We start from the raw sequence: 57671 nt of genomic DNA on the forward strand, positions 1-57671 counted from the left end.
AGATGTACAGACCGTGATGGTCAACACGCTCGCCTCCAGCGACTACGGCCTGCTGAACGAGGAGACCCTCAATCCGCGTCCTGATTACTGGCTCGCGGTGTTGTGGAAGCGGTTGATGGGAACCACGGTGCTTGATGCCGGCCCGGCGCCGGATGCGACGCTGCGCATCTATGCGCACTGCATGAAAGGCGTCCAGGGTGGTGTGAGCGTGGTTGCGCTGAATATCGATAAGGATGCTGAACATGCCCTCACGCTTCCCGCGGCAGAACGCTACACGCTGACGGCTCCGGAGCTATTGAGCGAGACCATGATGTTGAACGGCAAACCATTGCAGGCGGGTGAGGACGGAACGCTGCCTGCGATCACCGGCGAGCGAGCGAAGGCCGGCGAGCAGAAGCTTCCACCGGCGTCGATTACGTTCTTTACGGTGCGTAATGCTGGGAATGCTGCCTGTCGTGGAAAGTAAGACACCGAATACATGTCCCCTAGGGACATGGGTGTTCGAGCGAAGCTCGAAGCAGGTGGGAGCCGTGGGCTTCAGCCTAATGTCACTTACTTTCGCAACCAAGAGTGGAACAACGGGCTTCTTGAAGCAAATGGAGAGAAATTAGGTTGCCAAACCCTACAGCAGGAACCAAGGCCGGTACCGTTTTCTCAGTGAAAACTAAACTCACATTCATTTCCAGCTCACCCCCTAAGAGTTCCGTAGTGCAATCGGAACGCATTGGGGGCCTCAACTCCTATGGAAACTGAAAAGTAAGTGACATTAGGCTTCAGCCCACGGTCTATCGATCCCAAAAATAAATGGGCTTTAGCCCTGGGTATTTTGCTTGATCTACAGAAAGGCCCAGGGCTAAAGCCCGTTATATTTTTGCTTTGAATCAGCGGGCTGAAGCCCGCTGCTCCCACCAGTTCAAGTTCTATGGAGCGGGCCTTCAGCCCTTCGTTTCCTTTCCCCGGGGTGCCCCACCCTAGCGTTGCGAGGGTGGGACCCGGGCAGACATATTGTTCGCATATTCGAGCGTCGCGCAAACTCCCACCCATTGCTTCGCAATGGATGGGGCACCCAGAGTTGTGGCTCTCGACGCGTTTACTTCCATCCACCGCCCAGCGCCGCATACAACTGCACCAGCGAGTTCGCCTCCTGCGATTGCGCCTGTGCCAACTGGAGCTGAGCATCGTAGAGGTTGGTATCTGTTGCCAGCACCTCGATGTAGCTGGTGTTGCCACCCGCATAGCGAAGCCGTGCCAGACGGACAGCATCTGCGGCCGAAGCCACGGCGTGTGTCTGCTCTTCCCTGCGGCTCTGCGTCTCCTTGTAGGCCGTCAGTGTGTTCGACACATCCTTCAGCGCGTTCAGGATGGCCTTCTGGTACTGCACCACCATCTCCTGCTGCTGTGCCTGCGAATACTTGTAATTGCTGCGGATGCGGCCGCCGGCAAAGATTGGCTGCGAGAGCGAGCCGGCAGCGTACCAGTAAGCATTGCCTCCGTCGAAGATCTTCTGCAGCTGGTTGCTTGCAGAACCGCCCATGCTGGTCAACGAGATCTGCGGGAAGAACTGCGCCTTGGCTACACCGACACGCGCATTCGCCGCCATCAAGGTCGCCTCTGCCTGGCGGATGTCAGGACGGCGTTCCAACAGTTCCGACGGCAAGCCCGTCGGCACCGCTGCCGGATGCGGCTGGTCGTCGATCTTCTGTCCTCGTGCGACATCCTGCGGTGCATGGCCCAGAAGGACGCTAATGGCGTTCTCCTGGGCGACGATCTGACGCCGGAGCTCCGGCAGGTTGGCCTTTGCCGTATACAGCAGCTCTTCTGCCTGCCGCGTATCAGCACGGGAGCCGGCGCCGTAGTTCTCCAGCGACTGGGTCAGACGCAGCGAATCCTCGCGGGCCTGGATCGTGTTCTTCGTGATCTCAAGCTGCGAGTCCAGACTGCGGAGCTGGAAGTACGATGCCGCCAGCTGCTGGATCAACGCCGTCCGCGTTGCACGCTGCGCCCACTCGGTCTGCAACAGTTCCGCGCGAGCGGCCTCGGTCTGGCGGCGATAGTATCCCCAGAAGTCGAGGTTCCACGCAGCCGAAGCACTGAAGCCGCCGCCGCGGATGAAATCGTTCTTCGTGCCATCACTGTTCTGCGGAGCGAGGCCCTGCGGAAGCTGCAACGCCGAGAAGCTGCCACCGGCGTTCACCGAAGGCAACTGCTGCGAGCGCACAATACCTACAACCGACTGCGCCTCAAGCACACGCTGCGCTGCGATCTTAAGATCGAGGTTGTTCTTCAGCGCCTCGGCGATCAGCGCCTGCAGCGCAGGGTCGGTGAAGATGCCCTGCCAGTCCTGCTCAGCGATGGATGCTTGCGGTGCGGGCGTTGTAATCTCGGGCGCCAGGGCTCCGCGATAACTCTGCGGAGCCACGGCATCCGGGCGCCTGTAATTCGGGCCGACTTTGCAGCCGGTCACCAGCAGCGCGAGCACACCGCCAAGTACGGCGATGCCCGCGCCACGAAGCAGAGTCTTAGCGGAGTTCGACATGTTGGCCCTCACTGAGCAGATCGCCCGGGCTTGCGACCAGCGATTCGCTTCCCTTCAGTCCAGCAAGGACTTCTACCTCTTTACCCATGTCCTTGCCGATGGTTACCGGAACAAAATGTACCTTCTGCCCGGCATCGACCGTCACCACGTGCATGCCCGCATGGTCAATGACAAGTGAGCTGGTGGGAATAATGAGCGACGAATGCTGCTGTGACAACGTGAAGTGGACTTGCGCATACATGCCAGGCAGAAGCGAGGCGTCGTGATTATCGACCTGCACCTCGGTCCGCATGGTACGAGCGGCATCATTCAACGCCGAGGCGTTACGGGTTACGGTGCCGGTGTAATCACGACCCAATCGCTCGGTGACATCGATGCTCGCCTTCTGTCCGTCACGGATGTTAACCGCCTCGGACTGTGGCACATCGACATAGATGCGCAGCGTGTCGCTCTGCGCGATGCTGAAGAGCGGCCTGTTCTGAGCCGATGCGCTGACCAGGTCACCGCGCTCCACATTGCGCTGCGTGATCACGCCGTCAAAGGGAGCCACGATGCGCTCGAAGTTCTGCATCTGCTGCAGCCGTGCCACGTTGGCCAGGTTCGCAGCTACACTGGCTTCCGCCGCCGCAATGTTTGCGCCGGCTGCGGAGACATCCGCAACACGCGCATTGTGGTTTTGCACAGCACTATCCACAATCTGCTGCGAGATCGCGTGCTGCTCTCCCAGAGGGACATCACGCTCACGCGTCAGCCGCGCCAGCTCGGCATTTGCTTTTGCCTGCTCCAGTGCCGCGCGAGCCTGCAACAGTGCCGCCTGCGACTGTGCGAGGGTCGCCTTTGCCTGGCTCAACTGCTGGTCGATCTCAGGCGATGAGATCACCGCCAGCACCTGGCCGGCGCGGACCTTCGTACCGATATCCGCGTTGCGGCGGTCGAGATAACCATCCACGCGGGCATACAGGTTCGCCGTATACAGCGGCTCGATATTGCCCGGCAGAACAAGCTGCGATGTCGGCTGCCCCTTGGTCGCGTGGATCACGCTGACGACGGGGTGCGTCACCGGAGCTTCGTTCGTCGCCGCCAGAGCCTCGCGGTGGCTTGCGATGCGAGGTACGGCGCCGACTGCGGCGAGGGCAAGAAGAACAACCGCACCGCCGCCAATCACCTTGGCTCGACTTCCGGATTTCGTCTGGACGCGGTCGCGGGTGGAAGTTTCCTGAGTGCTGATCATGCGGCCTCCTGAGCTGGTTTCTTTCCGTGGATCAAAGTGAACATCAATGGGACAAAGAAGAGGGTTGCGAAGGTCGCCATGCTGAGACCTCCGATGACCGCGCGGGCCAGCGGAGCATTCTGCTCACCGCCTTCGCCCATGCCCAGAGCCATCGGCAGCATGCCGATGATCATCGCGCAGGCTGTCATCAGAATGGGTCTCAGTCGAGTAAAGCCCGCCTGCACCGCAGCGCCGACCGCCGTCTCTCCACCGACACGTAGCTCGTTCGCAAAGGTGACCAGCAGAATGGAGTTGGCCGTTGCCACACCGATGGACATAATGGCGCCCATCAGAGATGGAACGTTGAAGGTGGTCTGCGTGAGGAACAAGGCCCAGACAATTCCGCAGAAGGCTCCAGGCAGCGCGCAGATGATGATGAACGGATCCAGCCAGCTCTGATAGTTGACGACCATCAGCAGATAGACCAGAAGTGCGGCAAAGGTGAGACCGAGACCCAGACGGGTAAAGGCCTCATTCATGCTCTCCACCTGCCCGCGGACGACGATCTTCGTGCCCGGCGGCAGATGTGCACTCTCTTCCTTCACGATGCGGTTGACCTTCGACGCCACCGAACCCAGATCGCTGTTCTGCGTGTTGGCATAGATGTCAAACACCGGAGCGCCGTTATGGTGGTTGACGACTACCGGCAGAATGGCGGGCTTCAGCGTTGCCATGTTGCCGAGCACCTCGGTGCGGTTGGCAAGCGTATGAATCGGGATCGGCGTATTCTGCAACGCGTTGACCGAGTCGATGCTGTACTGCGGTGTCTGTGCAGCGACGGTGTAGGTGATTCCCATCTTCGGGTCGAGCCAGAAGTTCGGCTGCACCGCCGCACTGGAGCTCAGCGAGATATACAGGCTGTTCGCCACATCCTGCTGCGTGAGTCCGAACTGCGCTGCACGCACACGGTCGATATCGAGATGCAGGTCAGGCGCATTCACCACCTGGTGCATATGCACATCGACAGCTCCGGGAACCGTTGCCAGCCGCTCGCGCAGATGCCGCGCGATCTCGTAGTTCGCCGGATCGTATCCCTGCACCTGGATGTCGATCGGCGCAGGCAGACCGAAGTTCAGGATCTGCGTCACCATGTCGGCCGGCTGGAAGAAGAAGGTCGCATCGGGGAACTTCTTCGGCAGCTCCGCACGCAGCCGCTTGATATAACCCTCGGTGGAGTGATGCTTCTCATTCAGCGCGATCAGGACCTCGCCATCGGCACTGCTGATGGTCGAGCCGTCGCCGAAGGCATAGTTGAAGGTCTCCGGCGTGAGGCCGATGTTGTCCATCACCAGTTCGGTCTCATCCGCGGGAATGATCTTGTGGATCTCGTCCTCCACCTGGCTGAAGACCACCTTGGTGCTCTCGATGCGGGTACCAGGACGCGTGCGGATGTGCAGCTTGATCTGCCCGGCATCGACGCTGGGGAAGAAGTCGCGGCCGATGAAAGGCAGCAACACAAAGGCTGAAAGCATCACCCCGACCGAGGCAAACAAGGCGGCACGGCGATGAGCGAGAAAGCTCTCGAGTGTCGATGTATAGCCATGCTGCAGCCAGGTGTAGCCCTGGTTGAAGCGGTCGTTGATGCGGCGGAAGAACCCGCCTGCGCCGGCGGTCAACACATCACCGGTCGTCTGGCCTTCAAAGCTATGCTCCGCTCCCAGGAGATAGTTCACCAGGACCGGTACCAGCGTACGTGACAGTACGTAGGAGGCCAGCATGGCGAAGACCACGGCAAGCGCCATCGGGGTGAAGAGGAACTTCGCCGGTCCGGTAAGGAAGACCACCGAGACAAACACAATGCAGATGGTCAGCGTGGAGATCAGGGTCGGTCCCGCAATCTCGGAGGCGCCAATCAGCACTGCCTCACGCAGCGTCTTGCCGTGCATGTGGCGGTGAATGTTTTCGATGGTAACGGTCGCGTCGTCCACCAGGATGCCGATGGCCAGCGCCAGACCACCAAGGGTCATGGTGTTCATCGTCTCGCCCAGTGCAGAAAGGACGATGATGGAGCTCAGGATCGAGAGCGGGATCGAGACCGCAATAATCAGAGTGCTGCGCCAGCTACCGAGGAAGAGCAGAATCATCAGCGCCGTGAGTGCGGCGGCGATGACGCCTTCACGCAACACGCCAACAATGGCGGCCTTCACGAAGATCGACTGATCGAAAAGCTCCGTAATCTTCAGCCCTGGAGGCGCGGCGGCACGCGAAGCGGGAAGCACGTCCTCTTTGATCTGTTTGACGATATCAAGCGTCGAGACCGAGCCGGTCTTCATGATGGTGAGCAGCGCGGCGGGTTTGCCATTTGAACGTGCAACGTTCTGCTGCACTGACCATCCGTCACGCACATGCGCCACGTCACGCATGTAGACCATCGCCCCATTGACTTCCTTGATGGGGACGTCGTTCAACGAGAGCGCATCGACCGGGCTGGAGTTGGTACTGACGCTATATTCGGTGTTTTCGACCTTGGCGGTACCCGATGGCAGCGTGACGTTCTGCGCATTGATGGCGTTGGTGATGTCAATCGGCGTAAGGCCTTTTGCCAGCAGCGCATTCTGGTCGAGGTCGACCATGATCTGACGAGCCACGCCACCGTAAGGCGTAGGCAGCAGCGTGCCCGGAACTTTGGTTAACTGCTGACGGACACGGAAAAGACCGTAGTCATAGATCTCGGATTCGGAGAGAGTGTCGCTCGACAGCGATAACTGGATGATGGGTACGGTCGAAGCGCTAAAGCGCAGAATCCATGGCGGGTTTACACCCTGCGGCATGCGGAAGCGGATCGAGTTTACGGCGGCTCCGACCTGCGACATCGCCGCATCGATGCGTACCTGCGGCTGGAACGATATCTTGATCACGGCTGCGCCGCTGGTGGTCTGTGAGTCGATGGCTTTTACGTCATTGACCACGGCCATCACGAACTCGCTGAAGGTAGTGATGCGCTGCTCCATCTCCTTTGCGGGAAGGCCGGAGTAGGACCAGATCACCGTAATCTGCGGGATATCGATATTGGGGAAGATGTCGGTCGGAGTCGTCGCAATCGACGAGAAACCCATGATCAGAATGAGGATCGACGCTACTATGAAGGTGTAGGGGCGATCGAGAGCAAAGCGGACGATCCACATAATGTCGTCTTCCCTTTCGAAGGTCGTTTTCCCTGTTTCGAGTATTTTGATGCGCGTCGAATTAGTTGGATTCAGCTTTTGCGTTTGCGCGTCGTTTTGGGCAGGGAGCACGTCTAATTGCGTATGGGCAAGTTGACAGACAAAGAAGCGGCACAGATTGCGAAAGCGCTCGGGGATCCGAACCGGCTCGCGATCTATGCACAGATTGCCCGGGGCGAAGAGCTCTACTGCGGCGAGATCTGTGAACGGCACTCTATCTCGGCTGCCACGATCTCACACCATCTGAAGGTGTTGACCGACCTCGGTCTGGTTACGTCGCGCAAAGAAGGGCTGAACGTGTATTACCGTTCACAGCCGGAGAAGATTGCCGCGTATCGGAAGTATCTGACGGAGCTTGGTGGGAAGTAGACCCGCAATATAGTCGCTACGCTGCGATACGACAAAAAGAAATGTGCGGTTAAACGTCGCGCCTCGACAGTAATGAATTTTGCCCTCAGCGACTAAAGCCGCATGTTTCGTAGGCTTTATACGGCACGGCTGAAGCCGTGCCCTTAAGCACGACATCGCGCTTCGCGCGACCGGATACAGGAGGGATCGTGCTCGGCTCCATCCTTCCGTTGCGCGTAGCGCAACCATTTCGCACCGGAGGTGCGAATGCCTTGCTTAAGGGGGCGGCTTCGGCCGTCCCGTACAGGCCTGAGCAGAAGGCGGCTTCAGCCGCTGAGGGCAGTGCGTTGGCAGAGAAGCAGATTTCTCGCTTCGCTACGAAATGACAAACAAAAAACGAATCGAGTGTATGGGTTTATCGCTTCAAAGCCTTAGGCTTCTCGTCTTCTGCACGGAAGAGATGCACGATGGCGGTGAAGACCTCGTCGACGATCTCGGGCATGGCACGTCTCTGGTCCTTTACCCAGATCTCCACACACATTCCCGTTGCGGTCATCGTGAGGCTTGCGAGGATTCTGTGCTCCAGGGCGGACTCTTTTGCTGCCTTCTTTGAGCGGCTGGCAAAGGCCCAGGTCACCTCTCGCTCCAGCAATGGGACCTGCAGAAACTGTGCCATCCGGGCCGCGGGACTGCGCTCTGCAACCTGGACCACGCGTTCCGTCAGATGCAGTGTGGGCGCCAACACCTGCTTGATGGCCGCTTTTGCGGCTTCCAGAGAACTCAATTCAGCCTTCTGATCGCGGATCGCCTGCGCCAGCGCCTCTCCGTAGCGCTTTACGGTTGCGCCCATCACATCTTCCTTCGACCCGTAGTAGCGGAAGAAGGTGCGGCGAGATACCCCGGCTTTGGAGGCGATCTGGTCTACATGCACATTGTCGAAGCCGTGTTCAAAAAAGAGATCGATCGCCGCGTTCCAGATCTCGCCGCGTACGACCTCCTGTTTCTTTGCCTGCAGCGAATTACGGGGGAAGGCGTCCTGAACTGCCATACGGCGATTGTAACCCTGTCCGCCAAATTTGGCACATTAAGTTGACAATGGCACAGTGTGCCATTACGCTCAAGTCAGATCTTCACCTCGCGACCCGGAAGCTGCCCGATGCCGACACACCCTTTGCACGACCTTTCCTCCCGATCCAGAGCTCTCGCTTCCCTGCTGCTCATTACGCTTCTGCCTGCCGGCTGCTTCCGCAAAAAAGCAGACAACACCGTCAACGCCGCGACGGTTGTGCAGGTGAACGCGGCGCGCGCCATCGGCAGGCAGGTTGCCGTCACACTTTCGGAGACAGGTAGCTTCGTCGCTGAAGAGTCCTCGGAGGTTGCCCCTGCAGTCTCCGGCCGTGTCATCCGCACGCCAGTCTCCGTCGGAGCCTTCGTCAAGGCCGGCGACGTGATCTGCGAGCTTGACCATCGCGATGCCGAGCTGAAGCTGACTCAGTACAAGGCGCAGCTCGCCGAGGCGCAGGCCTCATTGCGTCAGGCACAGTCGCGCATTGGCTTGGGTACCGGAAACTTCGATGCCTCCCGCGTTCCTGAGGTCGCCGCAGCAAAAGCAACCTATGAGTCCTCCGCCGCACAGGCCCGGCTCGCTGCGGCCGATGCCAAGCGCTATGCCAACCTGGTCGCTACTGGAGACGTCTCGCAGAGCGTCTACGAGAAGCAGCGCACCCAGGCTGAGACTGCCGAGGCCCAGGCCAATGCATCGCGGCAACAGTACGAAGGCGCTTTGAACACAGCACGCCAGAGCTTCCAGATCGTGAACTCGTCGCAGGCATCGCTCGAAGCCATGCAGGCGCAGGTCAGCCAGGCGGAGAAGGCGCTTGCCGATACCACGATCCGCGCTCCCTTCGATGGCTTTGTCAGCGCGCGGCCGATTGCAGTAGGTGAGTACGTCACTACCTCAAGCTCGGTAGCCACCGTCGTCCGCATGGATACACTCAAGCTGCAGCTGCAGACACCGGAGAAGAGCGCTGCCGGTCTGAAGGTCGGTATGCCAGTCACGGCCCGCGTTGCTGCCTACGGTGATCGCGACTTTACAGGCACGACCTCAGCCCTCAACCCAGCCGTCAATCCTGATTCGCGTTCCTTCGTTCTCGAAGCGCGCTTCGCTAACAGCGACAGCACATTGCGCCCCGGCATGTTCGCCAGTGCACGCGTTGTTCTGCCCGGCATGGAGAATGCCGTCTTCGTTCCGAAGGCCGCCGTCGTCCGCGACCGCACCACCGACTCCAACCAGATCTTCGTCCTTGATGGCGGCAAGGCGCACCTGCGCGTTGTCACGCTGGGCGAGACCGAGAACGGCTCCCTTCGTGTCCTCAGCGGGCTGACCGCCGGCGAGATGGTCGCCCTCAACAAGCAGTCTGACCTGTACGACGGCGCCTCCGTCGCTGTGCAGGCAGGCCGGTAAGGAGTTCCTCTCATGCACGGTTTAGCTAAACTTTGCGTTCGCCGGCCTGTCTTTGCCACCATGCTGATTCTCTCGCTCATGGTGGTGGGCGCCTTCTCCTACTTCAGCCTCGGAGTCGATCTGCTGCCCAAGGTCGATGTACCGACCGTCGCTGTGACGGTCGCAGACCCGGGAGCTTCGCCGGAAGAGATCGAGACCGAGATCAGCAAGAAGGTCGAGGACGCGGTTAACACCATCAGCGGCATCGATGAGCTGCGCTCCAACTCCTCCGAGGGCCAGGCACAGGTCATCATCACCTTCGACCTGGATAAGAACGGCGACGTCGCCGCTGAAGAAGTCCAGAACAAGATCAACCTGATCCGCAACGATCTTCCGCAGACGGCGAAGTCTCCGGTGGTGCAGAAGTTCGATCCTGACGCTGCTCCCGTGCTGCAGATTGCGGTTTCGGCGCCACGGTCATTACGCGACCTCACGCTCATCGCCGACAAGCTGCTGCGGCAGAAGCTTGAGAACATCAGCGGGGTCGGCCAGGTACAGCTCGTCGGCGGAGCCAGGCGCGAGATCCACGTCAACGTCGATCCGGAGCGTTTGCGCGCCTACAGCCTGACGATCACAGACGTCGTGAACGCCGTGCGTCAGCAGAACCTGGAACTCCCCGGAGGCTCGCTCAACGCGGGCACGCGTGAGTTCACCGTACGCACCATGGGCCGCATTACCACCGCGGCACAGTTCAATGACATCGCCATCGCTCCGCGCCAGGGTTATGTCGTCAAGGTCAGCGACATTGGCTCTGCTGAAGACAGCTACGCAGAACCCAGAACCTCGGGGCGGTTGAATGGTACGCCGGCGGTCATGCTGGTGGTCTCCAAGCAGTCCGGTGCAAACTCGGTTGAGGTTGCCACCGAGGTCAAACGACGGCTCGCCGAGATTGCGCCGACACTTCCCAAAGATGTGCGCACGCAGGTCGTACAGGACCAGTCCATCTTCATTGAAGCTGCGATTGAGTCCATCAAGCATCACCTGATCGAAGGCAGCATCTTCGCCTGTGCCATCATCTTCGTCTTCCTCGCAAACTGGCGCACCACGCTGATTGCCGCCATCGCCATTCCCACCTCCATCGTCTCCACCTTCGCGCTAATGAAGGCGATGGGGTTCACGCTGAACCAGATCACGATGCTCGCCCTGACGCTGATGGTCGGTATCGTGATCGACGACGCCATCATCGTGCTGGAGAACATCTACCGCTTCATTGAAGAAAAGGGCATGTCTCCCTTCGAAGCGGCGATCGAAGGCACACGTGAGATCGGTCTGGCCGTCATGGCGACCACGCTCTCTCTGCTCGCGGTCTTTCTACCGGTGGGCTTCATGGGCGGCATCGTTGGCCGCTTCATGAGCTCCTTTGGCTTTACCTCGGCCTTCGCCATCGCGGTCTCGCTGTTGGTCTCATTCACGCTGACGCCGATGCTTTGCTCGCGTTTCATCAAGGTTCCGGCGAAGAGGGACGGCCATCAGCATGCTGACGGTCAACACGGGGCTGGCCAACACGGTTCTAAGGACTCGCGCTTCTTCCGGTACATCAACGGCCACTACCTGCGGCTGCTGGAGTGGTCGATGGCCCATCGTAAAGCCGTAGTGATGATCTGCGGCGGCACCATCCTGAGCCTGATTCCGCTCTTCATCCTTGTCGGCAAAGACTTCACTCCCGCTGACGATCAGTCGCAGTTCAATGTTCTGATCCGCACACCAGAGGGAAGCTCTCTGGCGGCGACGACACAGGAGACAGAAGCCATCGCCCAGGCGATCCGCAAGCTGCCGGGTGTCCAGACCACATTGATGACCGCAGGCGGAGGCACGGACGGAGCAGTGAACAGCGCCAGTATCTACGTCAAGCTGGTGGATGTCGGCGATCGCCACGACACGCAGACCGAGCTGATGCAGCAGACCCGTAAGCTGCTGACCACCTTCCCCAGCAACCTGCACACCAGCGTCGAGCTGGTTGCTACCGTCGGCAACGGAGCCAGCAATGCCCAGGTGCAGTACTACATCCAGGGGCCGGATCTTGACAAGCTGACGCAGTACTCTGATGAGCTGCTGGCGCGGATGAAGAAGATTCCCGGCGTGACTGATGCGGACTCTTCCCTGCGCAGCGGCAAGCCTGAGGTTCGCCTGGAGATCGACCGTGCCCGTGCTGCCGACCTCGGCGTCTCCGTCAACAACATCGAGCAGGCTCTAAATACCCTGGTCGCCGGTGAGACCGCCTCGACCTTCAACGCGGGTGATGAGCAGTACGACGTTCGTGTCCGCGCCGGGGAGCAGTTCCGCAGCCGCATCGAAGAGCTGAATAAGATTACGGTTCCTTCGACACGCCAGCTGGGTTACGTCGGCCTGAATGAGGTGGTCTCCACGCAGAACTCTACCGGCCCTTCTTCTGTAAATCGCATCGCGAGGCAGCGGCAGGTGACGGTAAGCTGCAATGTTCTGCCCGGCTACTCGCAGTCGCAGGTCCTCTCTTCTCTGCAGAAGGCTGTTGCGGAGATGCACCTGGACCCCGACTATCGCACCGGTCTAGCCGGAGCCTCCAAAGAGCTTGGCCGCACCGGCTACTACTTCCTGCTGGCCTTCGCCCTGACCTTCATCTTCATGTACATCGTGCTGGCGGCACAGTTCGAGTCGTTCATCCATCCGGTGACCATCCTGCTTACACTGCCGCTCGCTGTTCCCTTCGGCATCCTGTCACTGCTGCTTACCGGGCAGACGGTCAACATCTTCTCCGCGCTTGGCCTGCTGCTGCTCTTCGGCATTGTGAAGAAGAACGCCATCCTGCAGATCGATCACACCAACGGTCTGCGCGCCGCCGGCATGCCGCGGTATGAGGCGATTCTGCAGGCCAACCAGGACCGTCTGCGGCCCATCCTGATGACCACCCTGGCGCTGGTCGCAGGCATGCTGCCGCTGGTGATCTCGCGCGGTACAGGCTCTGCTACTAACCGGTCGATCGGTGTGCTGGTGGTCGGCGGTCAATCGCTCTGCCTTCTGCTGACGCTGATCGCTGTGCCGGTCTTCTACTCACTCTTTGAGGACATTGCCGAACACCCCATCTGGAGCAAGCCGGTCCGTATGGCACAGGCTCTCTTCGCGCGCATTCCCAAGTGGAAGCGCAACACGGTGCCCGCACCCTCCAATGAGGTCGTCTAGCATGAAGCAGTTTGTTATCGCACTCTCTCTCGCTTCGGCGGCCGCATTCGCACAGGAGGCCTCGCCGGCCTCACCTCCGCTGCCACCTGCTGTTACGCTGCAGATCGCTCCTCGCATCGGCATCACCGGGGAAGCTCCGATCGCGCTGCCAGACGTGATTCAAGCAGTGCTCGCCAATAATCGCGACATCGAGGTCTCACATCTCGCACAGCGGAAGGCGGTCCTGAACCTGAAGGCCGCCCGCGGATACTTCGATCCTGTCATCGGAGGTAGTGCGCACACCATGCGCCAGGTCACGCCGGTCTCGTCGTCGCTCGGCGGAGCCACGAACGGAGCCCTCACACAGAAGGAACTCTATGCCGATCCGCAGATCAGCGGCAACTCCCCCTGGCTGGGAACAACCTACAAGCTCGACTTCGCTTCGACCCGGAGCAACAGCAGCAACACTTACAACACACTGAACCCGACGTACACCACATCGGCCACGGCGAACTTCACGCAACCGCTGTGGAGCGGCCTGTTCTTCGACCAGAATCGCGAACGGCTCAAGGTCGCACGCAAGAACATCGCACAGAGTGACGAACAGTTCCGGCAGCGCGTGATTGAGACCACAACTCAAGCCATCCACGCCTACTGGGAGCTCGACTATGCGCTACGCAATCTCGATGTGCAGATCGAGGCCGTGCGCCTGGCCGAACAGCAGGACGCCAGCAATCGCCGCCAGGTGGAGCAAGGCACACAGGCGCCGATTGACGTTATCCAGACACAGACGCAGATGTCGACCTATCAGCAGAACGTCTTCAACGCACAGCAGCAGGTCACCAAGGCAGAGAACTCGCTGAAGGCGCTGATGCTGCCCAATCGGGGCGACCCGCTGTGGAGCGTTGCTCTGAAGACAGCCAGCAGCCCTACGGAGTCGTCGCCCATCCCCACACTCGAAGAGGCGATGCAGCAGGCGCTCGCCGATCGTCCTGACCTCAAGGCCGGAGCCATCGGAGTTCAGGTCAGCGGTCTGGATGCACGGCTGGCGCATGAGCAAGCGAAACCGCAGGTCAACCTTACGGCACAGCTTGGCGTGCAGGGGCTTTCGGGCCGCAGCGTGCCGCAGTCCTCCGATCTCTTCGGAAGCCTGTTTGCTCCGCTGGTCACCCGCATCAACGATCTTTCGACCCTCGCCGGCCTGGCGCCGATCTCACTCTCCAGCGGTAGTAGCTCGAGTGGAGTTCCGTCGTTCTTTGTCGGCGGCTACGATCAGTCGCTCGGCAATCTGCGCGATGGACGGTTCCCCATCGTCAAGGTCGGCGTTCAGATGTCGTGGCCCATCGGCAACCGCACCGCGCGTGCGCAGGCCGCTGTTGCCGATGCCAATAAGAAGCAGACCATCGCACAGCAGCAGCAGCTTGAGATGACGGTTGAGAGCGACGTACGGAACGGCCTGCAGCAGCTTATCAATGCGGACCTTGTGCTGAGTGCCTCGCACCGTGCCGCAATACTCGCGCAGCAGCAGTACGACAGCGAGCAGCGCCAGTTCAAGGCGGGTACGTCGACTGTTTACCTGGTGCTGCAGCGGCAGAATGAGTTGATCAGCGCCAAGCTGCGTGAGATTCGCGCGGCTGCGGATCGCGGTGAAGCCGAAGCAGACTTTGATCGCGCAACGGCGAATACGTTGCGGCGGCAGAATATCGATATTGTGGCGGTTTCGAAGAAGCTGTAACGACGTAGCGCCTAATCTTCCTTTGGCTCTTTGTTCGCCGCATCCACGACGAGGATCTCCCGGCGGATCTTCTTCGGCTCCAGCTTTAAGCCAAGCTGCTCCTCCATCGCAGAAGGCAACGAGGGCAGCCCGGAGTCATTCGTGTCCATGGGTGCAAACTTCAAACTGATCACATAGTTTCCTGTGAGCCCCGTCTCATCCACGACTGGGCGGCCTACAGGAATCGTCAGCATACCCGCCAGCGTGGCCATGGACGCACTGCGGTTCTGCACTGCGTCCCTGAGCACATAGCCCTTTTCATCACCGGGCTCTCCGGTGATGGGGAGCTTCGACCCACCTTTGGCGACCACCAGCGCATAGCCCGGAACTTCACGGGTCTCGCGGTGAACCTTCAGACCGAACCGTTCCTGCAGCAGCCGCTGTAACGGACCCCGCAACTGCTCGTAGCTGAGCGGAGCGTCAGAGTTCGCCTTCGCCGCAATATCGTAAAGCTCTGAGTTCAGCCAGCCAGGGCCGCCGGCAACCTGATCGCCATCGACCCCAAAGGCGATCTGAATCAACAGGGATAGCGTTACGTTTCTGGCGGTGAAATGTGGAGCTCCGGATGGGCTGATCGAGGTATAACCCTCCTGCTTCACAACCCTTCGGACAGAAGCAACCTCAAAACTTGAAACCACCTGCGCCGCAGCCGGAAGCGACAACGTAGCAACCACGGCGATACAGAACGCTCTCATCCGCACACGATGCATCCCGATGAAGATAAACCATCGGGATACGTCATAGAAGATGGCTTTGCAAATCCAGCCGGCATCTCATAGTGCAAGATGACCATGACGCGGAATACCAATGTACTCCAAGCAAGGAGCTGGGCTTCACTACCTGGCATTCATTGCTCTTGTGACTCCCCTACCCACCCTAGCGTTGCGAGGGTGGGGCACCCGGCAGAGGTAACGAAGCAGGTCCTTCGCTAATCACCCCAGCGAACAAGCTCGCTGGGGACCCCGAACGCTCAGGATGACAAGGTGAAGACCGCGTCGTTTTACCGCAACTGGCGATCTGCTTCCTTGATCGGCATGTCATTGATGCTGGCTTCACGGCGCTGCATCAAGCCTGAGGGCACAAACTCCCACAGCTCGTTGCCGTAGCTGCGAAACCACTGACCGCTGTCGTCGTGCCATTCGTAGAAGAACTTCACCGCGATGCGGTTCTCGCGAAAGGCCCAGAGTTCTTTCTTGAGTTTGTAGTCGAGCTCCCGGTTCCACTTCCGCCGTAGAAACTCGATCACCGCCGGACGGCCATTGAGGAATTCGGCGCGGTTTCTCCAGTGCGTGTCCTCGGTGTAAGCCGCAGCAACGCGTTCTGGATCGCGTGTGTTCCACAGGTCTTCCGCAAGCTGCACCTTGCGTGCTGCCTGTTCCGGATCGGTAAAGGGCGGGGCGATGATGGTGCTCATAGGGGATCTCCTGCTGCGATCATGGTACGGAGTTGAGATTACGCTCTGATCAAGGGCAATGCGCCTAACTGGAGAGTCACGAATTTGGGTGCCCCACATACGCGCAGCTTATGTGGGAGTATCGAGCAGTAGCTCGATCCGTGTACAGCCCACTACAAGGGAGCCAATAATCTTACCGGGACCCTGATTCATACGGAATGACCAACAAAAAGCGGTTCGAGCTTCGCTCGAATGCCCACATAAGCTTCGCGTATGTGGGGCACCCGATAGGTGGTTGTCTAAAGTGTCGGGCGGCAGAACCATCCGAGCTCTGAGGCAAGCGCGAAGGTTTGTTGCACGGAGGCTGGCTGTTCCTCGCCGGCAACAACTTCTAAAGCTTCGGCGATTGTCTTCCCTTCTTGCAGCGCGGCCAGCAGCCGGAACTCGCTTTCTTCCAGCGTGCGGTAGTACACCACGTCGTCATAGCGATGCACGGCCAGATATCGCCGCTCTGGGGCCATCTCAGGCAATGTGCTCGTGACGATTGTCTGCCGTAGTTGCGCCGCTCCGCTGTTTACGGCCTTCTCTTCCGGCTTCTTCACTGCAAGCACAAACTCATCGACGGGATAATCCACGGCAAGCAGCCGTAGATGCGGCTGCAGCGCCAGAGATGACTCCGGTCCGAGCTGGGCTAGTTCATCCGAAGTAAGCGGCTCGAGCTCAGCGCCATCGAAGGCTTCGACATAGGCCCATTCCAGCCGTGCGATATCCACGGCCAGTCGATGTTGCTCGCTGGCGAACGCCGAATGCCGTTCCAGGAACTGCGGCAGATCCGCGCTTAGATCCCGCAAGGTCCACGAGGTCGAAGGACGTTGTTTCAGATACTCCAACACCAGCGCGTCGAAGCGCTCATCGCCCAACAGCGCCCGCAGCGCGGGATAGTCCTCGGAGACGGCGCTGATCACACGGAACCAGTACTGCCGGTTGTAGATTTCCAGCCGCTCGAACGAAGTTAGCTCGCTATTAGGACGGATATAGCCAGCCGCAATCTCTTCCATCGACTCGCCTTCGGTTGTCTGCGACTGCATCGTAAGTTCTGCAGTCAAAGGTCGGCGGACATCCTGCTCCATACGGCGTTGCAGCTCCAGCAGTGTCATGCCACCACCTCCTCCACAGTTGCCGGCTGCAGAAACTGGTTTGCCTTCAACGCCTCCGCATGCACCTCATCGAAGCTTGGGATTTTGTCATCCCACTCAAGCAACGTCGCCGTCGGCCCGCAGCGTTCAATGGCGCGCGCGTAGAGACTCCATACCGGATCGAGCACCGGATGATCGTGCGTGTCGAGCGTGTAGCGCTCGAACTGCGAGTGGCCGGCGATATGGATCTGCGCCACCCGGTCCGCCGGAATGCTGTTCACATACTCCATCGGATCGAACTCATGGTTCCGCGAGGAGACATAGATATTGTTCACATCGAGCAGGATGCCGCAGTCGGCGGCATGCACCACCTCGTTCAGGAACTCCCACTCCGTCATCTGCGATTCGTGAAACTCGGCATAGCTGCTGACGTTCTCCACCGCGACGGGAATCTCCAGAAAGTCCTGCACCTGGCGGATACGTTCCGCAGTGGTCCGCACCGCCTCCCATGTATAAGGCAGCGGCAACAGGTCGTGCGTATAGCGCCCATCGACACTTCCCCAGCACAGATGGTCCGAGAGCCACGGCGTTCCTGTACGCCGCACCAGGTCCTTTAGTCGCCGCAGATGATCGCGGTTCGGTGCCTGTGCGCTGCCGAAGTACATCGAGACGCCATGCTGCACTACGCGGTACTGATCGAGGATCTGGTCGAGAATGCGCAGCGGCCTGCCGCCGTCGACCATGTAGTTCTCTGAGATGATCTCGAACCAGTCGACCACCGGCTTGCGCGAGAGGATGTGGTCGTAGTGCGGCACGCGCAGCCCAATACCGACACCGTAGTCCGTATATCCATTGAAGCGATTTGCAGGCATAACAGCTCCATCAAGAGATTGCCGATGAAGACTCGCTATCTGGTCTGCGAGTCTTCACCGGCTTGCCGCTCTAGCTCTTCGGCTTGGAACCGTCGGTGGCGCAGTCGCCCTTGCCCTTGCAGGAGTTCTTGCCGGGGTTCTTACCGCCGCCCTGGCCTTTACAGTCGTTCTTGCCTTTGCAGGAGTGCTTGGGCAGCTTCTGATCGTCCTGTGCCGTCATCGCAACACCTGCTGCGATGGCAGCGCCGGACACGCTGGCCTCGTGGCCAGATACGGGCTGTGCGTTCAAACGAGCCGTGGTGCCGCTCAGCAGGCCGGCGAAGGCTGCTGCAAGTGCGAGATTGCTTGCCGTCTTGTGATTCATGGTGAAGTTCCTTTCAAGATAAGCACCAGGCTCTGCCTGTGCGGAGGGGATGGGCTCAGGATGCTGTCAGTTTTCCCTTGCCGCTTGGTTTGAGACTCCGCAATGCATTTGGTTACAAGCGGCGGAAGATTTTTTTATTTACTTAACATCGAGAGCCACACTCGTCGCTCCGAGGATCTCTTCCTGATGCGGAACCTGCGCCAGCAGTACCAGGTGCTGCGCACCATGCGCCAGATGCAGGCTCGAAGGAAGCGCCAGGCGCACGCTCTGTTCACCGTCATTACGAACCGTCGCCACGGTCGTCATCAGCCGCGCCACTGAAACATGTGTGAGCGAGCGCCCTGAGTTCTCCCCGCGAAGCACACTGGAGCGGTCTGTGTCATCAGTGATTACCGCAACGATCTCCACCGGCTTCGCCTTTTCCGAGCCCTGCACCAGCCCTTGCACGGCAAACTTCAGATCGATCGTCTGCGGTTGCACATTCGCAGACGAGATCGTGACCTCTACCGACTTCTTTGCCACCTCACGATGCAGCGCATCCTGCAGGGCACGGCTATCGCTGCCAAGTAACTGAACGCGACCGTTCAACACCGCCTGGGGCGTATATGGCTGCCCATCGGCCAGGCGCGCGGCGTATTTCTCCTGGCGCGCCGTAAAGGTCTCCGCGGAGTACGGGTCCTTCCATCCCAGGCTGTTCCAGTAGGTCACATGTTCGCTGATGCCGATCACCAGTTGGCCATCCTGTGTCGTCCGTCCATGGACCTGCTGCAGCAGTACATCCGCCTGAGGACAGCTGGAGCATCCCTCTGAGGTAAACAGCTCCAGCACCGCAACCTTCTGATTCTGGGGTGGGACGGTTGCCGCATAGCCGCGCAATGAAAGGAAAGCGGCAGCGGCGAGAAAGATTCGAGCGTACATAAACAACACCTCCATCAGGCGTCTATCTGATGCCCGTCGCGGCAGGAACGTTACAAATCACGCCGGCTGTAACCTTTTGCGCTGTGCTCTCTCTAACGGTGCGGAAAGGGCGGGCGGAATGACCTGCCTCCCACAGGATGGTTCATGGAACCGCTACTTCGTCTCTATCGCAACGCCGCCGGTGCGCTCTCCAGGCTGCAGTCCCCCATGTTGCTGGCCGTCCGCCTGTACTGGGGCTATCAGTTCGCGCAGACCGGCTGGGGCAAACTCCACCATCTTGCGCGCATTACCGACTTCTTTACCAGCCTGGGCATCCCCTTCCCCGGTCTGAATGCGCACTTTGTCGCCGGCCTGGAGTTCGCCGGCGGCATTCTGCTGATGCTTGGCTTGATGTCACGGCCGGTTGCTTTGCTTCTCGCCGGCAACATGTTCGTTGCATACTTGACTGCGGACCGTGAAGCGCTGCTGGCCATCTTCTCCGATCCCGGCAAGTTCTACGTCGCCGATCCGTACACGTTTCTCTTCGCCTCCGTCATGGTGCTGATCTTCGGCCCGGGATGGTTCGCGATCGACACTATCATTCGCAGGAGGCTTGCGAGGCAGTAGCGATGACGCTCCAGGAACAGCAGGGAGAAGCCGAGCTCATCGCCGCCATTCTGGCCGGCGAGACGCAGCTCTACCATGATCTGATCCGCCCCTATGAGCGGCCGGTCTATCTGCTGGCGCTCTCGTATGTGAAGAACGAGACCGATGCCGAAGATGTCGCACAGGAAGCCTTCCTCAAGGCCTTCCGGCATCTCTCGTCCTTTCGGTCTGACGCCAAATTCAGCACCTGGCTCATCAGCATTGCCCTGAATGAGGCTCGCGGACGCCTTCGCCGCCAGACCGCATCCCGTACCGAATCCCTGGACAAAGATCCTGACGAAGAGGGCGCCGTCTCCCCCGCCCTGTTGCGTGACTGGCGCGAGATCCCTTCCGAGGCAGTCGAGCGCGGCGAGATCCGCGATCTGCTGCGGAAAGCCGTCGAGACTCTTCCGGAGATCTATCGCGAAGTATTTCTTCTGCGGGACGTGGAGGAGCTTAATATCAATGAAACCGCGGAGGCCCTGAACATCAGCGTCTCTGCCGTGAAGGTCAGGCTGCACCGCGCTCGGCTGATGCTGCAGAAGTATCTGGCGCCGCAGTTGAAGTCGGTAACGAAGCCGAAAAGGAGGTGGTTCGCGTGGTCATAGAGTGCAAACACGTCTGGACCTACATCTCCGATTACCTTGATGGAACACTCTCAGAGGAGATCCGCGTGACCGTCCAGAAGCATCTCGAACACTGCGAGCTGTGCTCGGCGATTCTGGACTCGACGCGGAATATCCTTGTGCTTACGGCGGATGACCGTGTCTTTGAGCTGCCGGTCGGCTTCAGCGAGCGTTTGCATCAGCGGCTGGAAGAAGAGCTCAAGCCGAAGAAGGGTTCGTGAGGACGACGGTCTTTTTGTTTGTCATTTCGTAGCGATAGCGGAGAAATCTGCTTTTAGCAGCTGTACCTCAGCGGCTAAAGCCGCGGGTTTTTGCGAGCCTGTACGGGACGGCTGAAGCCGTCCCCTTAAGCAAACCATTCGCGCTCCCGCGCGAACTTCCCACATAAGCTTCGCGTATGTGGGGCACCCGGCCGGTGGCTCACGACGAGCGGATAACGACACCATTCAACAATTCAACCATTCAACTATCGGAGCCGAAGGCTCCGCCTAAACTAGCAACTATTTCTACGGTACGTGGTGAATGATGTGGTGCGTTGCTGCTTCTGCCGTCACCAGCAGTAGCGTCAGCACGGCCAGCGTGATCTGGAACCTTTCCGACCATAGCGTCTTCGAGGTGGGCGGCGTGATACGCCACTGCGAGGCCGGCCGGTTGCGCAGCGATCTGATCCTCCAGATCACGTAGAGATTTACGAGCGAACCAACAACCGCGACGATCATCATCGGGATGCGGATTGCGTCCTGGTGAAAGCCCGATGCCGGACGATGTACTCCAGCCGCGGCGGCCAGGGCACTGAGGCCGATCACCACACGCACTCCGCTGATGGCCATCACTGCCGTACATGCACTCTGCAGCACAATGAAGCCAAAGCTGGTCAACGTTACCAGCCAGTTCGGTTTCGCCTGCTTTTCCGTCTCAACCGCCACACGTCCCTCCGGCCTCTTTATCGTACCCGTAAGGCAGACATGAAGGCCTAACGTCTGCGGTGGCGAGGCGCCGGCTTGACCACGTGGTGTACTGCTTTCTTTACAAAAACAGGCCGCGGCGGAGGAGGCGGCAAGGGCGGCAGGCCTGCCATTGCGAGCAGCAGATCGTTCGCGCCATAGAAGAGATTGAAGCCCGTTCCTACCGGACCATCGGTTGCGGCAAGAAATACAGCGGTATGGTGCGCCTGGTTGATGGCGATGTAGTTCCGAAAGCCCGCGCCACCGCCGGTCTTCTGGACAATGTGCGAGGGATCGTCGGGAGGAAGAAGATGAATCCATCCCAGTCCCACTCCGCTGGGTATACCGGCATGGTCCAGACCGACCTGGTGGGCCAGTTTCTCCGGTGGGAAGTAGACATCCTGCGCGACCTTGTCCTGCACCGGCATGCCGTTCTCTCCGCGATGCAGCAGATACTTCAGCCAGATCGCCATATCGGTTGCCGTGGAGTAAAGACCGGAACTGCCCGCGGTATTCTCCGTCACGGTGCATGGACCTTCATCATGCCCACTGACCAGCAGCTTGCTGCACTGGGCATCGGTCGGGAAAAAGGTCGTGTTGCCCATGTGCAGCGGGTTGAGTGTACGTTCTGCCAGCAGCGCGGCGTACTGCTTATGTGTCGCGGATGACAGTGCGTCGCTCAACAGATCGAAGCCGACGTTCGAGTAAAGCGCTGACGAACCAGGAGCATTGTGCAGCCGCTGCTTCGGCAGCCAACGCCAGCGGGTCTTGTAATCCGGATAGGTAAAGTGCGGCGTATGCGGTGGAGCCCCGGCGATCTCCCGCGAAAGCCCGGCCGTGTGCGTCGCCAGATCCACCAGCGTGATGGGTGAGTCGCCGCGCGTCGGCACGACGATCCGCTTCGGAGAATACTGCTGCAGCGGATCGTCCAGACGGACGACTCGATCGGTGGCAAGCTTGCTGAGCACATCTGTCGTGAAGATCTTCGTCAGCGAGCAGAGCCGCAGCACTGAATCCTGCGAGGGGAGCTGATGCGACCCCGGAGCGGTCTCCCCATAGCCGTGAAAAAAGACCTGGTCGTCACGCACCACCACCAGCACCATGCCTACGGAACCGGAGAGAACGAACAGGTCCTGGCCCATCTCTTCAGCGGTCTGAAGGGCGGGTAACGCCGGCGACGCGGCCGCGGCTTTTGCCGAGGCAGCAGGAACACCGCAGAGAGACAACAAGGCAGGCAGCAGATACCACAGACGTGCGCGACGCATGATTTCCATCTAATCCGCAGATTACAAAAACGGCGCGCCCTGCGGTGCGGAAAACTGTGGTGTTTTCGGGGATGTCTCCAGCGAGATACCGTATAATGCCGCGCATCCGGGCGCAGACTATCTCCGCAACTCTTTATCCCCTAAAGGGTTATCTGACACTATACTGGGCGCGAGGAGCACGAAACCCTTGTTGAGTCAGACTGAAGGTTCCTCGAAGAGCGAAATTCCATGGCCATTTGCCGATGGCGTCATGGCAGAGGCGATTCGCGCCTTTGACTGGCCCTCCACCGAGCTTGGGTCCATCGACACCTGGCCGGCCGGCCTTCTCTTCGCCATCGACATGATGTTGGGCTGTGCCTTCCCGGCAACGCTGCAGTGGGGACGCAACCTCATCCTGTTCTATAACGACGCGTATATTCCCCTGATCGGCACGCATCATCCACATGCCCTGGGACAACGGCTGCTGTCGAGCTTTCCCGAGATCGCCGCAATCTATCCACCGTTTGCTCAGCGTGTGTGGAACGGAGAACGCATTGTGCTGGAAGACCAGCTCTTCCACTACACCCGCAACGACGTCCCCGAAGATCGGTGGTTCAATCTTTCTTACAGTCCTGTCCATGATCGCGATGGAAGTGTCAGCGGCATCCTTGCCGTCGGTCTGGATACGACTGCGAAGGTTCTGGCGGAGCTGGAGCGCTCCACAGCCGATACGCGCCTGAAGCGCGTTCTCGAGACCGATGCCGTCGGCGTGATCTTCTTCGACTACACCGGGACCGTCGTCGACGCTAACGATGTCTTCCTTCGCATGGTCGGTTACTCCAGGGCCGAGATCGAAACCCGGACCGTCACCTGGCGCACCCTGACCCCTCCGGAATGGGTGAAGGTCAGCGAAGAGCAGATGCAGAAGTTCGAACAAACCGGACGCATCGGCCCCTACGAGAAGGAGTACACGCTGAAGGACGGCAGCCGGCGATGGATGCTCTTCACCGGACGCGATCTTGGCGGCGACCGGATCGTTGAATATGCCATCGATATCACTCGCCGCAAAGAAGCCGAAGCCACCTCCAAAGCCATGGAAGAACGCTTCCGTGCGCTGGTCGAGGCAAGTTCCGACGTGGTCTATCGCATGAGCCCCGACTGGAAGGAGATGCGGCAGCTCCAGGGACGGGACTTTCTTGCCAACACCACGGAACCGGAGAGAACCTGGCTGGAGAAGTACATCCATCCGGAGGACCAGGCCTTCGTCTGGGCAACGATTCAGGACGCCATCGAAAACCAGAAGACCTTCCAACTGGAGCATCGTGTCCTGCAGGCTGATGGAACTATCGGTTGGACCTTCTCGCGCGCCGTCCCGCTGCGTAACAAAGATGGGGAGGTCATCGAATGGTTCGGCGCCGCCACCGACGTCAGTGCGCGTAAACGGGCTGAAGAGGCACTGCTCCGCAGCGAAAAGCTAGCAACACTCGGCCGTCTGGTGGCCTCGATCTCGCACGAGATCAACAACCCTCTCGAAGCGATGTCGAACCTCATCTACCTGGCGCATCGCAGCGAAGGTCTTCCCGAGGAAGCCAGGGAGCTGCTGCAACTGGCCGATGCCGAGTTGAAGCGCATTGCGCACATCACCCGGCAGTCACTCGGCTTCTATCGTGAATCGAACGTTCCCGCCGACACCTCGGTGACGCAACTGCTGGAGTCGTCCATCGACCTGCTTCGCGGAAAGATCAACACCCGGCACGCTGAGATTCATTGTCGGTGGCAGGACGACATCACCATCAAAGCCGTTGCCGGCGAGCTGCGACAGGTCTTCTCCAACCTGTTGGCGAACTCTCTGGATGCTCTTGAAACAGGCGGACAGATCACCATCCGAGCAAAACGCTACCTCGGGAAAGACGGCGCCTATGTCAGGATCCTTTTCCTCGACAGCGGGCGCGGCATTCCCCTGGAGACACAGCACAAGATCTTCGATCCCTTCTTTAGTACGAAGGGCAACCTCGGCACTGGTCTTGGTCTGTGGGTGACCAAACAGATTGTCGACAAGCACCACGGCTCCATCCGCGTGCGGAGTCGCAATCTGCCTCCAACGACCGGAACGGCTTTTCAGATCACGCTACCTGCGTGAGGTTTCTTCTCTTTCTCCCTCTCTGGCCTGGGTGTCCGAGAAAAACGAAAAGCCGGTCTGCATTGCAGACCGGCTTTCTTCTTGCACTCCTACAGAAGAGACTGAATCGTCTTCTCGAAGTCTTCCTTGTTGCCGAATCCCTGCTTTACCGCGCGGATCTTTCCGGTGCGATCGATCAGGTACGTGACTGGTAAGGCATCCGTAATACCATACGCCGCAGCAGACTTCCCCTTGTTCACACCCATGGGATACGTGACCTTCAGTTTGCGGGCGACCGGGCCGGCGACCTTCCATCCACCTTCATCCATGGAGACGCCCAGGACTACAAATCCCTTGTCCTTATATTTCTGCGAAAACTCTTCGAACCACGGCATCTCGACTCGACACGGAGCACACCACGTCGCCCAGAAGTTGAGCAGAATCACCTTGCCCTTGTACTGCGACAAGTTGATGGTCTGCCCGGACTCCGAAGCGACCGAAAGTGCGGGAGCCACTTTGCCCACCGGCAAAGGGTCCGCAAAAAACGGCTGCGCGGAAGCGAACGTAAGTGCTGCGAGAACTGCCGAACGAAGGAGTTTCATCGTGTGTCTATTGTAGATGTCGTGGTGCGCGGCGTGTCTTTTGTTTGTCATTTCGGGGAGTCAGCCGGGTGCCCCACATACGCGAAGCTTATCTGGGAGTATCGAGCGTAAGCTCGATCCGTTTTGTTGTCATCTCGTAGTGAACCCGAAAAGTCCTTTTCTTTTTGATTCCTCACCAAGAGGATAAAAGCGGTCTCGCTTCGCGAGATGCCCACATAAGCTTCGCGTATGTGGGGCACCCGATCCGTGGCTACTCTAGACCTGCTTCGCCTCGTCATGGCGATGTGCTGTCAGCAGGTAATAGACCACCGGCGTCACGATCAGGCTCAACAGCATCGAGACCACCAGACCGCCGATGACCGAAATCGCCAACGGCTGCAGCATCTGTGAGCCCGAGCCCAGCGCGAAGGCCAGCGGCAGCATGCCACAGATCGCTGCTGTTGCCGTCATCAGGATCGGACGCAGCCGGCGTTGCGCGGCATGCAGCATCGCGTCATAAGGCGATCCACCCTCGCGGCGGTAGCGTTCGTCGGCATCGAGCAGCAGGATGCCGTTCTTCGCCACGATACCGATGACCATGATCAGACCCATGAACGAGGCCACGTTGAAGGTCGTTCTCGTCACCAGCAACGCCAGCACCACACCCGAGATCGACAAGACCGACGACGTCAGAATGGCGGTCGGAGCATATAGGTTGCGGAACTCCATCAGCAACACTCCAAAGACCAGCGCCAGTGAGAGCAACAGCACCTGCAGCAACTGATGGAACGACTGCTGCTGTTCCTGGTAGGTTCCGCCGTACTCGATACGCACCGACGACGGCAGATGCATGGCATCGACCGTCTGCTGCACGCGCGCGATGGCGCTGCCGAGGTCTGTCCCTTGGAGCTGTGCCGTCACTGTCACCAGGCGCTGCAGGTTCTCGCGCCGGATCTGGTTCTGTGGTGGAAGCTGCGTCACCTGCGCCAGCGATCCGAGAGTGGCCAGTTTGCCGGTCGCGCTGTTAAAGACCGTATTCTGCATCGCATCCAGTGACTTGCGCGTCTCGTCGCCCAGTCGCACGCGAATGGTGTACGGCCTGCCGTTCGCGATCAGCGGATCAGTTGGGTTCACACCATCGAGAATCGAGGTTGCATCCTCAGCAACCTCCTGCGGTGTGAAGCCCATGCGGGCGGCCACCACGGGATCGACCTGGAAGTTGGTCCCTGAACCGCTGATGGTGTTCTCGATGCCGTTCTCCACACTGACGACACCGGGAATCTTACTGATAGCATCGCCGACGCGTGGAGCAACATCGTTCAGCACGGCAAAGTTGTCGCAGAAGAGTTTGATCTGGATCGGCTCCGGCGCGTTCGACAGATCGTTAATCATGTCCTGCAGCACCTGGATGAACTCCACATCCAGCTCCGGCTCGGCCTTCTTGATTTGCGCGCGCGCATCGGCGATCACCTCGTCGATACCGCGGTCGCGATCTTTCTTCAGCCTCACGGTCATGTCGCCCGTGTTCGCTTCCGTCACAGCCGCCAGGCCCATCTGCAAGCCGGTGCGCCGCGAGGTGCTCTCGACCTCCGGCATCGAATGCAGGATTCGGTTCACGTGCTCCAGTACTCGATTCGTCTCGGTCAACGAGCTGCCCGCGGGCATGATGTAGTCGAGAATGAAGCCGCCCTCATCCATCTCGGGCAGAAGGTCCGAGCCCAGGACACGATAGCCGGCATACGTCCCCGCTACGAGCAGGCCGCAGATCCCAAGCAGCATCACAGGACGTGCGAGCGACCATGCCAGCACACGATGGTGCGTGGCAATGACCCGCGTCATCAGCTTGCCATGATGCTCTTCGTGACGCTCCCCTTCCTCACCGTTCTTACGATCGCGCAGCAGCGCGAGACTCAACGCCGGGGTCCAGGTAACGGCCAGAAGCAGTGAGGTCAGCAGCGCCACCGTCATCGTAATGGCCAGCGCACGGAAGAAGCTTCCAGTCACACCCGTAACCGAGACCAGTGGAAGGAAGACGACGACCGGCGTAATGGTAGAACCCACCAGCGGCGCGGAGATCTCTTTCAGCGCAAGCCGCGCTGCGCTGGCGCGTGACTCGCCAGTGTCGCGATGCAACACGATGTTCTCCACCACCACGATGGCGTCATCTATCACCAGGCCAATCGCCGCAGCCAGACCGCCCAGTGTCATGAGATTGAAGCTTTGTCCGATCGTCCACAGCACCAGCACCGTGATCGCTACGGTCACCGGAATCACCAGACCGGCCACCAGCGACGAACTCCAGTCGCCAAGGAAGAGGAACAGGATCACGCAGGCAAGCAGCAAGCCGATCATGATGGCGTCGCGTACGCTGCGGATGCTCTCGCGCACCAGCTCCGCCTGATCGTAGTAAAGCTTCATCTGCACACCGGCGGGCAGGTTCCGCTTCAACTGCTCTACCTGTGCGGCCACGGCGTCTGCGACGGCAACCGTATTGCTGGAAGGCTGCCGCGTGATGTTCAGCAACACCGCCGCGTGATTGTCGGCCGTCACGGTCGTATAGACCGGCAACACGCCTGGCTGCACCGTCGCGACATCGCTCACGCGCACGGCGGTTCCACTGGCAGTCGCCTTCACCACCAGATGTCCGAGTTGGTCGGCATCGTGCGCCTGCGCGCCCACCAGGCCGAGGATGAGCTGATGGTTTTCTTCGTACAGTCCAGGCGAGTCAACGATGTTCGAAGCCTGTACTGCGTTCACAATATCCAGGATGGTGACGTTGGTCGCCTGCAGCCGCGCCATGTTGGGCACGATGTGAAACTCCGGCACTTTGCCGCCCTGCACCGTGACCATGCTGACGCCGGACACACGATTCAACGGCGGCTTCAACGTATAGGTCGCCAACTCCCATAGCTCGGTCTGCGACAAGGTGTCGGAGGTCAGACTGTAACCAATGATGGGGAAGGTAGCAAAGGTCAGGCGATTGGTGGTGATGACCGCGGTCGCCGGCAGTGTCTGCCGTACCTTGCTCAACGCCGCATCCACAAGCTGCAGCGTGCGGAACATATCCATGTTCCAGTCGAAGAACAGACTCACCTCAGCCGATCCGCGGCTGGTATTGGAACGCACCGTTGCCAGACCGGGGACAGAGTTCATCGCGTCCTCAATCGGCTTGGTGATCGTGACCTGCATCTGTTCCACCGGCATGACACCGTTGTCCACGCCGATGACGACACGCGGGAAATTCGTCTCAGGAAAGACACTGATCGGCACCTTCTGCGAGGCATAGATACCAGCCAGAGACAACACGATCAGGAAGAAGAAGATCGATGAGCGATACCGCTCCAGCCAGAAGGGCTTTTCCGTATTGGCCTGGACCTTTTCCGCGAGGACGCTCATTCCTTCTCGTCTCCCTCATCCGCTTTGCCGATCTTTACCTTGGTGCCCTCTTCCAGCGCGTAGGCCCCGTTGGTGACAACGGTCTCTGACCCGTTCAATCCCTGCGTGATCTGGATATCTTCGCCGTCGGTAATACCGGTCTGCACCTTCACCTTGTGAGAGGTGCTATCGGCCTTGACCACCATCACGGACTTCCCGCCATCCTGCGCCGTAACCACCGCCGCCACCGGCACCTTTACGGCCTGGGGTACAGAGCGTCCTGCAATCGCGACCCGTACGGGCGTGCCCGCCTTGTACTTGCCGGCTGCATTGTCGACACGCAGCCAGACCTCGACAGTCGTGCTGCCGGGATCAACCGCGGGGCTGATCAGCGTTACCTTCGCAGGCACCGGATCGGTCACACCCGGAACCATGATCTGCGCCTCGTTCCCCAGAGCCAGCCGCTGCACCACGATCTGCGCGAGATGCACCTTGGCAATCAGCGCCGAGGTATCCATCACCGTGATCAAAGGAGAACCCGCGGTCACCGTCTCGCCGGGAAAGAGAGGACGGTCGGTCACCACGCCAGAGATGGGACTATGGATCTCCGAGTAGGAGACCTGTGCGGATGCAGCCTGGTACTTACCTTCCGCCGAGGAGAGCTGCCCTTCCGCCGACTTCAGCGAAGCGGTACGGTTTACCTTCTTCACCGAGTTCAGATGGTTGGCGGCAACGTCATACGCGGCCTGGGCCTGCACCAGTGCAGCGACAGCGGTGTCATAGTCGCGGCCTGGAATCGCGCCCTCTTCGAAGAGCTTCTTGCGCGCCGCCACAATCTCCTGTTGCAGCTTGAGCTGTGCCTGCGCCTGGGCAACATCCAACTCCGCCTTCGCGGCATCCTCAGGCACCTGCGACTTGGTCTGCATCTCGTAGGTCGCCTGCGCCGACGCGAACTGTCCCTTGGTGTCGAGTGCCTGCGCCGCCAGGTCGCGGTTTTCCAGCACGGCCAATAACTGACCCTCTTTCACCTTCGATCCACGCTGTACGTAGAAGGTCTTGACCGGCGCGGAGATCTTGGGGGAGATCGCTGCCTGCGCCAGCGGGGAAAGCGTGGCGTCGGCCATGATGCGTTCGGAGATCTCTCCGGTCTCGGGCTTTTCCGCCTCCACCGCAACCAGCGACTGCGCTTCACTGTCGGCAGGCTTCTTACAACCGCCAAGAGTAAAGGCACATGCCATCGCCAGCACCGGGACACACCCGGCCCATACCAGAGTTCGTGATGTGTTCTCAACCAATCGTGCCGTGTTCTTCATTACAGGGTTCCTGTCAGGATCTGAAGTGCGGACAATGCGCTCTCATAGCGCACAACACCGTCGGCCTGGGCTGTCTGCGCGGTAAGCAACGCGTTCTGCGCATCGACAACCTCAAGCACCGTGGACTCACCCGCCGCGTACCGCAGGCGCGTCAGCCGCAGACTTTCGGCCGCAGTCTGCGCGCTTTGCTCCAGCAGCGCCAGTTGATTGCGCGCCGCCGCGGCTTCGGCATAACTCTCTTCCAGATTGGCGATCAGCCGGCGCTGGGCTGACGTCAAGCTAACCTTGGCGACATTGCGCTGAATCTGGCTCTGCTGAATCTTCTTCTGCGTCGAAAACCAGTCCCACACCGGAATATCAAGCGTTCCGCTGATGGAGTAGCCGAGGTTGCGCACATCCTCCGGTCCGCGTTTAGCGAACTGCGGAGCGTCGATACCGTAGGTGAAGTTGAGACCGAGGTCGGGCAGATATCCAGCCTTGGCCGAACGCACACCCGCGTTGGCAGCGGCCAGGTCGGCCAGCGCGCTGCGAATCTCAGGATTGTTGGTGGAGGCAAGCTTATTCACCTCGTCACGCGTCGGCAGCTCCGGCGGGTTCTGCGGAGCGTCCGTCACATAGGGCGTGCGCGGATCCGGAAAGAGCAACACCGCAAGCTCCAGCCGCGCCTTGTCCGCGGCCAGCTTCGCGTCAGCAAGGTCGCGCTGACGGCCCTGTAGCTGCAGTTGTGCCTTGACCACATCGGCACGCGCCACCTCACGGCCGGCCTCACGCTTCTGCGTGATGTCAGCGAAGCTCTGTGCCTCGGCCAATCCCTCTTCCATGAGGGTCTGTTTCCGCGCCGCCACGTAAACCATGTAGTACAGATTGACGACCGCACTTGTCAGGCCGCGGCGCGCAATCTCGGCTTCAGCCTGGGCTCGAGCCGCAACGGCAGAGGCTACCTGGGCGTCGGCGATTCCCTTCAGGCCGACCGTCTCATTGATCACCGCCTGGCTGCTGTACTCATGCACCGCATTGTTGGCGATGAAGATCGGCGAGGCCTGCGTTCCCGCCTGCCCGCCCTGATTGGTCTGGCCGTTGGGCTGGGTATAGAGCATCTGGTTGTGATATGTCACGGATGGCAGCAACGCCGCCTTCGCCAGATAACTGTCAATCTTTGCGGAACGCCCTGCCGCAACGGCCGCGGCAAAGATCGGTTCATTCGCCTGCGCTCGGCGAATGGCCTCGGTCAGCGTGATCTTTTCCGGCTGTGGGTCCTTTGCCCAGGTCACCGGCGCTACAAAAAGCAGCAAGGCGGCGCCGACCACACAACCGCCTGCCCGACACACTCGAATCATGCAATCACTGTAGTTTGCCAACCTTAATGAAGGCTGAACTATTTACCAGGCTGGATAGGGTTTCTTACTGCGCCCATGAATCCTGTGTAAAACGGATTCGGCTGCCCATCCATTGCATAGCAAATGGGTGGGATGTTTGAACAGAACTCGAACCGGGTGGGAGCCGAGGGCTTCAGCCGCTGAGGGCGATATCTCGGGCCACCAGATTCTTCATTGCGGATGAAGGCAAAGGATTCGAGACGGGATATCGTACTTAGGCTGGACCTGACCTCAGCGGCTAAAGCCGCACTCTCACGACGCTGTTTCGGCACGGCTGAAGCCGTGCCCTTAAGCACGACATCGCGCTTCGCGCGACCAGGACCGATCGTGCTCGCCTCCATCTTTCCGTTGCGACCGGTCGTGCTCTGGCTCCATCCTCCGTCGCGCAACGCCCAACCGTTTTCGCACCGCAAGTGCGAATGTCTTGCTTAAGGGGACGGCTTCAGCCGTCCCGTATCGAGCCTGCAAAGAACGCGCCTTCAGCCGCTGAACACCCAGCCGGCAAGCTGGCTGGGGACCCGCTGCTCCCACCAGTTTCAACCATGCTCTGGGAATTTCCACACGCTGCAAATGCAGTTATTTCCCTATCTTCCTCAGGTTTGACCTTATTTTGCCGATTCAAATCAAGCGGGTACTTCTATGCCCAGCGACCAGTCTCGACGACTCAACAAACCGATTCAGGAGCAGATCGACCACTTACGGTCGCACAGGCTCGCGCGCATGCGCTTTATTCCAGCGCTGGAGACACAGTTCGAAAAGAACGTCTCCTGGGTGCGCTCCCGCCGTCTGTCCTACGCCATGCTGTTGATGGCGCTGCTCAATGCCTTTCTGTTTCTGGGCGACCTCCGCTCCATTCCCAGCCGCATTCGTACCTCCGGCTTCCTTCGTCTGGTCTTCTTCCCACTTCTCGCGTTGGCGGCTGCCCTGTTTCTACGGTTCAATCCACGCCGCCTCGTCCGCGGCATCACCGTAATTGCGGTAGCGGGTGTAGCGGCAGGAAGCTTCTTTTATCTCTATTCCGGTCCGGGAGAGACGCTGTTGGCACACATGCAGGCGAGCCTGATGTTGTTGCTGCTCATCACCAACATCGTGATGCGCCTGCGCTGGAGCTACGCCCTGTTCTGTTCGGTGGCCTATATCGTCACCTCCATCGCGTTTCTCCGCATCAACTGGACCGCATCTTTCTTAGGAACCCTGGGATTAGGCAGTGTCTCCGCCTGCTGCGCTGCCATGATGCTGCTTGCCAACTACAGCCTGGAACGGGATGAACGCCTTTCCTATCTGCTGCAGCAGAGCAATGACTTGAAGAACGCCGAGCTAAACCAGCTGAATATCGAGCTGGGACAATTGAATCGTGAGCTGGAGGTGCTGTCGCATCTGGACAGCCTGACGCAACTGGCAAACCGCACGGCCTTCGATCGCCGCGTACGGGAGCTGTGGCAGGACGCGGCAGAGACCGGTCAGCCGCTGTCAGCCGTCATGATCGACATCGATCATTTCAAGCTGGTGAATGACACCCAGGGACACCTCTACGGAGATGCCGTGATTCGCCGCGTCGCCGCCCTGGTGCAGCAGTCCATGCGCGGCCATGGCGACTTCGCCGCGCGTTACGGCGGCGAAGAGTTTGTGCTGCTGCTGCCTGGTGCTGATCTGATGACGGCGCTCTCGGTTGCGGAACGGGCCCGTATGATGGTGCACACCGCCGGAGCTCCCGCACCGAAACAGCCCGTCGCCCGTCCGGAGATCGGTTTATGGACAACCGTGAGCTGCGGAGTCGCGACGGCCCTCCGGATGCCGGACGCCGATTTTGTTCGCCTGCTGCATGCGGCCGATACCGCTCTCTACCGCGCCAAAGCAGAAGGCCGTAACCGTGTATGCGCCGCGGCTCCTTTGGTCTAGAGCGTATCGACAAATTCGAGATAGCTCGCACGTTGGATGCCCATATCCCCCGAGGGACACGTGCCCGGCCTTTCCGCTCCCAGGCAGAACTCTTCAGGCAGCGCGAACTTCACTCCTATGGCATGTCGCCGAACTTGCTTTGTATTGAGAGTTATAGAGCGGGCCTTCAGCCCTTGATCGTTCAATATGCTCGAAACCTGGGGCGTTTTCCCCGGGCTGGTCCTGGGGCGTTTTCCCCGGGCTGGTATAGAACACGTCTCCACCCCGACGAACAAGTTCGCCGGAGACCCCGGCCTTCAGCGCTTAGAACTGTGGCACCCTTTGTTTGTCATTTCGTAGCGAAGCGGAGAAATCTGCTTTTGATACTTTCTCCCTAGCCGGGTATCCCACCCTGCAGAGTCCCAATGAACCTGATTCGTTGGGGTGAACGCTCGCAACGCCAGGTGGGTAAGGAATACCCCAAAATTTCCTACCAAATGCAGCACAAATTTGTCGATATAGGCCTAGAATCTCCTCTCGACTGTAAACCAGTGGGCTCAGCTGCGATCGAAACGGCTCATCGACCAATGGGGCATTCTCCTATCCCCTGAAGTAGGGCGGGACACATCCCCCCAAAGTGGCTGTGACATTGCTTTCCTCTCTGCCATCCTCAAAAGCATCGGGACTGATACGGACCTGCAAGAACGATCCCCCCTGGAGGATTTCCGTGACTACATCAACGTTGGCCCCTGTACCGCACAATGCTCAGCAGAGAGCGACCACCCCGCAGAGAATCATCGCCCGGCAGACAACCATCGACTCAGAAGAGCTCGTCGCGCTAAGCCGTAAAGGAGATCTCTCGGCCTGGAGCGAGCTGATGAAACGCCACAAAGGGACGGCGTACAAGGCAGCGATACGCATCCTGAAGAACACTGAGGATGCCGAGGACGCCGTGCAGGACGCCATGCTCCGCGCCTTCCGCAAGCTCTCGACCTTCCGCGGCGAAGCCACGTTCGCAACCTGGATCACCCGCATCTCCATCAACTCCGCGCTGATGCAGCTCAGAAAGAAGAGGCGGCATCCCACCCTCGCACTCGAAGACCTGCTCGGCAATGAGACCGGCAAACCGGCTCTGTACCTGACAGCCAACTGCCCCACCCCGGAAGAACACTATTTTGACTGGGAGGCACGGAGGCGGCTACACAGGGCGATTGGCCAGCTCCCGACCATCCTGCAGGGCGTTGCCAAAGACAGAATCGTGAAGGAGCTTCCGGTCGAAGAACTGGCCGTCAAGCATGGCCTGTCGAGCGCAGCCGCCAAATCGCGCCTGATGCGCGCCCGGCGCATGATTGCTCATCGCCTGGCGCCAGTGCCCAGGGTAGAACCTCAGGTCTATTGCTGATCCATCCTGGCTGCTCAACGCTGGCGGCATGCCTTGCTTTTAATCTCGAATTCGAGGATAATTTTTCTCGAAAGCGAGAGTAATTATGGCAGCCGCCACGGCACTCGTTCTTCCCAGAATCGCCGGGTATGACTTTGACTCCGGCGCCGATCTCGGCAATCCGTCAGAGCGCGCGGAGCTCTCTTCCGCGGCGATCAAGGCTTTTCTCAATCTCCGCAAAAAGTGGAATCTCAACGAGGAACAGTCGCGCGCTCTGCTCGGTGGAGTTGCCTCTTCCACCTTCCACGCCTGGAAGACCCACCCAAGGCGGACGCTCGATCAGGACACGCTTACTCGCATCTCGCTGTTAATTGGGATCTACAAAGCGCTCCACATCTACTTCGGCAAGCCGTGGGCAGATCGCTGGATCACGCTTGAAAATCGCGGATCGCTCTTCTCCGGCCGTACACCGCTGGCCTATATGATTCAGCGCGGCATGCCCGGCATGCTGGATGTCCGTCGCATGCTCGACTCCTGGCGCGGTGGGCAGTGACGCCACCCATCCGTCGGATCGATCAGGACGGCATGCATCGCTTGATCCCCTCCCGCTATAGCGACAGCGGTACCGTGCTCAGTGAGCTTACGGATGACGATGAGATGCTCGAAAAGCTCATCCGGCTTGATGGCGCTACGAACGATCGTATTCAAGGCGAACAATCCGGTCTCGTCGGCATCAGCACCTATGAGCTCGTCTACGGCATTCCAAATGCTCATATCATCCGCGCGGCCTACCTTCATCCAAGTCCGACAGGATCGAGATTTAACGACTCGACCCGCGGAGCCTGGTATGCCGCGGACAAACTCGAAACCTCACTGGATGAGGTGGGCTATCACAAGGCCAAACGTCTGGCGGAGATCGTAGTTCCGGAGGCGGCCGATGGTGTCCCGCCCTCCGAATCGTCCACCTATGACGATTGGCTCGCCGACTTCCATGCAGACTTTCATGCGCTGGAGCCCGCAACCGACTACGCGGATTGCCTCGCCGCTGAGCCTGTTCCGGAGTGCTACGCGGAATCGCAGAAACTCGCAGCGCGACTTCTGAGGACGCAGTCAAACGGCATCTATTACCCAAGCGTCAGGCGCAAAGGCGGACGATGCCTCGCATGCTTTCGGCCGCCGCTTGTCTACCAGCCCCGGAGAGATAAGCGATATGAGATCTCGTTCCGCTGGGAGCGCCGGCGGTATAAGCGCGAAGTCCACGAAGTGCCAATTGAATAGGTGGGGTGGGAGCAGCGGGGTCCCCGGCCCAGCTTGCTGGCTGGGGTGCTCAGCCGGCTTCAGCCCGCTGATAAAGACGTAAAAGTAAATGGGCTTTAGCCCTGGGCCTTTTCCCTAGCGGAGAAAGAAACCCAGGGCTAAAGCCCATTTCTTATAGAGCCAACAAACGCGGGCTGAAGCCCGCGTCTCCCACCCAATTCGAGCTTTGCTCGAATGGTTCACCCCAGCGAACCAAAGGCCAAAACTAGACAGCCGCTACAACAGGCCATCCACCGGCCTATTCGATGGCCTCGCCGAGACTGGCTGGACTTGCCGATACGACCAGGTCAATCTCTTCGTCCGATACCGCGAAGAACGTCCGCGAGATCGCACCGCCCAAAATCGCTCCGACGATGGGAGCCACCCAGAAGAGCCACAACTGACCGAGAGCCCAGCCTCCGACAAAGATCGCCGGGCCGGTGCTGCGCGCGGGATTGACCGAGGTGTTGGTCACCGGGATGCTGATCAGGTGGATCAGCGTCAGGCAGAGACCAATGGCGATCGGCGCAAGGCCCTTCGGAGCACGTTCATCGGTAGAGCCCAGAATCACCAGCAGGAAGAAGGCTGTAAGCACCACTTCCGCAATCAGGCAGGCCAGCAGCGAGTAGCCGCCGGGCGAGTGATCCGCATAGCCATTCGATGCGAAACCGCCGGCAAGACTGAATCCCGGCTTGCCGCTGGCGATGAGGTAGAGCACGCCCGAAGCAGAAATGGCGCCGAGCACCTGCGCGATGACATAAGCAGGAAGATCGGAGATCTTGAAGCGTCCGCCGACAACCAATCCCACCGAAACTGCAGGGTTAAGGTGACAACCGGAGATATGACCGATGGCGAAGGCCATGGTCAGGACGGTTAATCCGAAGGCCAGGGCAACACCAACGAATCCGATGCCAAGAGATGGGAAAGCCGCAGCCAAAACGGCGCTGCCGCACCCTCCGAAAACCAGCCAGAACGTTCCAAAAAACTCAGCAAGAGCTCGCTTAGACAGGGGCACACTCATGGATCCCTCCACAGTACGGCGGCATGAGATTTTACGGCGGGATCATCCTACCATGCGGGGAAAAACAGGAGATTTTTATTTGGTTGCGAGGTCCTGGAGCTTCGACGCGTGTCAAGCAATTCAGCTATTTTCATCCGCTGTACCCGGTTCGCGCTTAGCGCGAATGTATTGCTTAAGGGGACGACTTCAGTCGTCCCGCACGGAACCGCAAAGATATGCGGCTTTAGCCGCTGAGGTACCAAAGCTATGACCTCAGCGGCTAAAGCCGCGATCACTTGGCACGCACGGCGACACGGCTGAAGCCGTGTCCTTAAGCAAGGCATTCGCACCTGCGGTGCGAAAATGGTTGCGCTACGCGCAACGGTTTTGGTTTCGATAGAGCATTTTCCCTGTAGGGGTAGCTTAGAGCTTTCGCATCTATGGACGTTTTCCGCAGTGAAAACGCCGCTGCACGACTTCTTACGGAATATCCGGTAGCAGGGAAATCCTCTAGCGGAGCAAATGCGACGAAACGCCTCTATCTCTATAGGGGATTTCAATATCCGATTCTTGTCGTCGCCGCGGGCGTGTCGATACTCCTACTGCACATGCGTCTTCACCCATTCCTGAATCTCTTTTCTCAGGATGATGTGTTCGCCCAGCCGGCGATAGCTTTCAAACTGCGACTCGGTAAAGAACTGGTCGAGAGTCGTGTCAAAGGGAAAGGCGTTATGCACTCGGTGGTAGTTCAGGATGTCCGCCGGCTCGTCACCCGTGAGTGTGCTCTTCAGATAGAGCAGCTTTCCATACGGCTCGCCCCTCTTGTCTTCGGGATAGTAGATATCTGCCTCCAGCGCATGGAAGAGGTTTCCCGGAAAATGCTTGAACTTGAGCAGGCCTTCCGCTCCTGACGGCTGGTGCTGATCCGGAGGTGAGGGTGCGGCAGCATCGACGGGCGGCTCGACGATCTCTACCTGCAGTGGCTCATTCTCGTCGGGTTTCTCCTGAAGCGGCGCCTTATCGCGGGCGAGGCCCTCTCCTCCGGGAGTCGGATAGTCCACTGTGTTCCTGATCCGGATCTCGATGCCGAAGTCCACGCGCACCTTGCGAATGGCCATGCCGATGCCTTCAAACCGCAGCGATCCGTCTGCTTCCGCGTCGCAGACAATCACCGTACGGCAGCGCCGGCGCAGCAGCTCATAGAGGCCCATGTTCTCGAAGTGGCCGCCGTCGGAGAGATAGACATATCCGGCGGTATCGTTGGTCACTCCCCAGAGCTCCTTTACCAGTTGCGCCAGGCCATTGAGTGGGTAGTCGGGAATCCCGGCCCGGCGCGGGTTCCTGATCCACCAGCCCAAGCGAACGTTGAAGACTGTCATCAGGAAGGCCATCGCTTTGCTGGAATGGAAGCCCATGTTGGGCGAAGCCGCCGCTCCGGAGATCGCGACGGCACTTGCAACCGTAATCCCTTTGCCCTTCTTGATGTGAGCGATGGTAGGCACAAAGCCGTTGTATTGCAGCGTGTCGTTGGTGCCGTCGGTCCAACCGGTCGAGTAGCCGGAGTAGAGCGGCGTGATCGCAAAGCTGGCCGCCTTGCGTTCCTGATAGGCAAGATCGCGTCCGGTGGTGAGATTGAGCGCGGTACAGAAGATGGGGAACGGTCCCTGATAGGCGCCGGGCTGACCGTTGAGGTCTACCCAGGAAGAAGGCACCAGGTCTTTGACCCGCAGCCGGCCATCTTCGACATCGAAGCCTGTGAAACGATTCGGAACGCGGTTTGGGTTCGACGCTCCGGCATAACAACGCGCCAGGCGATCACGGTAGAACGCGTTCATCGAGAACTCATTGATGTCGATGCGGCTGCTGAAGAAGAATGCTGTTGCCACCATCGCCAGAAGCAGCCATGCCCACCGGGAGGTAACCTCCATCACGACGTTTGGGTCGTGCCCTTCAAGCAGCCAACTGGTCAGTGTGGCGAGCAGAAGGAAGAGGCCGACGATAAAGACAGGGGGAGCGATTTTGACAACGAGCTCAGCCGGGCTCCAGCTGCTGCCCTGACCTGGAGCGTCAGGATCCTCATTCGGTTTGCCACTGGTCAGACGGCTCTTGCCCAGTAGAACGCCTGATATCGTACTAACGACCCAGGTGCCCCAGACCGCATACTTCACGATCACCTGCTGCGCAATCAGCTCCGACGCATAGCGCCCAAGCAGCGAGACGCCAAACAAGGCGAACCATACCACGCCATATTGCACAGAGACAGCACGCAGCCGGGCGACCCACTCACGTTGTGCACTGCCGAAGAGTGTACCCATCAGGCCGGTACAGAGCTCCAGCGAGATAAATGGAACGGCCAGCAACAGTGAAGGAAGTACGGCGATGCCTAGCGAAGCAATCAGTTTCTGATGGACGAGGAAGGTTCCCACGAAGAACAGATAGCCAATGCCGTAGAGCAGCACGATACAGAAGATGCCTCCAAAGAGTGGGAACAGGAGGGAGGTAATCTTCCAACGGAGAGAGGCCGATTCCTTGTGTCCTGCCCAGATGGCAAGACAGAAGAGGATGCACAACAACGGAAAGGCATCATAGAGCCAGATCAGGGGAGATTCGTCCAGCCACGTCGACTCCGGAGTGATGAGGTGACGCTCTACATACGCCTGATGGGTCGCCTCGCATGGAATCCATTGGGCCTTGAGCACCGCCGGAACACTACACTTCGGTTTGTAGTCAGACCAGGCACGGGCGAGGCGCAAATCATTCTGCGATGAAGCAGGCTTGCAGCTATCCCCCTGGTCTTTGCAGATCGTCCACTCAGCCTTGGTCGTGTCAGAGTTCGCCTGAACGATCACACGCTCTGACGGCACCTTCGGTCTCGGCCGCTGTGCATAAGCGCGATTGGCGCGCCTGCTGAACTGCGATCCACCCGGCACCGAAAGCTTGTACACCATCGGCGCGATGCAGGCTGCGAGCAGCAGCCAGCTTGCCACAATCGCATGCACATGCCATGGGTGCGTGCGATCACCGCAACAAGCTTTCCGGGTTTTCTTATCGGCCTCTGTGACGACATCGCAGAACCGTGGGAAGGCATACCAAAGCACTGCGGCAGCGAAAAGCGCAATGCCCGCCAGAAGCGCAAAGATCAGCAGCCGGATGGTCATGCTTCCGACGCTGCCGACACCAAGATGGCGCACCACCCACTCCGTCACCGCGATATGGGGTAGCAGCAGAAGCGTCATGATGGCCGAGATCAAGATGACCAGGTTGAGCAGCATGTTGCGGATCCAGACAGTAAAGATGGTCCACACATCCGCGCCGAAGAGACTGACAGAAGGCGACAGATAGTTCGAGTACCGGCGCAGCCAGCGGATCGGCTCAGGTGGAATGACGCGTCCGGAGTCCACGGCAGGAATGGGAACCATCTTCTCCTGCACACTTTTGAGCCCCGCCCGCTTGATCCACGACGACAGGAACTGATGGATATAACCGCCGCCGGAGACGCTGGAGAGATAGTCAATCTCGCCCAGCTTGCGCAGTTGTGCGAGTCCCTGGAGCACACCGAGATTGAACGTTGCGCTACGGATGCCACCGCCGGAGAGACACACCCCGACATCGCGCACCGTCTTCGCGCGTTCGTACACATCGGTCGTCGTGTCCGTCGGATCGATCAGCCGCTTGCCTGGGTCCTTCGGGTCGAGGCGCGCCTTGAACTCCTGCTCGAGCAGCCATTTGCCAGGCGTGTATTGCGTGAGCAACGCGATTCTCGACTGTAGATCAGGGTGACGCTGGAAGTTGCGAATCAGTGCAGCCTCATCCAGAAACTCCCCGCGCACGACATCTTCCGTACCGGCATAGGTACCGCTTTCGAGAAGCTGGACGATCTCAGGGCAGCACGGGTGTTTGGCGTCGCCACAGCACATCGCGATTGCAGTCTGTGCAAGCCGATGGCGATATTGCTGGTCGGAATCGAGGGAGGGATTCTGCTGTGTCTGCGGATCTGACATGATGTTCTCTCTCAGCCACGCTGCTTTCAACCGTGACCGCACGCATGAATTTTTGAAGCCCCGACGCCTTACGGCGCCTTATACAGCACAGTTACTCGGGAGAAACCACGTACAGGAACGGCGCGCTCGATGTGGTGCTCTTATCCTGGGCTGTCTTGGTAACGCTGAAAGAAATCTTTGTCCCAGGGGCAATATCATTGGTCCCAACGACAGCGCTGAAGGGCATGCTCGCATCGGAGCCTGCAGCCGAATCGCTCTTCACACTGCCCAATGCCGTTGTCGATGTGGAGCCGGTCGCGTCGGTCGTCGACATGGACAATACTCCGCCAGACAGGAACGTTCCGGTCACGGTTCCTGTAATTGTCTGGCCGCTCTTCCATGTACTTACCTGGTGGTCGTTCTCGATTTGCACCGATGAGATTGTGGCTGGAATCGACGCCACGTCCACCGTCATGATGCCGCCGACGACCACGCGAATGTTATTCAGGCTGGCCCGGTTCAGTAACGCCACATTGAAGCAGTCCTTTTGCAGGCCAGAGGCGGCTTTTTCATCCGCGCACGGATTCGGCGGGTTCCCTCCGCCTTTCTGCTGTGCTTTCGCCTGTTCGTAAGCCACTTCATACCGCGTGACGGAACCAACCAGCGTGCACCGCACGCTTTTCTCGGACGAGTTTTCGCCACACGGTGAGGGTTGAATGAGCCCGGACTCCTCGATCAACCGCAACAGATGTCCGGCGCCGTGAGGGCTGGAACGCTCAAAGATCAGCTCACTGGGGTTGAAGAAAGCTGCGGGAGCCTTCTTATAGATCTCATGCAGCGTCGGCGTAAGAAACCGTTCTGTGGGGAAGAACGCGACCACGATATCCGCGGACTTAGCGGCAATAACATGGTTCGTACGAAATCCGATATCGTTCAGCAGGTTTAACTGGCTTTGAGAGTTATCGGGCCAGATGATGCCGAGAGCCGGAACCACATTGCCGTTGAAGGCTGCCACGCTGGGAGCAAAGAGATCGCTCGCGGTTGAGAAGGAGACCGCCCCCGCCGCCGCACCGACTGCGGTAGCAATATGGATGACCCAGTTTCTCGTGCTCCAGAGCTGTGCGTCCTGAAAGTCGGTCCGCACCGTGCGCACTTCGGCGCTGGCGACCTGTGACGGTTTACTCTGCTGCTGCCATACCTCCTGAGGAGCCTGCGCACGGTTTGTCAGGCCGGCAAAGACGCCGCTGAACAACCATCGGCTGTAATCGAGGAAGACGCTCTGCAGCACGACTCCCTGCTTCGGATCGCGGTTCGAAACGGTGAGCGAGACGACGGCATACTTCTCCGCAACTTCCTTCCCGAAGGTTCGTTTCGCCACGCTGTACGGCAGCAGCACCGCTTCTACGCTGACCGTCGAGGAAAGGTCGCTGGCAGTCGAGATCGCGATTCCCTGTTTCGATGCATTTTGGGCAGCCGTCTGTGCCGCATTGGTTGCCGGCGCCTGTGCCGCCGCTGCGAGATCAAGACAGAAGCAGGCTACAAGCATAAAAAACGCAACGCGCATTCTCTGAGCTCCCTCCGGGAACGTTCTCTCTCATTGGCGCAACGCAGGACGGAAAGGGGACAGAAAAAACAGCAGGGGAAACGAAGCGAAGCCCACTGCAGGCGCAGGCAGGCCTCTAAGTCCGGATCTGTTTTGAAACTTCACCACTATGGCCCACCGATACGGCCTCGTCAAGTATTCGTATTGCGCGTAAGGGCAAAACCGGACGCGATGCTACACTGACCGCGTTTCCGGTATTCATCTGTTTGTAGCGGCCCGCTTGTATAGATGTGTCTGCCTGTTCTGAGGAGGAGTTGATGGCAGTCGTTACCGCGACCAAAGGTCCTTTTTCAGTAAAAGCCTATATAGGCGATTCGAAAACTCTGCTGGCCTTCAATTTTGCCAGTGCCGCCGATGCCAGGAACCTTGCCGGCTTCAGCATCTACTGCCAGCCGCCCAGCGGCGCGAAGCCGTATTACCTCTCCAACAACCTGCGCTTCGCACTTCCGGCCAATCATGCTCAAGTTGCCAGTGAGCCGCCTACCTCCACGGCCAACGCTCCCATTCAGAAGTACCGCTGGGTCGCATTCCCTGGCCTGCTGCACGGCGGCACTCAGCCGCCGACGGGTGACTACCTCTATACGGTCACGCCCCGGTTCTTCGATAGCAACGGGAAGATGCTCCCGATGGATTCCAACCGTGCGGCCACGGTCAAGGTGCCCGTCGGTCCCTTTGCCAAAGGTGCGCTGACAGTCGGCTTCACACGGGGCTACATGCAGTCGCAGGCGTATGCCCACCACTTCGGTGCATCGACGCGGATCGAGCCGGCAAACCGCGGCCTGCAATACAACACTGCCGCGCAGGCAGGAACGAATGCCCAGGGCACGCCCTGCACTTATAACGACATCTATGCCTGGATGGGAGCTTCGGCTCGCAAGCTGGTCTTCGATCTGTTGAATCAGGTCGAGAACGATGACTCGTTCACGCTCGATGTCTTTGCCTACGACCTCGATGAGCCGGACATCGTCACCATCTTTCTGAAGCTGGCGGCGCAGGGTAAGGTCCGCATGATTCTGGATGATGCGACCCTGCACATCCAGCACACGGACTCGAAGACACATAAAACGATCACGCCACTGGAGGTGCCCTTCGCGCAGCAGTTCCAGGCGATGGCCAAGGCGCCTGCGGCCCTTGTGCGCGGATGCTTCGACCGCTACTCGCATGACAAGATCTTCATCCTCTCGAAGAACGGCAGCCCGGTCCGAGTGCTGACCGGCTCGACCAACTTTTCGGTCACCGGCCTCTATGTCAATGCCAACCACGTGCTGGCCTTTGATGACCCCGGCGTGGCCCAGCACTACTCCGATGTCTTCGAGCAGAGCTGGACGCTGCTGCAGCAGTATCCGAACCAGTCGCAGGCGGCTGCATCCAGTTTTGCCGGTACTCCTTTGGCGGAGCAGCCGTTTACTCCAACCGGACGACGCGTGCCGCAGATGAGCGTAACGTTCTCACCGCATACACTCGACACGACGCAGAGCCTGCTGACCGCGATCTCTGACCGCATTACCAGCGAGGCGCAGGCAGACAAAGGAAACGTCATCTTCGCGGTGATGCAGCTGACCGGCAGCAATACACCGGTCTACAACACGCTCGATGCCATTCACAACACAACGACGCTCTACAGCTACGGCATCTCCGATGCACCCGAGGGCACGTACCTCTACAAGCCTGGTACAGCCACTGGCGTACTGGTCACAGGAAGGCCGGGCAAGACGACCCTTCCGCCCCCCTTCGATCAGGTGCCGTCACCGCCGGGACACGAGATCCACGACAAGTTCGTCGTCTGCGGACTGAATGGAGACGATCCCGTGGTGTACTGCGGCTCCTCCAATCTGGCGACCGGCGGCGAGCAGCAGAACGGGGATAATCTGCTGCAGATTCACGACGCCGATGTAGCCACTGCGTTTGCGATCGAAGCGCTGCTGCTGGTGGATCACTATAGCTTCCTCAATCGCTACGCGAATCCGAAGAAACCGCACGCAGCGCCGACGGCGGCCACTGCTACGAAGAAAGCTGCTACGAAAAAAACCGTGGGGAAGAAGACGGTAAAGAAAGCTGCAAAGAAGACTGTGGCCAAGAAAGTAGCTGTTAAGACAGCAACGAAGAAAGTGGCAAAGAAGGCCGTCAAGAAGGCTGCGAAAAAAACAACGAAGAAGGCTAGGCCATAGCCGGAAGGAGACCACATGGCGCCGCGTAAATCGAAGACAGCCGCACCTGCATCGACACCACAGCCCCAGCCGCTTCTCGCGGCACAGCCACAGTCTGCCCAGGCAGCAGCGGTGCAGAAGGGGTTGTTTCTTTACACCGATGATTCCTGGTCGCAGGATTACTTCAATAAGAATGACCTTCACTTTATTGAGCGGGAGTTGTTTGGGTAGAAGCTAAGCGCCAAATAAAGCCGTGTTCGTTGCGGGCTCGGTATAGGACGGCTGAAGCCGTCCCCTTAAGCAAGACATTCGCATCTGCGATGCGAAACGGTTGCGCCGCGCGCAACCTCTCTACGAGTCTATGAACACACCAGCAGATGCTGCGGTTCGAAGCGGAACATGTCCGGGAAGCTGCAGAACTCGGGGATACCCAGCTCCAGCACCGGCACAGCCTCTGCGATGCGCTTGATGTGAACCCGCATCAGGTCGCGATAGGCACTCCGCTCTTCCGCGGTAAACGGAACCATCTGGTACGACATCGTCATGTGGAACTGATATTCGGCGTGATCCCGTAGCCGGAAGCCAAAGACCTCCGCAAGTTGATCGCGTAGTGACCGCAGCTTCCTGCCTTCCTCTGCATCAGCCCCTACCAACCGCAAGCTGCATGCCATGGGATAGTTGATGGTGTATTCCTGGTCGACGCGGACACGCAGCGGCAACTGGCATGCGAATTGTTTCTTCGCGATCCGCTCGCCCACCATGCGGGTGCAGACTTCGATGGGAGCGTCAGAGGGGACATAGGATGGCCACCCATATGCGGAACGGTCCAGGTCGTTTGCTCCCGGAAAGATGGTCATGTGGTAGCTATCGGTCGAGGTCAGTCCGAGCTTGGTGTGGTAGCTCGCGCGCTTCAGCTCCTGATGCAGCGTCGCCATCGCATCGCGCATCGCCGACTGCACGGGAAGATGACAAATCACCGTGTTTCCTGCAAACGGGCGCGGTGTGCCATCGGGATTGAACTTGAGCGTCGTGTCGCGGTTTGGAATCTTAGGTGTTTCTGCCGCGGCGGGTTGCGCGAACAACGAAGACGGAAGCAGCGATGCGGCTACGGCAGCAGAGGACTCGAGAAGAAACTGACGGCGGGTGTGGGTGGTCAAGGAACGATCCTTTCCAGAAGAATTTTGAAAAAAGAAAAGCCGGCAGAACCGAGCTCTGCCGGCCTGGGAGGGCTGAGTTTCAGTTAGAAGGCAACGCGCAGTACAAGCTGCACCTGGCGTGATGGATACACACTGGTGCTGCCCGTGAAACTGCCAAAGCTGCTGCTGTACGTCGGTGCTCCTGAAGTAGCATTCACCGAGCCAACGCTCGAAGAAGGGCTGATGTAGTTGGTGGCGTTGAAGACGTTGAAGGCCTCAATCCGGAACTCGGCGTTGTACCGTTCGTTCGGCAGCGTAAACCGTTTGTGCGCCGAAAGATCGAACTGTCCAAATGCCGGGCCACGCAGGATATTGCGGCCTGCATTGCCGAAGAGCTGCGTGCCGGCGGGAATCGAGACACCCGGAGGCGGCGTCGTTCCCGAGCCTGCGATCAGATAGCCGTTCAACGCGCTCGCCGTCTTGACCAGCGTCTTGCCATAGACCGCTGACGGCGATCCCGTCAGATTAGGCCGGATCGCATACGTCGCGCTTGTTGTCGAGACCACCTGGTTGCTGCTCGGCGAATAGGTCAGGTTGATGGGCACTCCGCTCGTCACCACGTTGATGCCGGTCAACTGCCAGCCACCGAGGATCTGCTGCTGCCATCCAGGAGCCGACGAACCGAAGCGGCGTCCCTTGCCGAAGGGCAGATCGACAATCGCGGAGGTGGTGTTGTTCAGCGGCTGGTTGTAACCCGAAGGTCCACGATCGCCGGCGGGGTTGGCCTTGTTGATCAGCGCGCTGTCGCCGTTCTGCGTCTCCAGATCGGCGGAGTTCAGATCGATGCCGCGCGACCAGGTAAACGAGTTGATGAGGAAAACACCGCCGCGGAAACGGCGCTGCAGCTTGGTCTGCAGCGAGTGATAGATCAGAGATCCTGCGTTGCTCTCCGTCAGGATGTCAGTAAAGTTGGCGATCGGCCGGCGGTTGAGCAACGAGGTCGTGCACTGGCCCTGCGCCGCAGCCGGAACTTCGCTGGGCAGGCACAGGCGCGCCTGGTTGAAGTCCAGAAGCGCCGGGATATGGACGGTGTGATTGCCGACGTACGCCACTTCCAGCGTGGTGTTATAGGGCAGCTCCTGCTGGACTGACAGATGGAAGGCCTGCACATAGGCGGGCTTGAAGTCCTTCGGCGTATACCGCGTCTGCGCCTTGGTGGTGGAGAAGTTCACCGGTCCGGCAAAGTTGGTCTGATAACCATCCTGTGTTCTGCGGAAGCAGGTCGTGGGATCCTGCGTCAACGAGGTGCACAGGCCCTGGCTCGGTGTCTGGTTCGAGGGCAGCGTCGCTGCGTAGTTGTTCGGGCCGTTGTAGGCAAGCAGGCCCTCTCCACCGAAACGGAAAAGATAGGCATAGCTGATGGCGTAACCGCCGCGAATCACTGTCTTCGGCAGGGCCTGGTAGGCAAAGCCCACGCGCGGACCGACGTTCTTATAGTTCGGATCAACCAGACCACGATCGGCCAGCGAGTTACCGCCGACATAGTGGAGGTTGTAAACGTGTCCTGGCGCTGTGCTGTTCACGTCCGTTCCGCTACCGGCGGCCAGCAGACGGTTGTTCACCGGGTCGAAGTTGTAGAGCTTGTTGTTCTCTTCGTAGTTCGGCGTCATGAACTCATAGCGAAATCCGAGGTTCACGGTCAGCGAAGGCAGCGGCTTCCAGTCATCCTGCAGATAGCCCATGTGCCAGTAGCGCAGATAGTTCACCTCATTGACCGCGTTCAACTGGTAGTTGCTGCGCGCGCCGAAGAGGAAGTCCGCAAGGTTCGCCGCCTGCGCTGTCGTTGCGCTGCCGGCTGAGCTGAACGAACCCGCATAGGTATCCGAACCGAACTTCGGATGAAAGTCAGAGATCGCCTGCGACATCCAGCCGAACTCATAGCCGACCTTCAGGCTGTGGCGGCCCCTGATCCAGGTGTAGTTGACCTTAGGATTCGCCTGCGTGGGATTGTTGAACTGCGGATTGGTTCCCTGCTCGCCGAACTGCGTGAAGCCAGAGACAGACTGCGGGCTCAGGCCACCGGTATAGGCAGGATCCTGCGGGACGTTAGGAATACCCGCCAACAGATTCGTAGCACCGAGGAAGATGGGGAACTTTCCGCTCTCCGTCCAGGTCTCACCGAAGCGCATCTCCAGAATCGAGGTGGGCGTCAGTGTCCAGTTATAGCCCGCAGCGAGCTGCCGTGTCCGGGCATAGAGGGTTCCATTGCTGTTACCGCCGGCGGCACCGGGAAACGGCGGCGGCTGGAAGTAGGTGACCGCGCGCTGGCTGTAGCGGAAGAAACCATTTTGGCGATCGTTACGAACGAAGTCGACACGGCCATCGCCCTTGTCGTCAACCGTCGGAGCCGCAGGGAGATATTGATAGTTCGCCGCTGTCAGTGCGGCCCCGGGAATATTCGGCGAGGGCAGCAGGCTGAAGACCTTCAGCGCGACAGGATTGATGTTCGGGTCGCCGAGCGGTACACGGCCATTGCTGTACACCACACCCGTATAGGGATTCTTGATCGGGATTGGAGTACCCGTTGCGGTGCCGTCTGTCGTAAAGATTCCGTTCAGCTCAGCAGTGGTTGGCAAGGTTGCGGTGGTGAGAGAGTGAGAGACGGCGCGCAGACCTTCGTAGTCCACGAAGAAGAAGAGCTTGTCACGCAACACCGGACCGCCGAAGGTGCCGCCAAACTGATTCTGTACCAGCGTCGGCTTGATGCCGGTTCCGTAGAAGGGCCCGAAGGCGTTCAGCACCGTGTTGCGGAAGTACTCGTATGCACCGCCGTGGAAGGCATTGGTTCCGCTGCGGGTGGTGGCGTTGACGATGGCACCGCCGGCGCGGCCATACTCCGCAGAGTAGTTGTCGGTCTGTACCTTGAACTCCTGCAGTGAGTCGGGTGACGGAATCACTGCCTGGTTCGAATATCCCTGGTTGGCTTCCTGATAAGCATTGTTGTCGATGCCATCCAGGACGAAGTTGTTGTCCATCGAGGTAAGGCCGTTGACGTTGTAGGAAGCATCGCGCGGCGGGTTGGAGGCAACCGTTGCAATCAGCGAGCGGCGGACACCCGGCACCAGTTGCGCCAGGTCGGCATAGGAGCGTCCGTTCAGCGGCAGGGTCACCGCTTCGGCTCCCTGGATCGTCTGACCGCGGTCGCTGGTCTCTGTCTCTAACTGCTCGGCTGCGTCGGTCACGGTAACGCTGTCGCCGGTCTGACCGACGCTGAGAGTAAGGTCGACACGCTGACGTGCTCCAACGTTCACCCGGAAGGAGTCCGTCTTCAGATTCTGGAAGCCCGATGACGTCACCGTCACGATGTAGTCGCCCGGCTGTACGCTATCGAACTCATAGGATCCGCTCGCGTCTGTCTGCCGCGTGCTCTTGACGCCCTTGGCGACATTGGTCAGCTCGACCGATGCGCCGTTGATCGTTGCTCCCGAAGGATCCTTGATCGTACCCAGCACCGCGCCCGAATCGAACTGGGCGTAGACCCTGCCTCCGGCCGCCAGCACCAGCAACAGGGCCAGGCGAAGGAGTAGCCCATACCATCGGGCAGATTGTTTCTTATTGATGTTCGGCGTCATTGCATTCGCTCCATAAGTAGTGCTTCCAACAGAAGTAGTGGTTCCAACAGAAAGCCCGCGCATGTTTGTCTCTGGGTAAGCGTCAGGAAGGGGGCCGTTGGGAGAGGAATAGCAGCGACGCTTCCGAGGCAGAAGCGATTTCACGGCGACAACTGCGATACACCGGTGAACTGCTGTGGAATAAATGGTTTACCGGGCTGTCATGTATCTTGATACAGTGAATGCCGTGTGAATAGTTCATGGCGCATTCACACGATCTGCGTAGACTGACGGCAACTCATGCTCACGGCGAAGCAAGATCGCTCCGTAGACTCCCCCTGGTCTGCACGCACGGCTTCTGTGACAGACTGGCCGGAGAGCGCCCAACGCGAGTTGATACGGCGTATCCTCGCATCTCCGACCTTTGCGCGGAGCGAACGCCTCTGTTCTCTGCTCACGTATGTCTGCGACATCGCCTTCCAGGGCCGTGAAGCGGAGTTGAACGAACAGAAGATCGGCCAGGCTGTCTTCGGCAGATCGCCGGACTACGACTCGTCCATCGACGGCATCGTTCGCACCCAGGCGAGCCGTCTGCGTCAACGCCTGGAGATGTACTTCGAGCAGGAGGGCGCTGAAGAAGTTCTGCGCGTCATCATTCCGAAGGGCAGCTATATCCCTGTCTTCACTCCGCGTCACACCGCGGAGCCCGTCGCGCCTTTGCCCCCGCCGCATGAGATACCGCCGCCCCCGATTGATGCGGCAGCTCCGTTGAAGACGTGGTCTACAAGCAGCCTGGTTAGCAGCCTGGTGCCGTGGCTTCTGTGTGCCGCACTGGCCATTGCGCTGACGGCGGTGCTGATCCGGAATCATGCAACGGCAGCGCCCGCAGCTCCTCCACCGCATCCGCTGTGGAGCCAGATCTTTTTGCCGCAACAGCCGACGCTGGAGGTCCCTGGAGATTCGGGCCTGGTGCTCTCGCATACCTTCGATCTGCGCAGCATCTCGCTGAACGAATATCTGCTCGGCGACTACCGGACATCGACCTTCAACGCATCCTCCAATCCCCTGCCCTCGGATATGCGCTCGCTGCGGGTCGAGATGGCGAACCGGCGCTACACCTCGATCGTCGATCTCGATGCCGCGGTGCGGCTGGCGCAGATTGCGCAGACGCTCCACAGCAATCTGCAGGTGCGCTACTCCCGTGACCTGCGCCCCAACGATCTGAAGACCGGCAACGTCATCCTGGTTGGAGCCTTTGAAGCCAATCCATGGGTCGAGCTTCTGGAACGCAACATGAACTTCCTGTTGCAGAACAACTACAAGGCGAAGGTCTTCTCGGTCATCAACAAGTCTCCGCGTGAGGGAGAGCCTACGCACTGGGATTCGAGGCTCGACGATCCGCAACGCCGTGTGTATGGTGTGGTCGCCTTTGCTCCGAATCTTTCGGGTAATGGCAATGCTTTATTAATTGAAGGCACCTCGATGGCCGGTACCGAATCCGCCTGGGACTTCGTCTCGGATGATTCGGAGTTGCTGCCCTTCCTAAAGCGTATCCAACGGCCAGATGGAAAGATTCCCTACTTTGAGTTGCTGCTCGAAACGCAGAACATGAGCTCCAGCGCGGTGCACAGTAATGTGCTTGCATGGCGGGTTACGAATTAGGGCAGTCCATACACCGGGTGTTCCGTGTGTCTTTTAAGGAGCGCTGAAGGCGCGTCCCATACCAGCCTGGAGCAACGGCCCAGGTACTGGGCTCAAGAAAGAACAAAGGGCTGAAGGCCCGCTCTATAATCGCGCCTTCAATCCCATGCGTATCGTTCATCGGATGTATTCCACATCTTGTGTAAGAAGCCGAGAAACAATAACGATTGAGATTGTGACATTGCGGCAATATAGGTCGGGCCTTCAGCCCTCTTACCGTTTTGCCATCCGTAACCTGGGGCGTTTCCACAGGCTGTTATAGAGCGCGCGTTTCCACCCCAATGAACAAGTTCATTGGGGACCCCGGCCTTCAGCGCTTTTCGGTGGCACAACTTCAGCCTGTCTTAAGGGATACGACGCAGACTGGTGAGGCTGTGCGGAATTGCCGCGCGTAGCAATATCCAATTCAAAACGAGGAGGGCTCCCATGCAACGAGTGATACGCATTGGAACCATCGTATTTTCCCTTCTGCTTGCCGGTGCTCTACCATCTCTGGCGCAAAACAAATGGTCAGAGAAGCAAACCTTTCCCATCGGAGGACAAGGTGGATGGGACTATCTGACAGTCGATCCGGCGACTCACCGGCTGTTTGTTCCACGCGGCACGCACACGCTGGTAGTCGATGCAGATTCAGGCAAGACGCTGGGTGATATTCCAGGCCAGAAGATCGCGCATGGTGTGGCCATCGCTCCGGAAGCGGGACGAGGCTTCATCAGTGACGGCGGCGGAGACGGCGCGATTGTGATCTTCGACCTCAAGACATTTGCCATCCTGGGCAAGATCACCGCCCAGCCCGATGCAGACGGAATCATCTACGATCCTGCTCTTAAGCGGGTGCTGGTTGTCTCTGGAGACAAAGGTGTCATGATGACCTTCAGCCCGGAGATCGATCCCGCGGCGGGCAAGATAGAGACGCCGATCGATCTGGGAGGATCGCCTGAGTTCCTTGCTTCAGATGGCGCCGGAAAGATCTACGTCAACCTGATGGACAAGAACGAAGTCGCGGTCGTAGACATGAAGACGCGCAAGGTGGCTGCGCGCTGGCCGGTCGCTCCTGGTGGTGCTCCCGTCGGCATGTCGATCGACACAAAAAAGAAGCAGCTCTATATCGGCTGCCGGAAACCGCAGAAGCTGATCGTCATGAGCCTGACGGACGGCAAGGTCTTGTCGGCGCTGCCCATCGGTGACGGAGTCGATGCGACCAAGGCCGACGGTGGAGAGATCTTTGCGAGCTGCCGCGATGGTTCCCTCGCTGTTGCGCGCGAAACCTCGCCGGGCAACTTCGAGATCGTGCAAATGGTGAAGACGCGGACCGGTGCAAGAACAATGGGGATTGATCCGATGACGCACCGCATCTATCTGCCGACGGCGGAGTATGAGACCGGTCCGAATGGCAAACCAGCCACTAAGCCGAATAGTTTCATGATTGTTGTTGTTGCCCGGCAGTAGCTCACTCGCCTAACGAGTCCTCAACCGAGCGCTGAAGGCCGGGGCTCCGATGAACTTGTTCATCGGGTGGAAAGGCGCGTGCTTACCAGCTTTCAGTGCTCTCCCAGCGAACAAGTTCGCTTGGGACTCCGGAGCATGGGGCGCGCCCAGTGGTGGGCTACTGCAAACTCTTCTCCAGCTCACGCACCAACGCTGAATCAGGATTCTCCCGTATGAGCTGTTCCAACTGCTGCTTCGCAGCCTCCGTCTGACCAGCCTTCCGATACAGAGTAGCCAGCAGCAGATGCGCCTGTGGATTCACCTTTTCAATCGCGGCTGCCTTCTCTTGTAAAGCTGCCGACGCATCGGGCGCGGCAGGAGCTGGTAAACGGTGATCCTGCAGCACCGTGGCTAGTACCGTCAGTTGCTCCGCGGTAAATCCTGCAGGTGCAGTGAGAGTGCCATCGGGATGCAGCTTCAACTCACCACCAGCGTCGTGAACCGATGCGACAACCTCGGTCGACCGCTGCTTCTGGCGTCCTGCAAGCCCAACCAGCAGCACCATGATCGACACCACCGCCGCCAGTGCAAAAAACCATGTGGGGAGTCGATGAGTCTTCTTCGTAGAAGAGGTCGACGGATTCGGGCTGGCCGGTTGCGGATCAGTCATTCGCAGAAAATTTTATCGAATCGATGCGACCGGTTTCTCCGCTGTTGAACTGTTTCCAGCCACACCTAATTCTCCGTAGGCCGCGTCAATGCATCGATCACCGGCAACGCAACCACAGCCCGAGTCGGCTTCAACTTAATACCGAGTTGGTCCCGTATCGCCTCCAGCATCGTCGGTCCGTTGGCGGTGGCAGCATCCTGCGAACGCACTTTCGATGGAGGCATGGCTTCAATCGTGTAGTCCCACAATCCTATGAGCCCTGTCTGATCCACGACACGCCGCCCGACCTCGCCGGAGTTTTCGGCAAGATTCCCCACCAAGAGAGCCAGCAAACTCATCGATCCGGCTCGCGACCCGGCCTCAAACAATCCATCCTTTGTCGGCCTCGCCCCCTGGGTGTAACACTCCCAGGGAAACACCTCCGGCTTCGGAGCTTGATCACATGGCGGCCCTTTCTCGTGCGGAATCAATTTTGGCCCTGGTGTTCCAGGATTCACCAGCACCATAGCCAGCACCGGCGCCTCCTTTCCCTCAAAGTGCAGCTTCAACCCGAACCGCTCGGCCAGCAGCGCCTGCATCATCAACCGGTACTGGTCCTTGGTGGCATGCAGCGGAGCCGTCGCCTCGATCGAGAACCGTGTCGACCTCACCCAATCGGGATACTTCGCAAAGATCGCCCTGGTCTCTTCCCCCGTCAGCCAGATTTTGTATGCGAACTGGATATAGATCGGCAGTGCAAAATCGGCGTGGAACCGGCCATTCGGATCGTGGAACCATTCATCGGCGCTCAATGCGAAGGAAGGCGGCTTGAACGCCTCCTTGTCTTCATGGATCGATGCGACCTCAAAGCTCATCGCTCCGCCCGCCGCCTTCTGCCAGTCAGGAACGCTCTTCGCACTGTTCTGAGCGGGGAGAACACCGCTACACACGAGAAGGCACAGCAGCAGGAAGGAAAGAGTTTTCATGGGGCTCCGGTCGACTCTTCCGCATTGGACGCCCCCTGCGGCACATCGTCAACCGCCTTCAAAACTGCCCGCGTCCCATTCTGGGGCAACCCATTACCCTTCGCACGAGTTACGTCATTGTCTCGTTGGCGCGGCGAATGTCTATGGATAGAATGGGAGCCAACTCCTGAATCTGGAAGACCTGTGTCTCTCGTTGTGAAACTCAGAGCAGTCCCACGAGTGGCGTTGGGATGCTTTTGCCTTTGGTTCTCTAGTCCGCTTATCTGCCCGGCGCAGACCCCTTCCACGTTCTCTTTGCAGGACGCGTTACGCCTTACGCTGCTGCATCATCCGCAGCTCCAGATCCAGCAGGAGCAGGTCAACGCACAGCGCGGGGTGCTCAGGCAGACCGCGGGACAGTTCAACCTGCAGCTCGGCGCAGACGGCAGTCAGGCCCATACCTATCGCCCGCTTACCGCCTACGAAGAGTTCGTCTATGGCCAGTACGGCCAGGTGGGAACCTCGCTAACCACCAATACGAGCCAGCTTGCTTTCGAAGCCAGCCGTCAGCTCCGCAACGGCATCACCCTGTCGCCCAGCATCAGCGCGGCGCGCACCACCGATAATCTCACCAACCTGGGCGGCATCAGCCAGGGCTCCATTCAGTTCGCGGTGACGCTGCCGCTGCTGCGCGGACGCGGACGCTCGGTCGTCGATGCACAGGAGCTCTCCTCCGCCAAACAGGTCGAGGCCGCGGTCTTCGAGGTGAACGAGACTATCACCGGCCTGCTGGCCACCACTGCCAACAGCTACTGGAGCGTGGTTGCGGCCCAGAAGAATCTCGACGTACTCAAAGAAGCAGAGACACGCTCCAATGCCCTGGTGGAAAATACGCAGTCGCTGATCGAGGCAGACCGTCTGCCCCGCGCGGAGATCAATACCGCCAAAGCAAACCAGGCACAGCGTATCGCCAACCGCATGGAGGGTGAACGCCTGGTCGTCGAGGCCCGGCAACAACTCGCCGTCGACATGGGACTGGACGTTTCGCAGGTCAACCTTCTGCCAGAGATCTCTACCGACTTCCCCGCCGGCATGGATCCCGAGACCGTTCCTTCCGGACCGCAGGCCATCGAGGCATACACGCAACTGGCGCTGCAACAGCGACCCGAGCTCAAGGCGCTGAAGAAGCGGGAAGAGGCCTCGCAAATTCTTGCCGTTGCCGCGAAGAACGGCCTGAAGCCACAGTTGGATGTCCGGGTGTCGACCGGAGCCTCCGGCCTGGATGAAGGCACCCGCTTCGATGAGTTCCTGTTCGCGCCCGGCCACTCGGCCCGCGGCATGGACGTCTCCGGCGGCATCACCTATCGCTTCCCGCCGGCGCGCGACGCCGCTGCCGGCGCCCTGATGCAGGCTAATGCCGCCAAACGTCAGGTCGATCTGCAGTATATGGATACAGCCCGCCGCACCGCCGCCGCGGTGACTCCCGCGCTTGTCGGGGTACGCAGCGAGGCGCAGCAGCTTCGCCGCACGCATGAGTCGGCGCAGTTCTACCGCAACGCCGTCGATGCCGAGCGCGAGAAGCTACGCATGGGCGCGGGCAGCGTGCTCAACACCCTACAGATGCAGGATCGCCTGATTCTGGCGATGCAGACCGAGGTCCAGGCAGAGCTCGAATATGCACAGATGCTGGTGCGGATGCGGCAGGCCACCAGCACCATCGTCACCACCTACGACCAGGGAGGCACGATCGACCCCGATGTCTTCTCGACCCTGCCCGCACTCCCCCAGACCCAACAGCAGACCCAGCAGAAGGCGGTACCCCTTCCATGAGCCTTCGCCGTATCTCGAAAGAGAAGCTCTCCTCCCCCGATCAGCTTGACCAGACCATGCACGTCGCCGGGCCCATGTACTGGACCTCGCTGCTCGCTATCCTGATCGCGCTTGCCGCCGCGGGTATCTGGTCGTACACCGGCAGTATCCCCACAAAGGCCATCGGCGAAGGCACCGTGATTCGTCCCGGCGGCGTCTTCAATGTCTTTGCCGGCGGCTCCGGCTTCATCAAGGACTTCAAGGTCAAGGTCGGCGACCGCGTGCACGCCAACCAGACGGTTGCCGAGATATATCAGCCGTCGTCCGACGACGATATCCGCGCCCTGGAAGAGCACCTCACCGAGCTGAGAAGCCAGACCTCGCAGTCTGTCTCGCTGCGGCAGGACAGCGCCAAACTGCAGATCAAGAGCCTCGACCTCGAGCGCGAGAACGACCGCAACGAGATTGAGCAACAACAGAAGATGGCGAAGATCACCTCCGACGAGGTCGGCACCGACGAACAGCTCTTCTCCAAAGGCCTGATCACCCGGCAGGTATTGGTCGATGCGCAGCAGCGACTGGTCACCATCCAGACCTCCATCGCCCGGCTGCAGGCAGCCATCTCACAAGCCGATTCGCAAGCCTTCCAGTCGAACTGGCAGCCCACCGAACTGAAGCGCCAGCAGGAGATCGAGATCCACGATCTGGAAGCCCGCCTGCTGGGGGCGCGCAATCGCGCTCACCTCAGCTCTACTGTTGTCGCCCCGGTTAATGGTGAGATCGTCGAAGAGAAGATCTATACCGGCGCCATGATTCCCACCGGAACGCCGGTCGTGAGCATTCAGGCAGACACCGACCAGGTCATCGCGGTGCTGTACGTTCCATCGAATCTGGCCAAGGACATTAAGCCGGGCATGGACGCCGAGATCTCTCCCTCGACGGCTAAACGCGAAGAGTATGGCTTCATCCGCGGCAAGGTGACCTTCGTTGCCCGTTATCCTGCGACCACCAGCGGCATGATGACCCTCTTTGAGAACGATGCCCTGGTTGACTCCCTGCGCAGCCGCGGCCTTGTCACCGAAGTAGACATCGCGATGGAGCGCGCCGCAGACACGCCCTCCGGCTTCCGCTGGTCCAGCTCGCGCGGGCCTGACACCATCATCGGCCCGGGCACGCTCTGCTCCGCGCAGATCGTCACCCGCAAGCAGAAGCCGATCACACTGGTCTTCCCCTTCCTGAAAAAACTGATGGGGCTTCACTAAATGGCAGAGTCACCAAAGCTGCAGCACCGCACCGTTCGCACCGAAGCCATCCTGCAGATGGAAGCGACGGAGTGCGGCGCGGCTTCGCTCGCCATCGTCCTGGCGTACTTCGGCCGCCACGTTCCACTGGAAAAACTGCGGCAGGACTGCGGTGTCTCTCGTGATGGAAGCAAGGCGGGCAACGTCCTCAAGGCCGCCAGGACCTACGGT

43 protein-coding genes (2 of these 43 cut by a window edge) are annotated in these 57671 nt (G+C 59.4%); 20 read left to right on the forward strand and 23 right to left on the reverse strand.

Going from position 1 to position 57671, the window contains the following annotated elements:
• Nucleotides 1-466, forward strand: the 3' end of a protein-coding gene (locus FTW19_RS21690) for a hypothetical protein (RefSeq protein ID WP_147649633.1). It extends 1094 nt beyond the left edge of the window; 466 of the gene's 1560 nt are visible here — the last part of the coding sequence; the start codon falls outside the window, past its left edge; the stop codon is at nucleotides 464-466.
• Nucleotides 467-1090: 624 nt separating this feature from the next.
• Here the strand turns inward: FTW19_RS21690 and FTW19_RS21695 are convergent.
• The 3 genes from FTW19_RS21695 to FTW19_RS21705 are packed head-to-tail and all read right to left on the reverse strand — an operon-like array spanning nucleotide 1091 to nucleotide 6931.
• The gene (locus FTW19_RS21695; RefSeq protein WP_147649634.1) at nucleotides 1091-2536 is read right to left on the reverse strand and encodes an efflux transporter outer membrane subunit; all 1446 of its coding nucleotides are present in this window, start codon (nucleotides 2534-2536) and stop codon (nucleotides 1091-1093) included.
• The gene (locus FTW19_RS21700) at nucleotides 2520-3767 is read right to left on the reverse strand and encodes an efflux RND transporter periplasmic adaptor subunit (RefSeq protein ID WP_147649635.1); all 1248 of its coding nucleotides are present in this window, start codon (nucleotides 3765-3767) and stop codon (nucleotides 2520-2522) included. Before FTW19_RS21700 ends, FTW19_RS21695 begins: the two co-directional genes overlap by 17 nt.
• Nucleotides 3764-6931, reverse strand: a complete 3168-nt coding sequence (locus tag FTW19_RS21705) for an efflux RND transporter permease subunit (protein ID WP_147649636.1) — start codon at nucleotides 6929-6931, stop codon at nucleotides 3764-3766. Before FTW19_RS21705 ends, FTW19_RS21700 begins: the two co-directional genes overlap by 4 nt.
• A gap of 123 nt (nucleotides 6932-7054) precedes the next feature.
• On the opposite strand from FTW19_RS21705, the gene FTW19_RS21710 reads away from it, so the two are divergent.
• Nucleotides 7055-7339, forward strand: coding sequence for an ArsR/SmtB family transcription factor (locus tag FTW19_RS21710; RefSeq protein ID WP_147649637.1), 285 nt, complete (start codon nucleotides 7055-7057; stop codon nucleotides 7337-7339).
• A 394-nt stretch (nucleotides 7340-7733) separates the two neighbouring features.
• On the opposite strand, the gene FTW19_RS21715 is transcribed toward FTW19_RS21710, so the two are convergent.
• Complete coding sequence (locus FTW19_RS21715; RefSeq protein ID WP_147649638.1) at nucleotides 7734-8366, reverse strand: TetR family transcriptional regulator; 633 nt, start codon at nucleotides 8364-8366, stop codon at nucleotides 7734-7736.
• 108 nt (nucleotides 8367-8474) lie between these two features.
• Between FTW19_RS21715 and FTW19_RS21720 the strand changes: the two genes are divergently transcribed.
• From FTW19_RS21720 to FTW19_RS21730, 3 genes are read left to right on the forward strand one after another with little or no spacing between them, the layout of a single operon-like run.
• Nucleotides 8475-9782: an efflux RND transporter periplasmic adaptor subunit gene (locus FTW19_RS21720; protein WP_147649639.1), complete on the forward strand. Its 1308-nt coding sequence runs from the start codon at nucleotides 8475-8477 to the stop codon at nucleotides 9780-9782.
• A gap of 12 nt (nucleotides 9783-9794) precedes the next feature.
• Entirely contained in the window at nucleotides 9795-12977 is a 3183-nt protein-coding gene (locus FTW19_RS21725) for an efflux RND transporter permease subunit (protein WP_147649641.1), read from the forward strand.
• 1 nt (nucleotide 12978) lies between these two features.
• The gene (locus FTW19_RS21730) at nucleotides 12979-14691 is read left to right on the forward strand and encodes a TolC family protein (protein WP_187143114.1); all 1713 of its coding nucleotides are present in this window, start codon (nucleotides 12979-12981) and stop codon (nucleotides 14689-14691) included.
• An 11-nt stretch (nucleotides 14692-14702) separates the two neighbouring features.
• Here the strand turns inward: FTW19_RS21730 and FTW19_RS21735 are convergent, their stop codons facing one another.
• The 6 genes from FTW19_RS21735 to FTW19_RS21760 all read right to left on the reverse strand — a co-directional run bounded on the left by FTW19_RS21735 (nucleotide 14703) and on the right by FTW19_RS21760 (nucleotide 19413).
• Nucleotides 14703-15425 carry a TIGR03435 family protein gene (locus FTW19_RS21735; RefSeq protein ID WP_187143115.1) on the reverse strand — a complete coding sequence of 241 codons (723 nt, stop codon included), beginning with the start codon at nucleotides 15423-15425 and terminating at the stop codon, nucleotides 14703-14705.
• A gap of 305 nt (nucleotides 15426-15730) precedes the next feature.
• Entirely contained in the window at nucleotides 15731-16144 is a 414-nt protein-coding gene (locus FTW19_RS21740) for a nuclear transport factor 2 family protein (RefSeq protein ID WP_147649646.1), read from the reverse strand.
• A 278-nt stretch (nucleotides 16145-16422) separates the two neighbouring features.
• Entirely contained in the window at nucleotides 16423-17280 is an 858-nt protein-coding gene (locus FTW19_RS21745) for an HvfC/BufC N-terminal domain-containing protein (protein ID WP_147649648.1), read from the reverse strand.
• Nucleotides 17277-18131 carry an MNIO family bufferin maturase gene (gene bufB, locus FTW19_RS21750; protein ID WP_147649650.1) on the reverse strand — a complete coding sequence of 285 codons (855 nt, stop codon included), beginning with the start codon at nucleotides 18129-18131 and terminating at the stop codon, nucleotides 17277-17279. The genes FTW19_RS21745 and bufB overlap by 4 nt, the downstream gene beginning before the upstream one ends.
• Before the next feature lie 70 nt (nucleotides 18132-18201).
• Nucleotides 18202-18495 (reverse strand): hypothetical protein, encoded by a 294-nt coding sequence (locus tag FTW19_RS21755; protein ID WP_147649652.1) that lies wholly within the window; start codon nucleotides 18493-18495, stop codon nucleotides 18202-18204.
• A gap of 138 nt (nucleotides 18496-18633) precedes the next feature.
• On the reverse strand, nucleotides 18634-19413 hold the full coding sequence (locus FTW19_RS21760; protein WP_187143116.1) for a DUF1223 domain-containing protein: 780 nt from the start codon (nucleotides 19411-19413) through the stop codon (nucleotides 18634-18636).
• A 144-nt stretch (nucleotides 19414-19557) separates the two neighbouring features.
• On the opposite strand from FTW19_RS21760, the gene FTW19_RS21765 reads away from it, so the two are divergent.
• From FTW19_RS21765 to FTW19_RS21775, 3 genes are read left to right on the forward strand one after another with little or no spacing between them, the layout of a single operon-like run.
• Nucleotides 19558-20019: a DoxX family protein gene (locus FTW19_RS21765; protein ID WP_147649656.1), complete on the forward strand. Its 462-nt coding sequence runs from the start codon at nucleotides 19558-19560 to the stop codon at nucleotides 20017-20019.
• A 2-nt stretch (nucleotides 20020-20021) separates the two neighbouring features.
• Nucleotides 20022-20645 carry a sigma-70 family RNA polymerase sigma factor gene (locus FTW19_RS21770; protein WP_147649658.1) on the forward strand — a complete coding sequence of 208 codons (624 nt, stop codon included), beginning with the start codon at nucleotides 20022-20024 and terminating at the stop codon, nucleotides 20643-20645.
• Nucleotides 20636-20884 (forward strand): anti-sigma factor family protein, encoded by a 249-nt coding sequence (locus tag FTW19_RS21775; protein WP_147649660.1) that lies wholly within the window; start codon nucleotides 20636-20638, stop codon nucleotides 20882-20884. The genes FTW19_RS21770 and FTW19_RS21775 overlap by 10 nt, the downstream gene beginning before the upstream one ends.
• A gap of 285 nt (nucleotides 20885-21169) precedes the next feature.
• On the opposite strand, the gene FTW19_RS21780 is transcribed toward FTW19_RS21775, so the two are convergent.
• On the reverse strand, nucleotides 21170-21589 hold the full coding sequence (locus FTW19_RS21780; protein ID WP_246153441.1) for a hypothetical protein: 420 nt from the start codon (nucleotides 21587-21589) through the stop codon (nucleotides 21170-21172).
• Between the two features lie 47 nt (nucleotides 21590-21636).
• Nucleotides 21637-22872 carry a D-alanyl-D-alanine-carboxypeptidase/endopeptidase AmpH gene (gene ampH / locus FTW19_RS21785; protein ID WP_187143117.1) on the reverse strand — a complete coding sequence of 412 codons (1236 nt, stop codon included), beginning with the start codon at nucleotides 22870-22872 and terminating at the stop codon, nucleotides 21637-21639.
• Nucleotides 22873-23062: 190 nt separating this feature from the next.
• On the opposite strand from ampH, the gene FTW19_RS21790 reads away from it, so the two are divergent.
• The gene (locus FTW19_RS21790; protein WP_147649664.1) at nucleotides 23063-24991 is read left to right on the forward strand and encodes a PAS domain S-box protein; all 1929 of its coding nucleotides are present in this window, start codon (nucleotides 23063-23065) and stop codon (nucleotides 24989-24991) included.
• A gap of 89 nt (nucleotides 24992-25080) precedes the next feature.
• Here the strand turns inward: FTW19_RS21790 and FTW19_RS21795 are convergent, their stop codons facing one another.
• The 4 genes from FTW19_RS21795 to FTW19_RS21810 form a co-directional block, all read right to left on the reverse strand.
• Entirely contained in the window at nucleotides 25081-25572 is a 492-nt protein-coding gene (locus FTW19_RS21795) for a TlpA family protein disulfide reductase (RefSeq protein WP_187143118.1), read from the reverse strand.
• A 255-nt stretch (nucleotides 25573-25827) separates the two neighbouring features.
• Nucleotides 25828-28947 carry an efflux RND transporter permease subunit gene (locus tag FTW19_RS21800; RefSeq protein WP_147649668.1) on the reverse strand — a complete coding sequence of 1040 codons (3120 nt, stop codon included), beginning with the start codon at nucleotides 28945-28947 and terminating at the stop codon, nucleotides 25828-25830.
• Nucleotides 28944-30239 (reverse strand): efflux RND transporter periplasmic adaptor subunit, encoded by a 1296-nt coding sequence (locus FTW19_RS21805; RefSeq protein WP_246153442.1) that lies wholly within the window; start codon nucleotides 30237-30239, stop codon nucleotides 28944-28946. The genes FTW19_RS21800 and FTW19_RS21805 overlap by 4 nt, the downstream gene beginning before the upstream one ends.
• Nucleotides 30239-31576: a TolC family protein gene (locus tag FTW19_RS21810; protein WP_147649670.1), complete on the reverse strand. Its 1338-nt coding sequence runs from the start codon at nucleotides 31574-31576 to the stop codon at nucleotides 30239-30241. Before FTW19_RS21810 ends, FTW19_RS21805 begins: the two co-directional genes overlap by 1 nt.
• Nucleotides 31577-32335: 759 nt before the next feature.
• Between FTW19_RS21810 and FTW19_RS21815 the strand changes: the two genes are divergently transcribed.
• The 4 genes from FTW19_RS21815 (at nucleotide 32336) to FTW19_RS21830 (ending at nucleotide 36152) form a co-directional block, all read left to right on the forward strand.
• Nucleotides 32336-33514, forward strand: coding sequence for a GGDEF domain-containing protein (locus FTW19_RS21815; RefSeq protein WP_187143119.1), 1179 nt, complete (start codon nucleotides 32336-32338; stop codon nucleotides 33512-33514).
• 706 nt (nucleotides 33515-34220) lie between these two features.
• A complete protein-coding gene (locus tag FTW19_RS21820) occupies nucleotides 34221-34895 on the forward strand; it encodes a sigma-70 family RNA polymerase sigma factor (RefSeq protein WP_147649674.1) in 675 nt (224 codons plus the stop codon).
• A gap of 85 nt (nucleotides 34896-34980) precedes the next feature.
• Nucleotides 34981-35427, forward strand: coding sequence for an antitoxin Xre-like helix-turn-helix domain-containing protein (locus FTW19_RS21825; RefSeq protein WP_147649676.1), 447 nt, complete (start codon nucleotides 34981-34983; stop codon nucleotides 35425-35427).
• Between the two features lie 32 nt (nucleotides 35428-35459).
• Entirely contained in the window at nucleotides 35460-36152 is a 693-nt protein-coding gene (locus FTW19_RS21830; RefSeq protein WP_147649678.1) for an RES family NAD+ phosphorylase, read from the forward strand.
• Between the two features lie 277 nt (nucleotides 36153-36429).
• On the opposite strand, the gene aqpZ is transcribed toward FTW19_RS21830, so the two are convergent.
• From aqpZ to FTW19_RS21845, 3 genes are all read right to left on the reverse strand, one after another.
• Nucleotides 36430-37191, reverse strand: coding sequence for an aquaporin Z (gene aqpZ, locus FTW19_RS21835; RefSeq protein WP_222705492.1), 762 nt, complete (start codon nucleotides 37189-37191; stop codon nucleotides 36430-36432).
• A 578-nt stretch (nucleotides 37192-37769) separates the two neighbouring features.
• Nucleotides 37770-41171 (reverse strand): hypothetical protein, encoded by a 3402-nt coding sequence (locus tag FTW19_RS25945; RefSeq protein WP_187143120.1) that lies wholly within the window; start codon nucleotides 41169-41171, stop codon nucleotides 37770-37772.
• A gap of 91 nt (nucleotides 41172-41262) precedes the next feature.
• Nucleotides 41263-42714 carry a hypothetical protein gene (locus FTW19_RS21845; RefSeq protein WP_147649680.1) on the reverse strand — a complete coding sequence of 484 codons (1452 nt, stop codon included), beginning with the start codon at nucleotides 42712-42714 and terminating at the stop codon, nucleotides 41263-41265.
• A 296-nt stretch (nucleotides 42715-43010) separates the two neighbouring features.
• On the opposite strand from FTW19_RS21845, the gene FTW19_RS21850 reads away from it, so the two are divergent.
• Together FTW19_RS21850 and FTW19_RS21855 are read left to right on the forward strand one after the other, a co-directional pair.
• Nucleotides 43011-44921, forward strand: a complete 1911-nt coding sequence (locus FTW19_RS21850) for a phospholipase D-like domain-containing protein (protein WP_147649681.1) — start codon at nucleotides 43011-43013, stop codon at nucleotides 44919-44921.
• A gap of 15 nt (nucleotides 44922-44936) precedes the next feature.
• Nucleotides 44937-45131, forward strand: coding sequence for a hypothetical protein (locus FTW19_RS21855; RefSeq protein WP_147649683.1), 195 nt, complete (start codon nucleotides 44937-44939; stop codon nucleotides 45129-45131).
• A gap of 128 nt (nucleotides 45132-45259) precedes the next feature.
• Here the strand turns inward: FTW19_RS21855 and FTW19_RS21860 are convergent, their stop codons facing one another.
• Both FTW19_RS21860 and FTW19_RS21865 read right to left on the reverse strand, forming a co-directional pair.
• Nucleotides 45260-46057 carry a DUF1868 domain-containing protein gene (locus FTW19_RS21860; RefSeq protein ID WP_187143121.1) on the reverse strand — a complete coding sequence of 266 codons (798 nt, stop codon included), beginning with the start codon at nucleotides 46055-46057 and terminating at the stop codon, nucleotides 45260-45262.
• An 83-nt stretch (nucleotides 46058-46140) separates the two neighbouring features.
• Entirely contained in the window at nucleotides 46141-49731 is a 3591-nt protein-coding gene (locus FTW19_RS21865) for a TonB-dependent receptor (protein ID WP_246153443.1), read from the reverse strand.
• A 216-nt stretch (nucleotides 49732-49947) separates the two neighbouring features.
• Here FTW19_RS21865 and FTW19_RS21870 point away from each other — a divergent pair, with 216 nt between their 5' ends.
• Complete coding sequence (locus FTW19_RS21870) at nucleotides 49948-51309, forward strand: hypothetical protein (RefSeq protein WP_246153444.1); 1362 nt, start codon at nucleotides 49948-49950, stop codon at nucleotides 51307-51309.
• Between the two features lie 465 nt (nucleotides 51310-51774).
• The gene (locus FTW19_RS21875; RefSeq protein WP_147649686.1) at nucleotides 51775-52797 is read left to right on the forward strand and encodes a YncE family protein; all 1023 of its coding nucleotides are present in this window, start codon (nucleotides 51775-51777) and stop codon (nucleotides 52795-52797) included.
• Nucleotides 52798-52954: 157 nt separating this feature from the next.
• On the opposite strand, the gene FTW19_RS21880 is transcribed toward FTW19_RS21875, so the two are convergent.
• Both FTW19_RS21880 and FTW19_RS21885 read right to left on the reverse strand, forming a co-directional pair.
• Complete coding sequence (locus FTW19_RS21880; RefSeq protein WP_147649688.1) at nucleotides 52955-53446, reverse strand: tetratricopeptide repeat protein; 492 nt, start codon at nucleotides 53444-53446, stop codon at nucleotides 52955-52957.
• A gap of 65 nt (nucleotides 53447-53511) precedes the next feature.
• Entirely contained in the window at nucleotides 53512-54411 is a 900-nt protein-coding gene (locus FTW19_RS21885; RefSeq protein ID WP_147649690.1) for a TIGR03435 family protein, read from the reverse strand.
• Nucleotides 54412-54705: 294 nt separating this feature from the next.
• Here FTW19_RS21885 and FTW19_RS21890 point away from each other — a divergent pair, with 294 nt between their 5' ends.
• The 3 genes in view from FTW19_RS21890 to FTW19_RS21900 are tightly spaced (each overlapping or abutting the next) and all read left to right on the forward strand, a layout consistent with a single transcriptional unit that may run on beyond the window.
• On the forward strand, nucleotides 54706-56220 hold the full coding sequence (locus tag FTW19_RS21890) for a TolC family protein (protein WP_187143122.1): 1515 nt from the start codon (nucleotides 54706-54708) through the stop codon (nucleotides 56218-56220).
• Complete coding sequence (locus tag FTW19_RS21895) at nucleotides 56217-57461, forward strand: NHLP bacteriocin system secretion protein (protein WP_147649694.1); 1245 nt, start codon at nucleotides 56217-56219, stop codon at nucleotides 57459-57461. Before FTW19_RS21890 ends, FTW19_RS21895 begins: the two co-directional genes overlap by 4 nt.
• Nucleotides 57462-57671, forward strand: partial view of an NHLP family bacteriocin export ABC transporter peptidase/permease/ATPase subunit gene (locus FTW19_RS21900; protein WP_147649695.1) — the 5' portion only. 1965 nt of this gene lie beyond the right edge of the window; 210 of the gene's 2175 nt are visible here — the first part of the coding sequence; the start codon lies at nucleotides 57462-57464; the stop codon falls past the right edge of the window. It abuts the gene before it with no gap.

This window comes from Terriglobus albidus (assembly GCF_008000815.1).
GTDB lineage: Bacteria > Acidobacteriota > Terriglobia > Terriglobales > Acidobacteriaceae > Terriglobus > Terriglobus albidus_A.

What these genes read in the sequence shown, in the direction of transcription:
- FTW19_RS21800 (WP_147649668.1), bottom strand. Translation starts at nt 28,947, where the DNA reads ATGAGCGTCCTCGCGGAAAAGGTCCAGGCCAATACGGAAAAGCCCTTC.
- FTW19_RS21895 (WP_147649694.1), top strand. Translation starts at nt 56,217, where the DNA reads ATGAGCCTTCGCCGTATCTCGAAAGAGAAGCTCTCCTCCCCCGATCAG.
- FTW19_RS21725 (WP_147649641.1), top strand. Translation starts at nt 9,795, where the DNA reads ATGCACGGTTTAGCTAAACTTTGCGTTCGCCGGCCTGTCTTTGCCACC.
- FTW19_RS21700 (WP_147649635.1), bottom strand. Translation starts at nt 3,767, where the DNA reads ATGATCAGCACTCAGGAAACTTCCACCCGCGACCGCGTCCAGACGAAA.
- FTW19_RS21720 (WP_147649639.1), top strand. Translation starts at nt 8,475, where the DNA reads ATGCCGACACACCCTTTGCACGACCTTTCCTCCCGATCCAGAGCTCTC.
- FTW19_RS21845 (WP_147649680.1), bottom strand. Translation starts at nt 42,714, where the DNA reads ATGCGCGTTGCGTTTTTTATGCTTGTAGCCTGCTTCTGTCTTGATCTC.
- FTW19_RS21735 (WP_187143115.1), bottom strand. Translation starts at nt 15,425, where the DNA reads ATGAGAGCGTTCTGTATCGCCGTGGTTGCTACGTTGTCGCTTCCGGCT.
- FTW19_RS21850 (WP_147649681.1), top strand. Translation starts at nt 43,011, where the DNA reads ATGGCAGTCGTTACCGCGACCAAAGGTCCTTTTTCAGTAAAAGCCTAT.
- FTW19_RS21870 (WP_246153444.1), top strand. Translation starts at nt 49,948, where the DNA reads ATGCTCACGGCGAAGCAAGATCGCTCCGTAGACTCCCCCTGGTCTGCA.
- FTW19_RS21695 (WP_147649634.1), bottom strand. Translation starts at nt 2,536, where the DNA reads ATGTCGAACTCCGCTAAGACTCTGCTTCGTGGCGCGGGCATCGCCGTA.
- FTW19_RS21855 (WP_147649683.1), top strand. Translation starts at nt 44,937, where the DNA reads ATGGCGCCGCGTAAATCGAAGACAGCCGCACCTGCATCGACACCACAG.
- FTW19_RS21740 (WP_147649646.1), bottom strand. Translation starts at nt 16,144, where the DNA reads ATGAGCACCATCATCGCCCCGCCCTTTACCGATCCGGAACAGGCAGCA.
- FTW19_RS21810 (WP_147649670.1), bottom strand. Translation starts at nt 31,576, where the DNA reads ATGATTCGAGTGTGTCGGGCAGGCGGTTGTGTGGTCGGCGCCGCCTTG.
- ampH (WP_187143117.1), bottom strand. Translation starts at nt 22,872, where the DNA reads ATGCGTCGCGCACGTCTGTGGTATCTGCTGCCTGCCTTGTTGTCTCTC.
- aqpZ (WP_222705492.1), bottom strand. Translation starts at nt 37,191, where the DNA reads ATGAGTGTGCCCCTGTCTAAGCGAGCTCTTGCTGAGTTTTTTGGAACG.
- FTW19_RS21875 (WP_147649686.1), top strand. Translation starts at nt 51,775, where the DNA reads ATGCAACGAGTGATACGCATTGGAACCATCGTATTTTCCCTTCTGCTT.
- FTW19_RS21710 (WP_147649637.1), top strand. Translation starts at nt 7,055, where the DNA reads ATGGGCAAGTTGACAGACAAAGAAGCGGCACAGATTGCGAAAGCGCTC.
- FTW19_RS21770 (WP_147649658.1), top strand. Translation starts at nt 20,022, where the DNA reads ATGACGCTCCAGGAACAGCAGGGAGAAGCCGAGCTCATCGCCGCCATT.
- FTW19_RS21830 (WP_147649678.1), top strand. Translation starts at nt 35,460, where the DNA reads ATGCATCGCTTGATCCCCTCCCGCTATAGCGACAGCGGTACCGTGCTC.
- FTW19_RS21805 (WP_246153442.1), bottom strand. Translation starts at nt 30,239, where the DNA reads ATGAAGAACACGGCACGATTGGTTGAGAACACATCACGAACTCTGGTA.
- FTW19_RS25945 (WP_187143120.1), bottom strand. Translation starts at nt 41,171, where the DNA reads ATGTCAGATCCGCAGACACAGCAGAATCCCTCCCTCGATTCCGACCAG.
- FTW19_RS21715 (WP_147649638.1), bottom strand. Translation starts at nt 8,366, where the DNA reads ATGGCAGTTCAGGACGCCTTCCCCCGTAATTCGCTGCAGGCAAAGAAA.
- FTW19_RS21885 (WP_147649690.1), bottom strand. Translation starts at nt 54,411, where the DNA reads ATGAAAACTCTTTCCTTCCTGCTGCTGTGCCTTCTCGTGTGTAGCGGT.
- FTW19_RS21765 (WP_147649656.1), top strand. Translation starts at nt 19,558, where the DNA reads ATGGAACCGCTACTTCGTCTCTATCGCAACGCCGCCGGTGCGCTCTCC.
- bufB (WP_147649650.1), bottom strand. Translation starts at nt 18,131, where the DNA reads ATGCCTGCAAATCGCTTCAATGGATATACGGACTACGGTGTCGGTATT.
- FTW19_RS21865 (WP_246153443.1), bottom strand. Translation starts at nt 49,731, where the DNA reads ATGCGCGGGCTTTCTGTTGGAACCACTACTTCTGTTGGAAGCACTACT.
- FTW19_RS21795 (WP_187143118.1), bottom strand. Translation starts at nt 25,572, where the DNA reads ATGAAACTCCTTCGTTCGGCAGTTCTCGCAGCACTTACGTTCGCTTCC.
- FTW19_RS21730 (WP_187143114.1), top strand. Translation starts at nt 12,979, where the DNA reads ATGAAGCAGTTTGTTATCGCACTCTCTCTCGCTTCGGCGGCCGCATTC.
- FTW19_RS21825 (WP_147649676.1), top strand. Translation starts at nt 34,981, where the DNA reads ATGGCAGCCGCCACGGCACTCGTTCTTCCCAGAATCGCCGGGTATGAC.
- FTW19_RS21705 (WP_147649636.1), bottom strand. Translation starts at nt 6,931, where the DNA reads ATGTGGATCGTCCGCTTTGCTCTCGATCGCCCCTACACCTTCATAGTA.
- FTW19_RS21815 (WP_187143119.1), top strand. Translation starts at nt 32,336, where the DNA reads ATGCGCTTTATTCCAGCGCTGGAGACACAGTTCGAAAAGAACGTCTCC.
- FTW19_RS21760 (WP_187143116.1), bottom strand. Translation starts at nt 19,413, where the DNA reads ATGTACGCTCGAATCTTTCTCGCCGCTGCCGCTTTCCTTTCATTGCGC.
- FTW19_RS21745 (WP_147649648.1), bottom strand. Translation starts at nt 17,280, where the DNA reads ATGACACTGCTGGAGCTGCAACGCCGTATGGAGCAGGATGTCCGCCGA.
- FTW19_RS21755 (WP_147649652.1), bottom strand. Translation starts at nt 18,495, where the DNA reads ATGAATCACAAGACGGCAAGCAATCTCGCACTTGCAGCAGCCTTCGCC.
- FTW19_RS21880 (WP_147649688.1), bottom strand. Translation starts at nt 53,446, where the DNA reads ATGACTGATCCGCAACCGGCCAGCCCGAATCCGTCGACCTCTTCTACG.